This window comes from Mammaliicoccus vitulinus (assembly GCF_029024305.1).
Classification (GTDB): Bacteria; Bacillota; Bacilli; order Staphylococcales; family Staphylococcaceae; genus Mammaliicoccus; species Mammaliicoccus vitulinus.
Genome location: NZ_CP118974.1, coordinates 807,399 through 865,069, shown reverse-complemented (window position 1 = coordinate 865,069; position 57,671 = coordinate 807,399). Strand labels below are relative to the sequence as shown.

Genomic DNA, 57,671 nt, shown 5'->3' with positions numbered 1-57,671 from the left:
CAGCTCTTTGGCCTGTGCATATGATTGCTTTAATGTTTTGTCTTGATAGCTTTTCAAAGTCAGCATCATAAATCCAAGAAATATCTCTACCATCCGCACCATTATCATTTAAGCCGATTAAATAAACTTTTTCTCCATCAACTTGTTCACCAACTGATAAACTTGCATTGAGACCTGCTGGATTTTTAGCCAAGTTGATTAACGCTTCTTTTTTACTATTTTTATAATATTGCATACGTCCGTTATCTGATGTATAACTCTCAAATCCAGCTTTAATTGATTGATCATTAAGTCCTAATTCTCGTAACACTGTATACGCTGCAATAACATTAAACACATTGAAATCTCCAGCAATTTTCATATCAAAGCTTGCATCATTTAAGCCAACTTGTATAAACGGTGCTTGTTTAAAAGCAGTCACTTCATATTGAGGTGTCGCTCTATTAAATCCACATTCACAAGTGTAATGGCCGATTTGATTGTAATGAACATGACTATAATTTAGTAAACGTCCGCAATTAGGACAATATTTACTTTCAACCATCGTGCTTTGCTCGAAATCGTGAATGCCTTTTTTCATACCATAATAAACAATATCGTCACTCGCTATTTTCAATCTACTTACAAATGGATCGTCAGCATTGAGTAGCAATTTAATGCCTTTATCTTTAATGGAATTGGCAATGTTATCAACCATTGTATCAATCTCACCAAATCTGTCCATTTGATCTCTAAAGAAGTTTGTTACAACCATCATTGTAGGTGTCATTTCCTTCAATACTCTTGGAATTGAACCCTCATCAATCTCTATAATTGCAATTTTTGTATTTTTATTAGATTGAACAATAAAACTTGAAGTGATTCCCGCAGCCATATTGGCCCCTTCAGTATTATGTATAATTTCGATATTGTTCTTCTTCAATGTATAACCAATTAAATTAGATGTCGTCGTTTTACCATTCGTACCACTTATCATCACAATTTCATCTACTTCATTAGCTAATTTCCTTAAAATAAGTGGGTCTATTTTACGTGCTAATTGTCCCGGAAGATCCGTACCTTGTTTACCAACTTTTCTACTTGCATATCGAGCAAGTTTTGCTATATTTTTCGCAACATACTTCTTCATACGTTACCTCCTTGTTCTGTCACATTATTATACCACGTTCAAAAGCTTTAAAAAAAGAGTTTCACTATGTCAAATCGTTGGTTTCCATTTGTTGTTATTGTATAATAAATATGTAAATAGAATTTTATTATAGAAGGGAAGATTTTTATGTTATCTAAAAATATACTAGATGCTTTAAACAATCAATTAAATCATGAATTTTACGCAGCACATGCATATATGGCAATGGCAGCATATTGTGCAGACAAGAGTTACGATGGATTTGCAAACTTCTATATTCAACAAGCTAAAGAAGAACGTTTCCATGGCATGAAAATATATAACTATATTAATGATCGTGGTGAAAAAGCTATTTTCACATCATTAGATGCACCTAAAACTGAATTCAATTCTTTATTAGAAACATTTAAAGATGGATTAGCTCAAGAGCGAGATGTAACACGTCGCTTCTATAATTTATCCGAAATTGCTAAAAATGAAAATGACTTTGCTACAATTTCATTTTTAAACTGGTTCTTAGATGAACAAGTTGAAGAAGAATCAATGTTTGAAACACATATTGATTATTTAGAAAGAATTCAAGAAGATAACAATGCACTATTTATATATGAAAAAGAATTAAGTGCTCGTCACTTTGATGAAAGCGCAGAATAATTTTTTTGTTATAAAATATAGAATTACGATTTTCTACAGACCATCTACTAACTTATGAACTATAGTAGATGGTTTTTTATATGACGATCTTTAACCTTCAAAGCATAATGTAATTCATCATGATTTACATTATGCTTTGAAATGATTATAATAACGGTCTAAAGGAAGTGATGACATGTCTTCATTTGTAGCACTAGATTTTGAAACAGCTAATGGTAGCCCCGAAAGTATATGTTCTGTTGGAATGGTAAAAGTAGTTAATCATCAAATTACCGAGACATTTTATACTTTAGTTAATCCAGAAGATTATTTTTCAAATATGAATATTAAAATCCATAAAATTAAACCTTCTGACGTGACAAATTCACCTACTTTTGATGTTGTCTTTCCATATATGATGGACTTCATTGGTGAATTACCCGTCGTTGCACATAATGCTAAATTTGATATGAATGTATTGTTTAAGTCACTCAATAAACTCAACTTAGAAATCCCTGATTTAACATACTTTTGTTCATGCATATTAGCTAGAAAAACCGTAAACAATCATAGGTATGGTCTAGCGCATATGATGACTTATTATAATATTGATTTCAAAGGCCATCACCATGCTTTAAATGATGCAAAAGCATGTGCAATTATAACTTATCGACTCTTAAAGCATTACCAAGACTTAGATTCAGTGTTAAGTATATATGGCAAAACATTATCAGATAAAAAATATGTATAAAAAAGCTGAGACAATTAAATTGTCCCAGCTTTTTTTATACACTGTTATTCTTTATGATGAAACTCTTTTTTTAAATCTCTTTTTAAGCTTGCTTTATTAACGGGTCTTTCTAGTTTTTTATCTGCCCAGAATAATAATATTGCAATTGCAACAATTCCGATTAATTTTATGACATCAAATGTGCCTGTATCTATGGAACTTTTAATAAATAATATCGTCAACAACACTGTAATTGCTATAATTGAAAATTTAAATTTCATATTAATCTCTACCTTCTTAATTATAAGTATTTTATAATACCCTTTTATATTTTAAATGAAACTCTTTCACAACCTATATTAGAATACTAAGGATAAAATTAAATATCAAGTTTAGTGTTTATATGAAATCATATATCGTTAAATTGCGGTACGTTCTAGATACTAAATTTCCGATGGATACACCGACTAGCCGAATAGACGTGTCAGCATCTTTAAGTGCATTATATAAATCATATGCTATATTGTATATTTCCACTTCATCATATACAGGTGTGTTACTACTTGTCTGTTTAGACAGAGTTTCAAAATCATGTGTTTTCAACTTAACTGTAATCGTTCTTCCTGCCAGTTCATGCTTATCTGCTCTATTTGCAACTTCCCCACTTAATTTCCGAATCGTATTTAAAATAAAATCATCATCATTTTGATCCGTTTCGAAAGTCGTTTCTCTTCCGATTGATTTTCTAATTCTCGTAGGTTTAACGGGAGATTCGTCTATCCCTCGCACTTTGTTATAAAAACTGACGCCTCTTTTTCCAAATAACTGAATGAGCTCCATTTGGTTATATTGGTGTAAATCTTTACCCGTATGAATTCCTAATTCTTTCATTTTTTCTTCTGTTACTTTACCTATACCTGCAAAATCTCCAATCGGTAATGACATCAATAAATCGTGTGCATTGTCATAATGTATGACAGTTCTTCCACTCGGTTTATTCATTCCACTCGCAAGTTTAGCTAGAAATTTATTATAAGAAATACCTGCTGATGAAGTAAGATGTGTCTTATCATAAATATCTCTTTGTATATATTGAGCAATCGTCGAAGCTGATAAATCTCTTCTAACAAGTTCTGTAACATCTAAATAAGCTTCATCAAGTGATAAAGGTTCTACAATATCTGTATAACTCTTAAATATTGCCATAATTTCATTGGAAACTTCTCTATAATGATTCAACCTAGGACGTACGTAATATCCATCTGGACATAGCTGATGCGCTTGAGCCATTGGCATTGCAGAATGCACACCGAATTTTCTCGCTTCATAACTCGCTGTCGAAACAACACCTCTACCTGAAGCACGTCCACCTATTATGACGGGTTTGCCTTTTAAACTTGGATTATCCCTCACTTCTACTTGAGCAAAGAATGCATCCATATCAATATGAATGATTCGCCGTTCCATTGTATACACCTCTGCAAAAAAATAGGAAAATGGTTACCCAAATTCCTATATATTATATCAAAATTTCTATTAACTTATTGATTGAAAGTCTTTGTTGTCTGCGTACAAATTAATTCCAACATCAGTATCTTCGACGTAATTCATTTGTTTATTACTAAAAATAATTTGAGCCATATAGAAATCTCCTATACATGCTGCTCCATGAAAAGCAAATATATAAATAATAGAAGTTACTTGTAACCATAATAAAGTAACAAGTAAAACTAAGCTGATAATGATAAATGGTGCTAATAATATAATATAAAACTGTTTTCTCCTATATATAGAGTGAGGCGTTGTCGCATAAAACATACCTTTCATATAACCATATTGCACTTTTGCAGAAGGATTAAATATTTTAAAACAAATACCGTGAATCAATTCATGTATAAATACTAAAACAATTAATCCTATTATCCCGGTTACGATATTTCTTATGAACCCTTCTTCATAAATATATATAACATTCGCTATTACTTTGAAACTCATTAAGATTAATGAAAGAAATAAGACGAATTGTAATAACGCTAGCCTCTTTAATACAGATACGTTGTTAACTAAATCAATTTTAAGCATTTAATTCCCCCATGAAACTAAGTCTTAATAATCTTTACATGCTTATTATAAAATATAAATACTTTTATTACTAATTATTTCACATTTTCAGCTTTTCGTTATTTCAATTGTCTTAAAGATACTTTATACAATTTGTCATCTTTATTTGAAGGATTTCCTCTTCCATCTGAATTATTACTTATAAAATATAAAGTTTCATTTTCAATATAAACATCTCTAATTCTTCCATAATCTGTAGCAACTTTATCCATTTTGTCTTGAGCAATATCAAACTTCATAATGCCTTCTCCACGTAGTGCAGCCGAGTAGATTATACCATCATGAAAAGCTAGACCAGAAGGCGCCCAAGTATCATCAGATCCAGAAGTAAACAATGGTGTTTCCATACTAGCTTTTTCTTCATTACCTTCAATTACAGGCCAACCATAATTTTTCCCTTTAGTAATTTCATTTATTTCATCATTCGCTTGATTACCATGTTCACTTGCGTACATTTTGTCATCTGTAGTCCAAACCATACCTTGTGGGTTTCTATGACCGTAACTATAAACATAAGAATTAGAAAAAGCATTATCACTCGGTTTACTACCATCAAGATTTAACCTTAAAATCTTACCACCTAAAGATTTTTTATCTTGTGCATTTTCCTCATCAGAAGCATCACCTGCCGTAGCATATAACTTATCGTCAGGACCAATTTTCAATCTACCACCATGATGAAATTGACCACTCGGAATATCATCTAACAATACTTGCTCTTCAGTCCACGTATGATCATCTAATTTCAACTTCACAATGCGATTAAACTGACCCTTGTCATTTTCATAGGTATAATAAGCGTAAGCTTCATGAGAATCCTCAAAATCAGGCGCAAGCGCTAAACCTAAAAGACCAGCCTCACTAGCGGTAGAAACATCTTCTTTCAACTTTACATCTTGTTCTGTCTTCTTACCATCTTCAACCTTCACAATTTTTCCAGGACGCTCCGTTAAATAAAATATATTTCCAGTCTTTATAATACTCCATGGTGTATCCAAACGATCTGTGACAACCTCAACACCTTTAGTTTGCTTACGATCCTGTTCTTTGTCCGAATCACGTTGTTGTTTACTATTATCATTCTGAGACTGTTCTTTATGCTCTTCAGTTTGATTATTTGAATCCTCACTCGAATCACTACCACAAGCAGACAATAAAAAACTAAGCGATATCGCACTTACTAGCACGCTTTTCATAAACAACCCTCCTTAATTTATTTATACAGATGTATGCGATTACACACAACAATAAAGCTCAACAAGAGAAAACTACCCAGCTATTCAGATGGGTAGTTAAGCGTCAATTATTTGTTTTTTCTATTAAAGCGACTGTTTCAACATGTGTTGTATGTGGGAACATGTCTACTGGTGTAATTTCTTTTAATTGATAACCGCTTCTTTTTAATATTTCTACATCTCTTACTTGTGTTGCTGGATTACATGATATATAGACAATTCTCTTTGGTGACAGTTCTATTAAAGTTTCTATAAATGTTTGGTCACAGCCTTTTCTAGGTGGATCGACCATAACAACTTCTGGCTTTATGCCTTCTTTTTGCCATTTTAATATGACTTCTTCAGCTTTTCCTGCTTCCCATGTTGCATTATCAATATGATTGATTTCTGCGTTTTCTTTCGCATTTTCTATAGCTTGTTCTACGACTTCAACGCCATATACGTGTTTTGCTTGTTGTGACATGTAAGAGCCTATCGTTCCTATACCACAATATGCATCTATAACCGTTTCTTCTCCATCTAATTGAGCATACTCTAATGCTTTACGATATAATTTTTCTGTTTGAACTGGGTTAATTTGATAGAAAGATGTATCGGATATTTTAAATTGATATTCTGATAATTTATCTGTAATCGTTTCTTCTCCATACAATGTATGAGATGTGTTACCCATAATAACGTTTGATTTTTCTAAATTTATATTATGTTTAATGCTGACCACGTTATCAAATTCTGCTGTAATATATTCTATAATTTTGTTTTTATGGCTTAATTGTTTACTATTCGTAACAAATATAATCATTGTTTCGCCAGTATAATACCCGCTTCTCAATATGATGTGCCTTAATTCCCCTTTATGCTTTTGCTCGTTATAAACACTTATATTAATTTGTTCTAACAATGCTTTCAGTTTAATCATAATTTGATCGTGCTTTTCGTCTTGTATCATACAATGATCAATATTTACGATATCATGACTTCTCTGTCTATAGAATCCAAGCTCGATTTCACCTTCTCTATTTCTACCCACTGGTATTTGAGATTTATTTCGATATTGCCACGGATTTTCCATACCAATAGTGTTATGAATGATCGTATCTTCAAAGTTTGACTTACGCTTGAACAAGTTTACAACTTGTTCTTTTTTCATTTCTAATTGTGCTGAATAACCTAAATGTTGAAGTTGACATCCTCCACACACATTATAATATTCACATGGTGCTTCTACTCTATTTTCAGATGCTTCTTTAATCGTTATCAATTTACCGATAGCAAATTGCTTTTTTACTTTAATGACTTTAAATTCAATCGTTTCATCTTTTATTGCGTTTGGTACAAAAATCGGATAACGATCAAACTTTACGACACCGTGACCTTCATGTGTAAAATCAATAACTTGTCCTGTATATATTTCATTCTTATTTACTATACCCGCCATAATAACTCCTTCTTTCACATTAAACATAGAAAAAAGGGACAAAATAATGTCCCTATGTATTTATTCTTCTGTTTGTTCTTCGTGTAATCTTTCTCGTTCTCTTTCTACTGTCTCAATCCCATGCTCTCTCTTCACCCTTTCAAGTTTAGAGAAAACTTGAATATGCTGCTTTAAGTTTAAGAAATTAGCAGGTAATACGCCACCAAATTCTCCGTCTACATTTAGTTGAATTTGTTCAAAAGATGAAACGTTTATCGTTTTAGCTTTTGTATAATGAACTTTAGGATGATTGACATGTTCACCCCTAGAAGCAAGTGTTAAAATATGACCAAGTTCTGCAAAATTCACTTTTTCTAAAATAAGCAATGTGAAATTGCCGTCATTAATGTCAGCGTCAGGCACTAACTTTTCAAAGCCACCAATTGAATTTGTTAAGCCAATCAAGAACATCATTGCTTCACCTTGGAATACATTGCCATCATATTCAATACGAATATCAGTAGCTTTAATTTGAGGTAGCATTTCTATACCTTTAATGTAATAAGCTAATGGACCTACCATCGTTTTAAGCTTACTTGGTGCCTCGTAAGAAACTTCTGTAATTTTCCCACCGCCAGCAATGTTTATAAAATAACGATTGTTCATCTTACCTACATCTACAGGAACTAAATCACCTTTAATGATCGTATCTACTGCTTCCATAATACTGTTCGGTATGAGAAGCGCTCTACCAAAATCGTTAACAGTACCCATAGGAATCAATCCTAGTTTAGGACGCTTTTTAGCTTCAGCAATGCCATTAATCACTTCATTTAATGTGCCATCTCCACCAGCTGCAATGATTACATCATAATCATACTTTAAAGCTTCTCTAGCTGCTTTCGTAGCATCACCGGCACTCGTTGTCGCATGTGCACTTGTCTCATAGCCAGCTTGTTCTAATTTGATTAAAACATCAGGTAACGCCCTTTTAAATAATTCTCTTCCTGATGTTGGGTTATAAATGATTCTCGCTTTTTTCTTCATTGTGATCCCTCTTGTATTTTCTTATATCTTTATATTAAAGCATATGTTAAATATAAGAAAGTAAAAAATGATGAGTGTCTTTTCGTTCTGAATATATTACGTAAAATTTTTCTCGTCATTCATCTACAAGTTAACGATATATCTTTACTCGTTTCATTATAAAAATAAACTTATTATTCTAGACATCAAAAAAACATCTCACCGCTAGAATTTAATTCTAGTGATGAGATGTTTCTATTTCTCTTTAAATTGATTATCTTTTTTCTAATTCTGATTTTAATAATTGGTTAACAACTTGTGGGTTAGCTTGTCCTTTTGAAATTTTCATAATTTGACCAACTAAGAAGCCCATTGCTTTGCCTTTACCATTTTTAAAGTCTTCTACTGATTGTGGATTGTTATCTAATGCTTCAGTAACAAAACCTAATAGTGTTGCTTCATCAGAAATTTGAACTAGACCATTGTCTTTCATAATTTGATGAGCGTCTCCACCATTTTTCGCTAATTCTGGGAATACTTTTTTAGCGATTTTACTGCTCATTGTACCGTCTTCTATTAGCTTGATCATGCCTGCTAAGTTTTCAGGTGTAAGTGCAGTATCATTAAGTTCGATTTGATTTTTGTTTAAATATTCATTAACTCCGCCCATTAACCAGTTAGAAGTTAATTTTACATCTGCACCATGTTTAATAGCTTCTTCAAAGAAATCTGACATTTCTTTAGTTAAAGTTAATACATGTGCATCATATGCAGGTAATCCTAAGTCATTTACGTAACGTTCTTTACGAACATCTGGTAAGTCAGGAATTGTTTTACGCACGCGTTCTTTCCATTCATCATCAACATATAATGGCACTAAGTCTGGCTCTGGGAAGTAACGATAATCATCTGAACCTTCTTTAATACGCATTAAAATCGTTTCTCCTGTTGATTCATTAAAACGGCGTGTTTCTTGTAAGATTTCTCCGCCTGCTAACAATACTTCTGCTTGACGTTTTTCTTCATGTTCTAAACCTTTACGCACATAATTAAATGAGTTTAAGTTTTTAAGCTCTGCTTTTGTACCGAACTCTTCTTGACCATATGGACGTAATGAGATGTTCGCATCACAACGTAATGAACCTTCTTCCATTTTACAGTCTGATACGCCTGTATATTGGATGATTGCGCGTAATTTTTCTAAATAAGCGTATGCTTCTTTAGGTGAACGAATATCAGGTTCTGATACGATTTCAATTAATGGCGTACCTTGACGGTTTAAATCTACTAATGAATAGCCATCTTTATGTGTTAATTTACCAGCATCTTCTTCCATGTGTAAGCGTGTAATGCCGATTCGTTTTGTTTCTCCATCTACTTCAATATCAATCCAGCCATTTTCACCGATTGGTTGGTCAAATTGAGAAATTTGATAAGCTTTTGGATTATCTGGATAGAAATAGTTTTTTCTATCGAATTTTGATTCTCTTGCAATGTCCATATTTAATGCCATTGCTGCACGCATAGCCCAGTCTACAGCAGTCTTATTAACTACTGGTAAAACACCTGGATATGCTAAGTCAATAACATTTGTATTTGTATTAGCTTCCGCACCAAAATGAGCTGGTGATGGTGAAAACATTTTTGATTCTGTTTTTAATTCGACGTGTACTTCTAAGCCGATTATTGTTTCAAAATGCATTCAGGTTCACACTCCTTGTAATGTTTTATAGTCATCATGTAAGTTAAATTGAGTTTCGTATTGATAAGCAACTTTGTATAATGTTTTTTCATCGAATGGTTTACCAACAATTTGTAAACCAATTGGACGACCATTAGATTTACCACAAGGAATTGAGATAGATGGTACACCTGCTAAGTTAACTGGAATCGTTAAAATATCATTAGCATACATTGTCAATGGGTCATCAACTTGTTCACCAATATTAAATGCAGTTGTTGGTGCTGTTGGTCCTACGATAACATCATAGTCATTAAATACTTTTTCGAAATCTTGTTTAATTAAAGTACGTACTTTTTGAGCTTTTTTGTAGTAAGCATCATAATAACCTGAGCTTAATGCAAATGTTCCTAGCATAATACGACGTTTAACTTCATCGCCAAAACCTTCTCCACGAGACTTTTTATATAATTCTTCAAGTGTATGAGCTGATTTTGAATGATAACCATAACGGATACCATCGAAACGAGCTAAGTTAGCTGAAGCTTCTGATGATGCAATAATATAATAACTTGCAACACCATATTTCGTATTTGGCAATGACACACGGTCAACAGTTGCACCTAAAGACTCAAGTGTTTTCACTGCTTCTTCAACTGAACGCTTAACATCTTCAGAAACACCTGATCCCATAAATTCTTCAGGAACAGCTATTTTTAATCCTTTAATATCTTTACCGATTTCAGATGTAAAATCTACATTATCAATTGGCGCACTTGTAGAGTCTTGAGCATCGTGTCCAGAAATTGTTTCTAAAATTAATGCGTTATCTTTAACACTACGTGTAATTGGTCCAATTTGGTCTAATGAAGAAGCAAATGCTACTAATCCAAAACGTGATACACGGCCGTATGTAGGTTTCATACCAACAACACCACAATATGATGCTGGTTGTCGTATTGAACCACCAGTGTCTGAACCTAAAGCAAATGGTACTAAACTTGCTGCTACTGCTGCAGCTGAACCACCTGATGAACCACCAGGTACAGCTTTATGATCGAATGGATTAACGGTTGTCTTAAAGTAAGAATTTTCGTTTGAACCACCCATTGCAAATTCATCCATGTTTAATTTACCAACTAAAATACCATTTTCAGCATTCAATTGTTTCATTACTGTTGATTCATAAATCGGAATAAAGCCTTCTAACATTTTACTTGCACATGTCGTTTCTACACCTTCAGTAATAATGTTATCTTTGATACCCATTGGAATACCAAATAACTTTCCTTCCATTTTATCTTCAGCTTGTAATTTGTCTTGCTCTTCAGCTTTTTTAATTGCTTCTTCTTTGTTTAAAGCTAAGAACGCTTTGACATTTATATCATCAGCTTCAATTGCTTCAAAAATATCTCTTACAATTTCAGACGGTTTAATTTCTTTATTTTTAATCATTTCTGATAAACGCTCAATTGTTTCATAACGAATTGTCATGCCCTAGTCCTCCTCATTCATAATAGCTGGAACTTTAAATTGTCCCGCTTCTTTTTCTTTAGCATTAAGCAATGCTTGTTCTTGAGGAATTCCTGATTCACTCTTATCTTCTCTTAGAACATTTTGTAAATCTAATACGTGAAATGTTGGTTCAACATTTTCAGTATCTGCTTCATCTAATTGTCCCGCAAAATTTAAGATCTTCTCTAAAGATTGTGTGAATTCATTGACTTCGTCTTGTGAAACTTCAAGTCTAGCTAAATTAGCAACATGTTCAACTTGCTCAGATGTTACCTTCGTCATGTGCGACGCCTCCTTAGTTAATCTAACATCATATAATTTTAACAAATTTTCATATAAAAATCTAAAGTTATTGAAAAATAGCTACAGGAAAGCGCATACATTGTGTATAATAAATTATCAGAAAATTTTTCTGAATTTTATGTCAATGAGTGAGAGGTGGTTTTTCATGTTTATACTTGGAAATACTTTTAAAAATGTTAAGGTCGAAACTTCTTGGGAAACATATGTCATGATTGCTGTTTATTTTGCAATTTTATTAGCAATTGGATTTTATGCTTACAAACGTTCGACAAGTACGCTTGATGAATACATGTTAGGAGGAAGAGACTTAGGTCCGCTCGTTACTGCCCTTTCAGCTGGCGCTTCAGATATGAGTGGATGGATGATTATGGGTTTGCCTGGTTCAGTATATAGTACAGGCTTATCTGCTACTTGGATCGCTATCGGTCTGACAATTGGTGCTTGGTTAAATTACATATTAGTAGCTTCACGCTTAAGAATTTATACTGAACTTACTGATAACGCGATTACTTTACCTGATTATTTTGAAAAGCGTTTATCAGATAACACAAGAATTGTTAAAATCATTTCAGGATTAGTTATTGTCGTTTTCTTCACTTTATATACACATTCAGGAATGGTTGCTGGTGGTGTGTTATTCAATAGCGCTTTTGGTATGAACTACCATTTAGGTTTAGTACTTGCAGCGAGCATCGTTATTCTATACACATTATTTGGTGGATATCTTGCTGTTTCATTAACTGACTTCTTTCAAGGTGTCATTATGATTTTAGCTCTAGTCCTTGTACCAATTGTTGCTTTATTAAAATTAAACGGCTTGGATACATTTTCAGAGGTCGGTCAATTAAAGCCTACAAACTTAGATTGGTTCAAAGGAACAACAACTGTTGGAATCGTTAGTTTACTTGCTTGGGGATTAGGTTACTTTGGACAACCACATATAATAGTACGTTTTATGTCTATAAAATCTCATAAGTTAATGCCTAAAGCTCGAAGAATTGGAATTTCGTGGATGGCAATTTCTTTAATGGGTGCTTGTGTTACAGGGCTTATAGGCATCGCATTTGTTGCGCAATCAAATGTCAAAGTAGATAACCCTGAAACAATATTCATCGTTATGAGTCAAATTCTATTTCATCCGCTTATTGCTGGATTTTTCCTAGCAGCTATTTTAGCGGCTATCATGAGTACGATTTCTTCACAACTTCTTGTAACTTCAAGTGCATTAACGCAAGATTTTTATATGTTATTAAGAGGCAAAACATTACAAGATAAAGGTCACGAAAAAGAATTTGTTCTTGTAGGTCGCTTATCGGTATTAATCGTTTCATTAGTCGCTATGTATATCGCTTGGAATCCTAATGATACGATTTTAAATTTAGTTGGTAATGCATGGGCTGGATTCGGTGCAGCTTTCGGTCCGCTCGTATTGTTATCTTTGTATTGGAAACGTCTTACTAAATATGGTGCAATTGCAGGTATTATATGCGGTTCTGTCGTCGTTATTTTCTGGATACTCATGAAAAATCACGGTGGCATTTTTGAATTCTATGAAATTATTCCAGGATTTATTTCAAGTATAGTTGCAACAATTGTCGTTAGCCTATTTACTAAAGCACCTATTGGTAAAGACCTTGCAAAGTTCGATGAAATGAAAAATATACTAAAAAATTAAACTTTTTTGAAAATTTATTGATTAATATAATGAACTCTGAAAAATAGATAATCGCGATTGACGCAAACACCTATAAAACGGGACATTAAGTGACCTTTCAAAAGGTTGAATTATGGCTAAATTGTGACACGTTTTAATAAACATGGTAGACTGAATATATGCAAAAATGAAATTTTACCCTTTGAATAAAATTTCAATTGTGTATAATAGTCAACGTGCAACTTTAAAATTTATAAAAAAATAAAGGAGCGGGAATATGTTTATTTTAGGACAGATTGACGCTAGTGCTGGAGTTGCTTCAGGCTGGCAGACTTACTTCATGATTATAGTCTATTTTATAGTTTTATTAGCGATTGGTTATTACGCTTATAAACAATCAACTAGTAATTTAGATGAGTACATGCTAGGTGGCCGTAGTATAGGTCCTTACGTAACAGCATTATCCGCTGGTGCATCCGATATGAGTGGTTGGATGATTATGGGACTTCCAGGTGAAGTTTACAGCATTGGCTTATCAGCAACATGGCTAGCAATCGGTTTAACAGTAGGTGCATGGTTGAATTACATATTAGTAGCACCGAAATTACGTGTATATACTGAACACAATGGTAACGCAATTACAATTCCAGATTTCTTTGAAAAGCGTGTTGCAGATGATACACATGTATTAAAAATTATTTCAGGCATTATTATAGTAGTATTCTTTACGTTATATACTTCAGTTGGTATGGTTTCTGGTGGTACATTATTCGAAAGTGCTTTCGGAATGGATTACAGACTAGGCATTATATTAACTGGCGGGATAGTCGTGTTATATACATTCTTCGGAGGATATTTAGCTGTTTCACTTACAGATTTCTTCCAAGGTGTCATCATGTTAATAGCAATGGTAATGGTACCTATTGCTGCATTATTAACTTTAAATGGTTTAGACACATTTAATACAGTTGCAGAAGTTAAACCTACAAACTTAGATTTATTTAAAGGAACTTCAGCTATTAGTATTATCGGTCTAATCGCATGGGGACTAGGTTATTTTGGTCAACCACATATTATAGTAAGATTTATGTCCATTAAATCTCACAAATTATTACCTACAGCTAGACGTTTCGGTATAGGTTGGATGGCAATTTCATTAATAGGTGCATGTTTAGTAGGTTTAACAGGTATTGCTTACATTCATGATTCAGGCCAAACAATCGACAACCCTGAAACAATATTTATTTTAATGAGTCAAGTATTGTTCCATCCTTTAGTTGGTGGGTTCTTCTTAGCAGCTATTTTAGCAGCTATTATGAGTACAATATCTTCTCAATTATTAGTAACATCAAGTGCTTTAACACAAGACTTCTACAGAATTATAACTAAAAAAAGAGGTTATGCACCTGACAGAGATAAAGAATTTGTTATGGTAGGTAGATTTGCAGTATTAGTAGTTGCGATCGTGGCTATATTACTAGCTTGGACGCCGAACGACACAATTCTTAACCTTGTTGGTAATGCATGGGCAGGATTTGGTGCTGCATTTGGTCCACTAGTATTAATGTCATTATATTGGAAAGGTTTAAGTAAGAATGGTGCTATTGCAGGTATGGTGACTTCATCTATCGTTGTATTATTCTGGATTATGATGAAAGATCATGGCGGCATTTTCGAACTATATGAAATCATTCCAGGTTTCTTAACGAATGTTGTTGTTACTGTTGTAGTAAGTTCATTTACTAAAAAACCTTCTAAAGATGTTATTGCTAGTTTAGATCGTATGAAACAAATTTTAAAAGAAGACTAATTAAATAAAGTGATTGGGATATAAATCCCAACTCAAAATAAATAACAACTCATTTCACTGATTTATTCAGCTAGAAATGAGTTGTTATTTTTTATGAAATCTTCGATTTTGTTCGTGCATGCTTGCCTGGGGTATGGTTCGAGCCTGTAGTCTCTCTCGCATACTATTCCCCCGGGCGTCAGCACTTTACAAAATCGTGGAGAATATTATATTTCAACTATATTTATTGATATATATAACAATATTTTAGTGAAATCTTCGATTTTGTTCGTGCATGCTTGCCTAGGGGTATGGTTCGAGCCTGTAGTCTCTCACTCATACTATTCCCCCGGGCGTCAGCACTTCACAAAATCGTAAGTAATATTCATTTTTCTTATATTTTTTCGTTTGTTCTTTTAAGTACATGCTGTATATGTTGCAAGACTCACTAAACAAGCAACATAGATGGTCTGTATGTATAAAAATTATAATAAAAAGAGCGTAAATTCTTATTTTTCGAAGAATTTACGCTCTTTTATGTTAACTAGGGATGTTAATATCCATACCCTTTTTATGATGCTTATTTATAAATATGAATTTCGGGTTCATCATCATCTTTAGTTTTTGTAATTAAAGCTTGTGGTTCTTCTCCATCAACAATGGATATTTCAAGATCATCTACACCTTTGAAATACTTCTGAGATAAATCAGCTACATATTGTGTAACCCCTATTACTTCAGCTTTCCCATAATAATCAAGCGGAACTTTAATTTCAAGATCTGTTAGTTTATCATCATCAAATTTACCTGTACCAACAGCTTGTGTGAAGTTAGGGAAATATTTTTGTAAGTCTTGATTAAACTGTTCAAAGTTCGAATTTAAATTTTCATCTAAATCTGATGCTTCTGAAGATGGAATTGTGACATGTTTTTGGTTAACTTTTTCCCAATTCTTCACTGTTCTTTTGCCACCTTCACTAGAAGCATGAGCTATGAATTTACCAGGTTTAATGTCACCTTCACCTGATTGTATAAATATCGCAAAGTTAATAGGAACGTTTTTCAAATCATCTCTCACACGTAAACGAGACAATATTTCTTCAGCCATCTCTTTACCTTTTTTCTCAACTTCTTTAGAATCTAACTTTTTAGTATACGTTTCACCATAGTCTTCTTTTTGATAAACGTATTCACTATTCATCGCTAGACCAATTGTCATTCCAGAAATTTTTTGCTTTTTAGCATCACTTTCTGTGAAATAATCTTGTTCGATTATATGAGATAAGTATGTAGGTGAATTTTCAGCTATCTTTTCAGGATCTGTTTCGCCATTATGAGTTGGGTTTAAACCTAAATTTTCCCCTGCCTTACTTTGTTCTTTCTCTTCATCACTCATGGCTTTAATTTCTTCTTTAGTATATTTAGGCGCTAAATATGCTCTCACTGTATCTTTATCTAAAAATTGACCATCTCTATATAAGTAATCATCTGGCGAAAATGTTTGTTTACTGATATCTAGTAAACCACTTTCGAATGCTTCACTGTTATAGCTAGAAATCATATTGTCTTGTGTTAAACCTCTAGCTGCACTTACTTTAAATGGTAATAATGTACGGTAATAGTCACTAGAAATTTGCATACCTGTAGATATTTGTTTTGTTTGCTCTTTTTCCTTATCAGACTTTTCTTGATTGTCTTTTTGAGTAGTATCTGATGAACATGCTGTAAGCATTATTACAGACGCTAAAATAAGAAATCCTTTTTTCATATCTTTAACCTCTATTCATTGATATTACGATATTTGTTTAACCAATCTTCTTCTGTCCAAACTTCAATGTTTAATTTCTCAGCTTTTTCTAGCTTGGAACCTGCATCTTCACCAGCAATAACGACATCTGTATTTTTCGTCACACTTCCTGTTACTTTTGCGCCTAGCGATTGAATGATTTTTGTAGCTTCAGGTCTTGCCATCTCTGTCATTTTACCAGTTAATACGAAAGTTTTTCCACTAAAATCAGGATGTCCTTCTATATCAGATTGCTTAATACCTTTATAAGTCATATTAACATTTTTCTGTTTTAACTTATCAATTAATACTTTAATATCTTCATTTTCCATATAAGTAACAAGTGATTGAGCCATCTTATGTCCTACATCAGGTATTAAAATTAAATTATCAATGGTCACTTCGAACAATCGATCAATGGATTCGTATTGTTCAGATATGACACGACTTGCTTTCGTTCCAAGATGTCTAACACCTAAACCAAACAGTAAATGTTCAAGCGATTTTTCTTTTGATGCTTCGATAGCTGTTAATAAATTATGAACTTTTTTCTCGCCCATTCTTTCTAAAGGCAATAAATCTTCTGCTGTTAAATAATATAAATCAGCTACATCTTTAATTTTATCATTTTGATAAAGCTGTTCTACTATTTTATCACCTAGTCCATCAATATTCATAGCTTGTCTAGAAACAAAATGAATCATGCCTTCAACGAGTTGAGCTCGGCATTTAGGATTAATACATCTTAAAGCTACTTCTCCTTCAATTCTTACTAGCTCATGTTCACAGCTTGGGCAATGCGTAGGCATATGATAAACTTCACTATCTTCATTTCTATCTTCAGCGATACTTCTAACGACTTCCGGTATGATGTCACCTGCTTTTTTGATGATGACTTTGTCGCCGATACGGATATCTTTTTCATGTATTAAGTCTTCGTTATGTAAAGATGCTCTTGATACAGTTGTCCCAGCTACTTTAACAGGCTCTAATATTGCTGTTGGTGTTACGACACCCGTTCTACCAATACTTAACTCAATGTCCTTTAAAGTAGTTAATACTTCTTCTGCCGGGAATTTATATGCAATTGCCCATCTCGGAGATTTTTGTGTAAAACCAAGTTCTTCTTGCTGGCTCAAATCATCTACTTTAATGACGATGCCGTCAATATCATAAGATAATTCATTTCTTTGTTCAGTCCATTTATTTATGAAAGATAGTACACCTTCTATATCATCAAAGGTTTCTCTTTCTTTGTTAGTTTTGAAGCCGAGTTCATCTAGATTATTCAATGCTTCAGATTGGCTAGCCGCTTCAATTTCTGTTAAATCATTCACACTATATAAGAATATATCAAGCTTTCTCTTTGCTGTTAATTTTGAATCGAGCTGTCTTAACGAACCTGCAGCAGCATTCCTCGGATTTGCAAAAAGTTGTTCACCATTTTGTTCTTTAATTTCATTTAAAGACATAAATGATTTTCTAGGCATATAAGCCTCACCACGTACTTCTATTGAAAGTGGTTCTTTAATTGTTAATGGAATAGCATGAATCGTTTTTAAGTTTTCTGTGATGTTTTCGCCTGTTGTACCATCTCCACGTGTTAAACCTTGTACAAAACGTCCATCAACATACTTTAATGAAACAGCAAGACCATCAATTTTCAATTCACATGTATAGCGAACATTACTGACTTTCTCTCTTACTCTTTGATCAAACTTTTTTAAATCTTCTTCGTTAAAAGCATTACCTAAAGACAACATAGGTGTGTCATGATTTATTTTCTCAAATTGAGATAACGGCGCCCCACCAACTCTAACAGTTGGTGAATCAGGCGTCTTAAGTTCAGGATATTGTTCTTCTATAGAAATTAATTCATGTAGTAATTTATCGTATTCACTATCAGGTACAGTTGGATTATCTAATACATGATATTCGTGATTATAACGATGTAACAATTGATGAAGTTCATCAATTCTTGTCTTTAATTCATCCATAGTTTACTCTCCCTTTTTCTCAATTGGTGCAAATTGAGCTAATAAACGTTTCGGTCCTTCTTTTTTAAATATAATATCTAACTCAACTGAACCATTCTTGTCATTTACAGCACTAACCATACCTTCTCCCCATGATTTGTGCGTAACTTTATCACCAACATTCCAAGATGTTGCAGGTTTTTGTTGTGTATTCATACGTCCAGCAAATCCGCGTTTCGGTGTAGAAGTTTGTTTAGATTTAAATGAAGATTTTGGTTTAACACCATCTAATAGATCTTCTGGAATTTCTTTTAAGAATCTAGATTTCAAATTAGCTTGAGACCTACCAAACAATGTACGAGTAGTTGCATGAGATAAATGTAGTTCTTGTTCAGCACGCGTTATAGCAACATATGCAATTCTACGTTCTTCTTCCATTTCATGTTCCTCGCCTGATTGTAAACTTCTAAAGTGAGGGAAGATGCTTTCTTCCATACCAATGATGAAGACAACTTTGAACTCTAATCCTTTAGCTGAGTGCATAGTCATCAACGTCACGCCTGCTTCTAAATCTGCATTATCAACATCAGCAACTAATGATAAGTCCGTTAAGAAGTTCATCAGTGATTGTTCCTCTATAGGTGTATTCTTCTCATAATCTCTAGGTACTGATAAGAATTCGTCTATATTCTCAAGTCTACTTTGAGATTCAATTGTTTGTTCATTTTCTAGCATTCGTCTATATCCTGATTTATCAAGAATCTGTTCAACAAGTTCAGTAATCGTTAAAAATTCTTGTTGTTGCATGAAATTGTTCATCATTTCATAAAAGTCAGCACCTTCTTGCGTGACTTTTTTAGATAATCCAATAAAATCAACTTCACCTAACGCATCGAAGTAACTCAAGTTATTCATCGCTGCATATTGAGCAATTTTTTGAACTGAAGTTGGTCCTATTCCACGTTTAGGTATGTTAATAATTCTTTCGAAACTGATATCATCATTGCTATTAGAAACTAATCTCAAATAACTAAGAATGTCTTTGATTTCTTTTCGATCATAGAACTTTGTACCGCCGACCATCGTATATGGAATATTCGATTTTAAGAACGTCTCTTCAAGTACACGAGATTGTGCATTTGTTCTATATAAAATAGCAATATCTTGATTGTTGTAACCTTCTTGCTTTTTCTTTAATATTTCACGAATAACATATTCTGCTTCGTCTCTTTCTGTTGTAGCCTCATAATATTTAATCTTTTCACCAGAAGTGTTATCAGTCCATAAAGCTTTTGGTTTACGCTCTGAATTATTTCGTATCACTTCATTGGCTGCTGTTAAGATCGTTTTTGTAGATCTATAATTACGTTCTAGAAAAATCGTTTGTGCATTTGGATAATCTTCTTCAAAAGATAGAATATTTTTAATATCTGCACCTCTCCAACCATAAATAGATTGGTCAGAGTCACCTACTACACAAATGTTTTTAAATTTACTTGCTAATAAATTTACAAGTGTATATTGTGCTTTGTTCGTATCTTGATATTCATCAACATGAATATATTGAAATTTATTTTGATAAAATTCCAATACCTCGGGTACACGGTTGAACAATTGAATCGTCATCATAATTAAATCATCAAAGTCTAGCGCATGGTTTCGTAATAATTTATCTTGATAACCTTTATAAACGCGTGCAACCATCATTGCATAAAAATCATTCGCTTCTTTTTCAGCATCTTCAGCAGTTTTTAATTCATTTTTTAAATTAGATATAGCCCCTATAAACGTTCTAGGTTCATACTTTTTACTATCTATATTTTCCTTCTTTAAAATTTCTTTAATCACTGATTTTTGGTCGGTAGGATCTATTATCGTAAAGTTTCTTTCAATCCCTATACGATCAATGTCGCGTCTTAAGATTCTTACACACATTGAGTGGAATGTTGATATCCAAATACTTTCAGCTTCAGGACCAACTAAATGACTAATTCTTTCTTTCATTTCTTTAGCCGCTTTATTCGTAAATGTGATAGCCAAAACATTGTAAGGAGAAACGTCTTTCTCACCTAATAAATACGCAATTCTATGTGTTAATACTCTCGTCTTACCACTACCAGCACCTGCCATAATAAGTAATGGACCTTGCGTTGTTTTGACTGCTTGTTTTTGTTCGTCATTCATTCTATCTAACAATGCGTTCATAAAAACCTTCCTTTATTGTTTTACTTTTACAGTTTGTAAAGCTTGTTTCAAATCTTCATATATAACATTGCCAACAACAATTGTATCAGCATATTCTGCCATCTCTTTAGCCTTTTCTAAGTTGTTAATGCCGCCACCATATATTAACTGAGCATGTTCCAAATGTTCTTTCACTTCTTTAAGTTCATCAACATCACCATATTTTCCGCTATATTCTATATAAAATATCGGCAAATGATATAACTTATCGACCATTCTTGCGTAACTGATTAAATCTTCAACATCCAAATCCGTTCGAGCTTCAGTCAATTGTGCAACTTTACTTTTCTCATTCATAACAACATAGCCTTCAAGAAATATTTCATCAAAATCCATCATATAACCATATTTCTTAACAGCTTGTTGAAGTAATCCATTGTGATAGTTAACATTATTACTATTCAATACACTCGGTACAAAATAAAAATCAAACCCTGGAACAACACTTTCTATATTAGATATCTCTAAAGCACAAGGTAGTGGATAACGTCTAATACGACTCATCAAATTCAAGACATTATCTTCAGTAACATCATCCGTACCACCAATTACAATAGCGTCAGTACCAGATTCGCATACTTTCATTAAATCCTCATCTGTAATGGATTTAGCTGGATCTAATTTGAACACATGTCTCCACAACTTTATATCGTACATAGTTAAACTCCTTTAATTATCATAAGATTAATTATAGCATTTTTACCTTTAAATTCCGAAATGAAATAGGATAATTTACATAAAAAAGAAGCGAAACTTATCGCTTCTTACTTACCGTAATTAAAGTACTCTTCTAATGTTGTATTTTGTTTATATATCGTGTTAGCTAAATCTTTACCAACATATCTTAAATGCCATGGTTCATATTGATAGCCCGTGATTTTCTCTTTCCCATTTGGATATCTCACAATAAACCCATATTCATGTGCATGTTCTTTAATCCACATACCTTCATCAGTTTTGCCAAATGATGTTCTAAAATCATCTGTCGCTGTATCAGAACCTACATCAAATGATAAACCAGTTTGATGTTCTGATTGACCCGGCTTTGCACTATATTGGTTGGCAGCTTCTTCACCATCTCTAGCTACATAATCTTTATATAATTGATCCTGTTCATCATATGATCGATATCCGCTTCTAAATACCAAATCTAACCCTTTATTTCTCGCATCTTGTATCAAACTATTCAATTGCTTTCTAGCTGTGCTATTTTCACCTGGTGCATAATCGCTCGGCAAATCAACTTTCTTATTTGCAAAGACATGGCCATCAACATACGTAATACCATCTTTCTTTGTGATATCATGTTGGCTACGTTTTTCATTATCATGATTGTTTTCATTATTTTGATGTTTTTCTTTTTCTGTAGATGACTTATCTTCCGTATTGGATTGATTGCGTGTATCATTTTGCACGCCACATGCACTTAACACTATAGAAGATATTCCAACAATTAAAAATAGTTTCTTCATGTGTAACGCTCCTTATTGTCTGAATTTCAATATTATATTACTATTTTAACAATTAATCAAAAATAAATAACAGGCTGAGTTTAACACTCTAGCCTGTTATAAAATATTCATATTATTTATTTTTCGAAATCTATATTCATTCTTTCAAGAATCATCGTGTATGCATCATTACCCCATTGTAATGAACGTTTAACTCGAGAAATAGTTGCCGTTGATGCTCCAGATTCTTTCTCGATATGAGCATAGGTATATCCTTGTTTAATCATCTTAGCAACTTGTAATCGTTGTGAAAACGACTGCAATTCATTTACTGTACAAATATCATCAAAAAATTGATAACATTCTTCTCTAGTTTCTAATGTTAGTATCGCATCAAAAAGTTCGTCTAAAGCTTTACCTCTTAATTTTTCGATTTGCAAAAAATCAACCCCTGTTTATTATAAGTTCATTAATTGCATTTTAACGCACTAACCTATTAAAGTACAGTATAAAGAATCTTATTCAATACCCGCTCTTCTAAATATAGTATCTACTTGATTTAAGTGATGATTTTCATCGAAACATTCATCTAATTCAGAAGCACTTAACAAGTTTGTGATTTTATCGTCTTGTTCTACTAAAGTTCTAAATGGCGTCTGTGTTTCCCAAGATTCCATCGCTTTTGGTTGAACGATATCATACGCTTCTTCTCTTACCATTCCTTTATTAATAAGTGTTAACATAACACGTTGTGAATAAATAAGACCAAATGTTTTATCTATATTACGTTTCATATTTTCAGGATATACTGTTAATTTATCAATAATATTAGTAAATCTATTTAAAGCATAATCTAAAGCGATTGTAACATCAGGTAACATAATTCTCTCTGCAGATGAGTGTGAGATATCTCTTTCATGCCATAACGGTACATTCTCATATGCAGTCGTCACATAGCCTCTAATAACACGTGCTAAACCTGTTACATTCTCAGAACCAATTGGATTACGTTTATGAGGCATAGCTGATGATCCCTTTTGACCTTTAGCAAACGCTTCTTCTACTTCACGTGTTTCAGTTTTTTGTAAACTACGTACCTCTACTGCAAACTTTTCTATAGACGTTGCAATTAATCCTAATGTTGCAATGTAATAAGCGTGACGATCGCGTTGTAATGTTTGAGTAGACACTGGTGCATAGTCCAAACCTAACTCCTTACATACATGCTCTTCAATTTCAGGAGGAATGTTCGCAAAAGTACCAACTGCTCCACTCATTTTACCTACTTCAATTTCTTCACGTACTCGTTTAAATCTTTCTAAATTACGTTTCATTTCAGTGTACCAAAGCGCCATTTTTATACCAAATGTTGTTGGTTCAGCATGTACACCATGTGTTCTTCCCATCATTAAAGTCGTTTTATGTTCGATCGCTTTATTTTTCAAAACTTCTAAAAATCTTTCTAAATCTTTTTCGATAATTTCATTAGCTTGTTTAACTACATAACTAAGTGCAGTATCTACTACATCCGTTGATGTTAAACCGTAATGAACCCATTTACGTTCTTCACCTAATGTTTCAGATACTTGTCTAGTAAATGCCACAACATCATGACGAGTCTCTTGTTCAATTTCTTTAGCTCTATCAACGTCGACTTTAGCATTTTGTCTTATTAGTTTAACATCCTCAGCAGGAATATGTCCTAACTTGCTCCATGCTTCACACGCTAGTATTTCAACTTCTAACCATGCTTCAAAACGATTTTGTTCAGTCCAAATATTAGCCATTTCTTCTCTAGAATAACGTTCAATCATTGATAAATTCTCCTATCATTTTTTAGTCATTTACAGTATAACAAACATTTTGTAACACGTACATTATTTATAAAAAGTTAAATAAAGTTCGTGATTAGAATATTTAATTTCTTTCTCTTTCATTATATATTGTAACAGTCCGGTAATAAATTGAAAGTAGAAATAACATGACTTATTTTTTATCGTCACAAATAAATCTAAAATTCATCTTATAACGATTGTTGTGAACAACAATGAGAGAAACTATGTATAAAAAAAGCTACCAACAAAGTCATCGCTTTATTGGCAGCTTATATCTAGATATTTTATTCTAGGTTCATTAATTATTCATTCTTGAATTTTTTTACCTACAAATTGTATTTCTTGTTTAAGAACTTCAATGTCTCCGTTTTTCTTTTCGATAAACACTGGTTTCTCAAATCTTTTTACAGGTGTGTAACCTTGATCTTTCATTCTTTTAAGACACATTTCTATCGTTTCGTTTTCTTCTACTCTAAACTTCATCAGTATCATACGCCTTTAATTTTTTACTGCGTACGCCTTTAACCCAGAATCCTCCATGGATATTCTTCGGTTCATACGCGATAACAAAAGCTTTTGAATCTAATTGTTTAATTGTGTCCATTAACTTAAATTCAAATCTACGTGGTGTTAATATTTGCATAACAAGTCGATCTCCATCTCTACCTTTAGCAACATAATGTGTAACACCATATCCTAAGTCTCTCAATTTTCTCGGTAAATCTGTTTCGTACTCCGCAGTTGTAACATTCACGACGATATAGCCTAATGCAATCTTCTCTTCTATCTTCATGCCTACAATAATACCTGTTGCAAAACCAAGTGCATAAGCTAAAATATTTTGAATTTGATCAAGACTATTTATTACTAAACCTAACCCGATTACATAAACGACTACTTCAAGTACACTTACAGTAGCGGCTATATATCGATATCCTTTTAGTGTTAAAATCGTTCTCATTGTTAAGCAAGATACATATACTATATTAATGACAAATATAGACAGTACCATTAGCCACGGATTATCTAATATAGCTGACATGCAACCCCTCCATTAATTAAAATACTGGAATCATTTTATCAGTGAAACTTATGAAAGTCACGCATTATTTTGGCCATGTATATCGTGTATAAGGCATTTCTCTTTTGTGTGCATTTCTTACATAATGATTTTGAATAATTTCTTGATCTTTTTCACTTACTTTTTTACCTTCTAAGAAGTCATCAATCGAATCATATGTTACGCCTAAAGCTTCTTCATCAGGTAGAGCTGGTTTATCTTCTTCTAAATCAGCAGTTGGTACTTTATTAATTAAATGATCTGGTCCATCTAAATATTTCAAGATGGCTTTACCTTGTCTCTTATTCAAGCCAAATAAAGGTGCAATATCACAAGCGCCATCACCGAACTTAGTATAGAACCCTGTTATATTTTCTGCTGAATGATCAGTTCCTAATACGATACCACTATGTGCAGAAGCGATTGAATATTGAACTTTCATACGTTCTCTAGCTTTTTCGTTTCCTTTTTGGAAGTCTGTCAGTTCTATGCCCGCTTCACTTAACGATTGTATACTCGCTTGAACAGCTGGTTTGATATTAACTGTTATGCGTTTGCTAGGATTAATAAAATCTAACGCATCTTGTGTATCTTGTTCATCAAACTGTTCGCCATAAGGTAATCTCACAGCAATAAATTGATATTCACCATTTTCTTCTGCATTGAGTTCATCCACCGTTAACTGTGCTATTTTTCCAAGCAATGTAGAATCTTGACCACCAGAAATACCTAATACTAAAGATTTTACAAAACTATGAGCTTTTACATAAGTTTTTAAAAATTGCTTAATTTCTTCATATTCTTTTTTAGGGTCGATATTTTGTTTTACATTCATTTCTTTAACTATGATTGATTGTAAATCTCTCATTACTACTCCACATCCTTTATAGCGTCTGCAACTCTTTCTGCCACTTCAAATATCTTCTTATTCTTATTATCCCAACAAGCTTTACTTAAGTCTACCGGATACTCTTCTGGATTTAAATAACGTTTGTTTTCTTCCCATAATATATCAAGGTTATCAAAAGCAAATTGCTTAATATCATTAATTCCTGGCAATGTATAAACAAGCTTTCCATTTGTAAAGATATCGTGATGTAAATCAACGGCTTTAAAGTTTTTAATATATTTCATTTTATAAGTATGCACGGGATGGAACATTTTTAAACGTTCTTCCTCGTTCGGTTTTTCATTTTCTAACGTGATGTAATCTCCTTCAGATTTATTCGTCTTCGTATTGATAATTCTGTAGACATTTTTTTTGCCAGGAGTTGTTACTTTTTCAGCATTGTTAGAAATTTTAATGCGGTCAGACAGTTCACCATTCTCATCTTCAATTGCCACAAGTTTATAAACTGCACCAAGTGCTGGTTGATCATATGCAGTAATAAGTTTCGTTCCAACACCCCAGGCAGTCACTTTTGCTCCTTGCGCTTTCAAACTTGTGATTGTTTCTTCATCTAAATCATTTGAAGCAAAGATTTTAGCATCTTCTAATCCCGCTTCATCTAACATTCTTCTCGCTTCTTTAGATAAATACGCAATATCACCTGAGTCTAGACGTATACCGACAAAATTAATTTTGTCACCTAATTCTTTCGCAACTCTGATAGCATTAGGAACCCCAGATTTTAGAGTATGGAATGTATCTACTAAGAACACACAATTTTTGTGTCTTTCAGCATATTTTTTGAAAGCCAGATATTCATCATCATACGTTTGAACCATTGAATGCGCATGTGTTCCTGAAATAGGAATACCAAATAATTTACCTGCTCTTACATTACTCGTTGAGTCAAAACCACCAATGACTGCTGCTCTAGCTCCCCATATTGCAGCATCCATTTCTTGAGCTCTTCTTGTACCAAATTCCATCACGATTTCATCGCGCACGACTTGCTTTATTCTACTTGCTTTAGTTGCAATTAAAGTTTGGAAATTCACGATATTTAAAAGTGCGGTCTCAACAAGTTGAGCTTGAATTAACGGTGCTTCAACTCTAATAAGCGGTTCATTATTAAAGCATAATTCCCCTTCTTTCATTCCTCTAATGTTACCTGTAAAACGTAAAGCTTTTAAATAATCTAAATAGTCATCTTGATATCCAACTTCTCTCAAATACTCAATATCTGTATCCGTAAATTTGAAGTTTTCTATAAATTGTACGATTCTTTCTAATCCACTAAAAATAGCATACCCACTATTAAATGGCATACTTCTAAAATATAAATCAAATATAGCTGTACGTTCATGAATCCCATCATTCCAATAAGTTTCGCCCATATTGATTTGATATAAATCTGTGTGTAACATTAAACTATCGTCTTCGTATTTATACATTATTCAATACTCCTCAGGTTATATAATTTTATATTATTTTATCATACTTTTTAAAATTAATTTTAAAAATCAACTTAAATATATCAAGTCATTTACCTCTGTGATAAAATACTAAAGATGCAAAATTTGGTGGGAGGCTAACAAATGAAAAATTCTTCATTCAAAAAATTATTTATTATACTTTCAATTATTGTGGCTGTCTCTGGTTTCTCACAAGGAATGCTTTTACCATTAATCTCAGTAATATTTGAACGTAACGGTATTTCAAGTTCCTTAAGCGGTATACATGCAATATCACTATACATTGGTGTATTTCTTTCTTCCTTCTTTATTGAAGGTCTCGTACGCAAATCCGGATTTAAATATATGATTTTAATCGGCGGTGCAATTGTTGCGTTATCACTATTGTTATTCCCTACATTAAAAACTTTATCCATATGGTTTATTTTAAGGCTACTAATTGGTGTTGGTGATAACATGTTACATTTTAGTACACAAACATGGTTAACACACATTACACCAAAAGATAAACTAGGCAGAACCATTTCAGTATACGGATTCAGTTTCTCGGCAGGATTTATGCTTGGACCGTTATTAGCTAAACTCGTTGATGTATCAGAAATATTGCCATTTATAATTTCAGCAATTCTCTCTATTATAACTATTTCATTAGTATTGTTAATTCATAATGAATTTCCTTCATCGAATGTACGACCAATCAATATGATCAATACATTGAGAAACTTCGGTGATGTTATAAAAACTTCTTGGATAGCTTTCATGTTTCCATTACTATATGGATTATTTGAAGCCGGACTGCATAGTAACTTTCCAATTTTTGGTTTGAGAAATGGACTGGATGTAACAAGTATCACGCTCATATTACCAGCATTTAGTTTAGGTGCAATACTATTCCAAGTACCAATAGGTATGTTTAGCGATATACACGGTAGAAAAAAAGTATTAACATTTTTAACCTTAATAGGTAGCATCATTTTCATGTTAGGCGACTTTTTACCAACGACTACCTTTGTAATGATGGCCTTATTTTTAGTAGCAGGACTCTTTACCGGATCATTTTATGGTTTAGGTGTAAGTTTTATGACAGACTTAACACCAAAACATAATTTACCGGCAGGAAATTTAATGATCGCCATGTCGTTTAGTGTAGGTAGCATGATTGGACCAATGCTAGGTGGAACCATTATTCAACTATCAGACGGCACGATATTCTTTACAATGATTGCAGCATTTGTATTTATTGTATTCCTATTACTCTTAGTGCATAAAACACCACAGCAAGTAGAATAAATGACGAACTAACCAAACGCTGACAAACGTTTGGTTTATTTTTTTGTCTTTTTTACATGTTTCATTCAAATAGTTTACTAAAAAAGTTCATATTTTAGGGTTCAGTACATATTCTGGGACATAAATCTCAACTTAAAATAAATCACCCAATCCGTTGGAATTATTTTCGGATTGGGTGATTTTATATTTCTGATTTTGTAAAGTGCTGACGCCCGAGGGAATAGTATGTGTGAGAGACTACAGGCTCGAGCCATACCCCCAGGCAAGCATGCACGTTACAAAATCATTATAGTTTAGGACATTTATATCCCAGAATCTTTATTTCTTTAAATTAAAAAGCTTTTGCATCTTCTTCACCCCCTATCACTTGTGCTTTACATCCAATTGTTTGATAATTTAAATATTCAGAACTTTCAATTGATAAGTTTCTTTAAGCGTGTTATAGTATCACTTATAATTAAATAAATACTTTAACTCGGTAGAGAGTAAAAGCGAGGTTTATAATATGGATTATGTAAAATATAGAGATGATGTAATTAATAAGAAAGAAAAGGAACTTAGTTTCTTAAAATATTTTAGCGCTAAAGATTTTGAAGTTATCGATATGAACTTCATTGAAAAATTACAATGGAAACAATTGAATCAAGATGATTTAAACAGTCTTGATACGAGAAGTATTTGGAAAAATGGTGATGCTTTTTATAGTTTAAGAAATGATTGGACTGATCAAATTCAACATTACAGTCGTGAATATCATTTAAAAGCTTCGCGCGTTACATACGCTGGTCCTATTTCAATTAATGAACAAATATATACTAACTTAGGTGTCGAGATATTTAATCCTAATAGAAACGATATGTTGCAATGTTATCAATATATTCATGATTTCATTCAAAACGAACTTGAGCTTAATGTTGATTTTGCTGTTATCGGACATTATCAACTATTTGACCTTTTATTACCTAAAGAGGAACAAACAGAAGAATTATTCCAAGCAATTAGTGAAAGAAACATTTCAAAAATTTCTAAATTGCTCACGCAAAACCATACTTTAGTTCAACTACTAAAAACACCTACACATCAACAATTGGATTTCATAACAACAATTGCTGATACTGAACATCCGACATATAAATCATTACTATATTGGAAAGCTGCACTTGAAGAGTCCGGCATTAACCATATTCATTTAGATATTACAACAATGCCACCAAAATCATATTACGTTGGTAGTTTTATACAGCTTTATCAAAATAACAATCGCAACCCTATTGCTTCAGGTGGTCATTATAATGGCACTTTAGAAGGATTCGGATTCGGTATCCAATTAAATTAGGAGGTCATTATGTTAACAGTAGCGCTTAGTAAAGGTCGTCTATTAAAAGATTTTATTAAATTTATTGACTCGAATGGAAATTCAAAATGGGCAGAAGCTCTAAATAAAAGAGAACGCAAACTACAAATTCAAGTTGAAAATGTAAGATTTATTTTAGTTAAAGGTAATGATGTACCAACTTATGTTGAACAAGGCATTGCTGATATCGGTATAACTGGTAGTGACGTACTTGATGAAAAAGATAAACTCAACGTTAACAATTTAGTTGATTTACCTTTCGGATTTTGTCATTTTGCAGTTGCGAGCAAACCAGATGTTACTGAATACAACAAAATTGCTACAACTTATGTTAAAACAACTAAAGCTTATTTTAAAAATAAAGGACAAGATGTTTCAATCATCCCGCTATCAGGTTCTGTAGAATTAGCTGCTGTCGTTAACATGGTTGATGCGATAGTAGATATTGTCCAAACGGGTACAACATTAAAATCTAATGGACTTGTAGAGAAAGAATCTATCGGAGATATAAATGCAAAGTTAATTACAAACAAACATGCTTTCTTTAGTAAATCTAATGTTATTGAATCATTTATAGAAGAAATTGGGGTGTCTATTAATGCTATCTAAAACACAATTTATTGAGCAATTTGAACAAGACAGACAGACTGATGATCGTAATACAGAAAGTGTTAAAAATATTATTCAAGATGTAAAAGAAAATAAAGATCATGCAATTTTTAAATATAATCAAAAGTTCGACAATGTTGATTTAGATCAACTAGAAGTGCCACAACAAGAAATCAAGAATAGTATTAACCTTATTTCTGATGAACTAAAGTCTGCACTCGAAAAAAGTCACGAACAAATTAAAAATTTCCAACAAAAAATAAAACATGACAATGTAACAACTGGGCAAACTTATCAACTTTATCACCCTATTGAAAAAGTTGGTATTTATGTTCCTGGTGGTAAAGCCAGCTATCCTTCAACAGTTTTAATGACAGCTACACTTGCAAAAGTAGCCAATGTTAAAGAAATCATTGTCGTTACCCCACCACAAAAAGACGGTATTGATCCTGCTATATTAGCTGCTTGTCATATAACGGGTGTTAATCGTGTATTCCAAGTTGGCGGCGCTCAAAGTATTGCTGCACTTGCATACGGTACTGAATCTATACCTAAAGTTGATAAAATAGTTGGTCCTGGTAATCAGTTTGTATCTCTTAGTAAGCAATTACTTTATGGAGTTGTGGGTATTGACCAAATTGCTGGTCCAAGCGAAATTGCATTAATTGCAGATGAACATTCAAATGTAGATTATATTATTCAAGATATTTTAGCTCAGGCAGAACATGATGAACAAGCCCGAACTTTCCTATTATCAACTGACCAGTCATTCTTAACGAAAGTAAGTCAAAAGCTGCAACAAGCGATTGATCAAGCACCGAGAAAAAATATTATTGAAAAGAGTATTAAAAATTATCACTACTCTATTTTAACGGCTGATATTAATGAAACGATTGATGTCATAAATTATATTGCACCAGAACATTTATCAATTCAAACGGCGGAACCTAGTATATACGTTGGAAAGATCAAATATGTTGGCGCAATGTTTTTAGGACAATACTCACCTGAAGCAATTGGGGATTATGCTGCAGGTCCAAGCCACGTATTACCAACTGATCAAACAGCAAGATTTTCAAACGGCCTTACAGTTAATGATTTCTTAACAAGCCATTCTGTTATTCATCTTGACGAACACGCGTATCGAGAAATTGCTCCGAGCGCGATTGCATTGGCTGAAGAAGAAGGTTTATATCAACATAAACAATCATTAGAAGTAAGACTAACTAACAACAAGGAGTCGTAAACTATGATTAGAATTAATAAAAATGAAAGTCCAATACCTGCTATGGATACAACAATTTTGAAAGACATTATATCCAATTCAGATTTTAACTTTTATCCTGATGAAGAATATGACGCATTTATAAATGCATATGCTCATTATTATCAGTTGTCACCTAATCAAGTTTCAGCAGCTAATGGTTCAGACGAATGGATTCAAAAATGTATGATTGCTTTACCTGAAGGACCTGTACTAACATTAAATCCCGATTTCTTCATGTATACAGCATATGCACAACAAATTAATCGCCCTATTCATTATGTAGATGCTGAATCAGATTACACATTTTCAATTGAAAAAATTAAACATGAAATACGACGTATCAAGCCAGCATTTTTTATAATGAGTGTGCCACATAATCCGTCAGGTATCCAATACCCTAAAGAATTTTTAGAAGAAATTTCTGAATTAATGAAAGAAATCGGTGGATACTTCGTTATCGACGAAGCATATTTAGATTTCGGCGATTCATATGAAATTGAAATGCAAGATCATATCATACAAATGAGAACTTTAAGTAAGGCATTTGCGCTTGCTGGATTACGCGTTGGTATTGTGATTTCCACTGCCAAAACGATCCAAACTTTAAATAGTATTGCACACCCTTATCCTTTAAATACGTTAACTTTAAAAATAGCAACAGCATTATTTAATGATAAAAGCTATGTAACATCGCTATTAGACCGACAAAGACATTTATGTGAAAACCTAAGAAACATATTCAAAAACAATGTGAGTGACATTATTCATGTCATCCCATCGAAAACTAATTTCGTTTTGACATACGGTGAATTAGCTCCAGATTTAGGTCGATTTATACATGACAATGGATTTTTACCTAGATTTTATGACGAACCGAACATGAATCAAACTGTACGTTATTCTATAGCAACTGAAACACAACTAGAAGAACTTGAGAAAATAGTGAAGGAATGGAGAGAAAAATATGACATATCAAAAAGTAAGATCGACTAAAGAAACAGATATTAATATTCAATTACAATTCAATGATGAAGCATCTCAAATCAATACGGGCGTAGGATTTTTAGATCATATGCTTACTTTATTTAGTTTCCATAGTGGCATCACTTTAAAAATAGATGTAGATGGAGATACTGATGTGGATGATCATCATACAGTTGAAGATATTGGCATAGTGATCGGTCAATTACTTTTAGAAGCCATTAAAGATAAAAAATCCTTTACTAGATATGGTTCTTTCTATATTCCAATGGATGAAACGTTAGCGCGTGTCGTAACAGACATAAGTGGTCGTCCATTCTTATCTTTTAATGCAACATTTTCTCGTGAAAAAGTAGGCTCATTTGATACTGAACTTGTAGAAGAATTCTTTAGAGCACTTGTCATTAATGCTAGATTAACAACGCATATAGATTTAATTAGAGGTGGAAACACACACCATGAAATCGAAGCAATCTTTAAAGCTTTCGCAAGAAGTTTGAAAATCGCTTTAAGCAAAGATGATTTCGATCGTATTCCATCATCTAAGGGTGTGATTGAATAATGATTGCAATTATTGATTACGGATTAGGCAATATTAAAAATATTGAACGTGCCCTATTACATTTAGGTTATGAAGCCAAATTAACATCCGACGAAACAACAATAAAAAACAGTACGCATGTCGTATTGCCTGGTGTCGGCCATTTCAAAGATGCAATGGAACAATTACAAAAAAGTGGTTTAGATAATGTTCTCTACGAAATAAAAGATACACATAGAATTATCGGAATATGTTTAGGGATGCAAGTTCTATTTGAATTTAGTGAGGAAGGTTCTGCTAAAGGTCTCTGTCTTCTTGAAGGTAATGTCGTACCTATAGAAAGCCCCTATCCTGTTCCACATTTAGGATGGAACACTTTGCAAAGCAAACATCCACTTTTAGATGGTGATGTTTACTTTATACATTCATATCATGTGACAACTGACTTACCTATAGTAGCAACTGCTGATTATGGTCAGCCGATAACAGCAATTGTTCAGCAAAAAAATATTATAGGTATTCAATTCCACCCTGAAAAAAGTGGTGACTACGGACTTAAAATACTAGATCAAGCATTGAAAGAGGGGTTTATAAATGATTGAAATATGGCCAGCGATTGATTTAATAGATTCAACAAGTGTGAGACTAACTGAAGGTAAATATGATTCAAAGGAATCTATGCCACGAACTGCTGAAGAAGCTATCGCTTTTTATTCAAAATATGAGCAAGTATCAAGAATTCATGTTATCGATTTAATAGGTGCGAAAAATCAACAACCAACAGAAGCGGACTACATTGAACAACTCGTTAATTTAACGCATCTACCAATTGAAGTTGGTGGCGGTATTAGAACGATTGAAACGATTCAATCCTATTTCGATAAAGGCGTTGAATATATCATTGTTGGAACAAAAGGCATACAAGATTTAGAATGGTTAAAACAAATAACAAATCAATTTCCAAACAAAATCTATTTATCTGTAGATGCATATGTTGAAGAAATTAAACTAAACGGATGGATTGATGATGCTGGTATAAACCTTTTTGATTTCATTAAAAAAATTGATGATTTACCTATTGGAGGCATTATTTATACTGACATATCTAAAGATGGTAAGCTATCAGGACCGAACTTTGAATTAACTGGAAAATTAGTACAAGCAACTTCTATTCCAATAATTGCATCAGGTGGAATAAGAAACAAAGAGGATATCGACCAACTCAACGACTTAAATGTTCATGCTGCTATAGTAGGAAAAGCTGCAAATACCGACGCTTTTTGGGAGGGTATTTCATGATTAAAAAAAGAATAATCCCCTGTTTAGATGTTAAAGATGGACGCGTTGTTAAAGGTGTGAAATTTAAAGGTTTAAGAGATATCGGTCATCCAGTTGATATGGCTGAATATTATAATAAAGAAGTGGCTGATGAACTCGTGTTTTTAGATATTTCTAAAACAGAGAACGGACATCAAATGATGCTGGATATCATTACTGAAACAGCTTCTAAACTATTCATACCACTTACTATAGGTGGCGGTATTAGTACGCTTGATGATATATCTAGCCTTTTAAATCATGGTGCTGACAAAATCTCTTTAAATTCTAGCGCTTTACGTAACCCAAAGTTTATACGTGAAGCAAGTGACAAGTTTGGAAAACAATGTATTTGTATAGCTGTTGATGCAAAATGGGAAGATGAACACCAAGATTGGTATTGCTACACACACGGTGGTAAACAACGTACAGATAAACGCACGCTTGACTGGGTACAAGAAGTTGAAAATTTAGGTGCAGGTGAATTACTTGTAACGAGTATGGATTACGATGGTGTCAAACAAGGTTTTGATCATAAGCTATTAACCGAAATAACTAAACTCGTTAACATACCCGTTATCGCCTCAGGTGGTGGCGGTAACAGCCAACATTTTGTCGACTTATTTAAAGAAACTGATGTATCTGCTGGACTTGCCGCAAGTATTTTCCATGACAAAGAAACTACGATACAAGCTGTCAAAACACATTTATCTAATGAAGGAGTGAATGTACGATGAGTCAATTAACACCTGATTTTTCAAAAGGTTTAGTGCCTGCAATTTTGCAACATTACCAAACAGGACAAGTATTAATGCTTGGATATATGAATCAAGAAGCTTATAACTTAACTGTTCAGGAAAAAGTCTGCTGGTTCTATTCAAGAAGTAAAGATCGTCTATGGAAAAAAGGTGAATCATCAAACCATATTCAACATGTTACCGACATAAAATTAGATTGTGACCAAGACACGATTTTATTACAAGTCAATCCTGACGGTCCAACTTGTCATACAGGTTCAATAAGTTGTTTTAATACAGATGAACCATTTTCTCTAGAATCTTTAGAATCAACTATCCAAGAAAGTGTCGACTCAAAAAATCCAAATTCATATACTAACTATTTACTCACTGAAGGCATAGATAAAATCACTAAAAAGTATGGTGAAGAATCATTCGAAGTTGTTATAGCTGCTATGAAGCACGATAACTTAGAACTCACTAATGAAGTAGCAGATGTACTTTATCATTTATTCGTGTTACTTCACGATCGTGGTGTGAAGTTTGAAGAAGTTGTAGAAGTGTTGAAAGACAGACATAAAAAATCTGGTAATTTTAAAGGTGAACGCAAAGATATCAATAATTGGTAATATTGTCATAAATTACATATTGTCAAACGACAACAGTCGCTTATACTAGTACATAGAGGTGTAAATATGTTACTAGATAAAGCGACTGCTTTTATTATATCTATGAATAAAGAGCTCAATATAGACAAAACTCAAACTCAAAAACGAATTCAAGAAATACAAGATGAGATTAATCAAACAGGCACATATACACATACTACTGAAGAACTCGAGTACGGTGCTAAAGTAGCATGGAGAAATTCTAATAGATGCATAGGTCGTCTATTTTGGGATAAATTAACTGTAAGAGATTTAAGACATATTGATAGTGAAGAACAGTTCGTCAACTCAATTGAAGATCATATAAATGATGCAACTAATAATGGTAAGATTAAACCAATGATAAGCATATATTCTAACCGTATTGAAATTATGAATGAACAGCTTATTAGATATGCAGGTTACGAAGATAAAGGAGACCCTCAGTCTATAGATACGACTAACCTTGCACATCATTTAAATTGGCAAGGCGCGCATACTGATTTTGATATACTTCCACTCATTTATCGCATAAATCAACAATCATTGAAATATCATACCTATGCCAATGACTTAATTAAAGAAGTAACAATCAAACATGATCAATTTCCACATTTAGAAAAGTTACAATTAAAATGGTATGCAGTACCGATTATTTCTAATATGGATTTAGAAATTGGCGGATTATATTATCACACTGCGCCCTTTAACGGTTGGTATATGGAAACTGAAATTGGCGTTAGAAATTTTACAGACGAGTATCGATATAACAAGTTGAAAGAAATAGCTGAAGCATTCGACTTAAATACATCAACAACAGCCAGTTATTGGAGAGATCGCGCTTTAGTAGAATTTAACTACGCTGTTTATCATTCATTTAAGCAATCTGGTGTCTCAATTGTGGATCATTACAATGCATCAAAACAATTTAAAAAATTCGAAGATAATGAAAAACGTTTTAATAGAAAAGTTACTGGCAAATGGAGTTGGTTAGCTCCCCCACTTTCACCATCACTTGTACATAATTATCATAAAGGCTATGATAATGAAATGCGGAGTCCTAACTTTTTATATAGGCAAGCACAACATGGTTGTCCATTCCATTAGAAAGGAAGTCATTTATGAAATTATATTATTTAGGGCCATTAGGAACATTTTCACATATGGCTGCATTAAAATATAAACGAGAAGAAATAGAAGAATATATACCAAAATCAAACTTATATGAAGTTGTTAAAGCAATCGAATCCGATCCACAAAACATTGCAATCGCACCAATAGAAAACTCTATCGAAGGAACAATTAACATTATCGCAGACTCATTAACAGAACAAAAAATTCATGTTATTGACGAATTACATTTAAGCATATCCTTTTCGCTATATGTAAAAAAAGGAACAAAGTTAGAAGACATCAATGAAGTTGTTTCAATTGCACCAGCTATTAATCAAACTTCTAAATTCATTAAAAAGCATAACTTTACATACCGTTATTCAGATAGTACTGTACAAAGTTTAGATGAAATAGATGAACATACAGGCGCTATTGCACCGATTGGTTTAGAAGCAACGCATGATCAAGTCATTGCATTACAGCAAAATATAGAAGATTATCCACATAACACAACGAGATTTTTAGTGTTATCTGCACAAGAAAAGCCTGTAGAAAAAGCGACAGATAGCATCTTACTCGTAACGCCTGACCAAGATAAACCAGGTTTACTAGCGAGTATTTTGAATACATTTGCATTATTTAATATTAACTTATCATGGATAGAGTCCCGTCCATTAAAGACACAACTTGGGATGTATCATTTCTTCGTTCAAGCAGACTGTAGTGCAGATGACGTAGAAATGAAAAAAGTTATTACAATCTTAAAAACATTAGATTTTAACGTAAAAGTATTAGGTAACTTTGATAAGCATATATAAATAAGAAAAACAGTAGAAATTCATTTTTAAAATTGAATTTCTACTGTTTTTTTATTTAAAGTCTTTTGTTCTTTTAAGTACAAGCTCTGTGTTGCAAGACTCACCAAACAAGCAACTTAGAAGCTCTGTATGTTGCAAGACTCATCAAACAAGCAACATAGATGACCTGTATGTTGCAAGACTTACCAAACAAGCAACATAGAAGCCCTGTATGTTGCAAGACTTATCAAACAAGCAACTTAGAAGGCCAGAATGTTGCAAGACTTACTAAACAAGCAACATAGAAGCCCTGTATGTTGCAAGACTCACCAAACAAGCAATATTCTCCTAAAATATAGCAGTATTTTTGCGCCGACTCCTGCGGGAAGAAGGAAGTGGCTGAGACCGAGGCTCAGACCTTCCCCGAGGAAAGCGTGCGCAAAAAAGCCTGCCAACAAGTTCACTTTAAGTGACTTTGTCGACAGACTTACTAGGACACATTATATGTCTCCGCTTCTTTTATATTTGTATAAGTCTATCTACCTTATCTTTGTTGATGCGCGTTAAATTCTTATTGTTCAACAGATAAATATCCGTTGCTTTTATAAATTTAATATTGTCTGATATCTCATCAAAGTGGTTATTGTATATATAAATATCTTTATTCATCACTTTTTCATAGCTCTTTATAAGTATACTTTGTTTAGACTTAATATTTTTAAATGTATTGTTTTCGATGAGCAATGTTGACCCTGCTTGGCCACCTCTATCAAGTTTGTTAATATCTAATGAATATTTACCTGTAGGCACCGCCAAATAGCGTATACCCCCTTCGCAGTCAATAAAAGTATTATGAGTAACGGATGTTTCTTTAGATTTTAAAAGTGTTACAGCGAAATCTCCTAAACCTTCAAATGTATTATTGTGAATATGTATATTCTCATAAAATACATCATACATGCTCGCATGTGAACCGATCGCTCTATTCCATGCTGACATGTTTGGATCTCCAGAGTTTCCGAAATAACAATTTTCAATTAAGACATTTTTAGTTATTGTACCGTCAGTAGCGCCAAACTTAGGAAACGCACCTTCTGTTTGTATATCTATTTGGATTGCTTCACTAAACAAGCGTGTTCCACTGTCGTCACGGAATCCTAAAAATTTACAGTCATCAACATAAAAGCCGTCCAAACCACAAGCATCAATGGCATGTCCACCAACAACATTTTTAAATGTAACATTATGAATTTGAATATTTCTAGCATGGCCTATAGACATAATGGTGTTATTAGTATTATTTGTATGGCCATTTGCATCAAATGTTCCACCGATAATATTTATGTTTCCATGACCATCGTACCCATAGTATTTTTTAAATTTATGACCATTCTTCAACATTGCTGTAGGTGATTTTCTTATAAGTATTGCTTCATCATGCAGAATAAGTGTTGTATTTTCATAAATAATTAATTCATAAATGATATGGTAAACACCTTTAGGAATATAAACAGTTACCGGACCTTTTTTAGCTTGTAGCAACGCTAATTGGATACCTATCGTATCTGTTAGTCCACATCCCCCTTTTGCACCGTACCTTTTTACATTAACGATATTCATCATACTTCATAACCACCTTAATATAGCGTATACTTTCTTTATAATCATATTACACTGAAACTAAAAGATAGACAATAAGGGGGATTTTCATTGAAAAAAGCATTAATTATTGTTGATTACTCGAATGATTTTGTGGCTACCGATGGGAAACTGACATGTGGAGAGCCCGGACAAGAAATCGAACAAAACATTTATGACAAAGTAGAAGAATATAAATCAAATCAAGATTCCATTTTTTATTTAATGGATTATCATCATGAAAACGATCCTTATCATCCTGAAACTAAACTCTTTCCGCCTCATAATATTATAGGGACTGAAGGTAGAGATTTATACAATACTTTAAAATCTCAATACGAAGAAATTCAAGATTTTAAAAATGTATTTTGGTTAGACAAAACTAGATATAGTGCATTTTTCGGTACTAACCTAGATAGTTTGTTAAGAGAAAGAAAAATAGATACCGTTGAAATCGTCGGTGTTTGTACAGACATTTGTGTGCTTCACACTGCTGTTGATGCTTATAATCTTAATTACAAAATAATAATCCCTAAAAATTGTGTAGCATCTTTCAATCAAGCTGGACATGATTGGGCACTCACACATTTTGAAAATAGTATAGGCGCAGTTGTAGAATAGACATGTTGTTCGTGTTAAAATAAAGTGACAGAATATTCAAAGCAAAAGGAGATTTTACATTGGTAAACACATTTATATTTGGACATAAGAATCCTGACACAGACACTATTGCTTCAGCATTAGTTATGGAAGACTTACAAAAAGAACTTGGAAATGATGTTCAGGCTGCTAGACTTGGAGAAATTTCTGACGAAACACAATATGTATTAGATTATTTCAAACTTGATGCACCTGCATTATTAGAAACACCTTTAAAAGGTAAAGACGTTATATTAGTCGATCATAATGAATTCCAACAAAGTGCTGATGACATCACGGATGCAACTATTACAATGGTAGTTGACCATCACCGTATAAGCAATTTTGAAACTGGTGCACCATTATATTACAGAGCTGAACCAGTTGGATGTACAACAACAATCCTTAAAAAAATGTATGAAGAAAATGGAATTGAAATTAAACCTGAAATTGCCGGTTTAATGATTTCAGCTATTATTTCTGATACTTTATTATTTAAATCACCAACATGTACAGAACAAGATAAAAAAGCAAGTGAAGCATTAGCTAAAATTGCCAATGTTGATTTAGAAGAATATGGTTTAGAAATGCTTAAAGCTGGTGCTTCTGTTAAAGGTAAAACACCAGAATTCTTATTAAATATGGACGCAAAATCATTCAATATGGGTGAAAAAGTTGTTCGTATTGCTCAAGTTAATACTGTAGATGTAAACGAAGTACTTGAAATAAAAGAAGATGTTGAAAATGAAATCAATGCTATTATCGCAAATGAAAAATATGATTTATTCGTATTTGTTATTACAGATATCTTAAACAGCGATTCAACAGTAATTGCTTTAGGTAAAGAACAAGAAGCAGTTGCTAAAGCGTTTAATACTGAATTAAATAACAATGTTGCAGTATTATCTGGTGTTGTATCACGTAAGAAACAAGTTGTACCACCAATTGATGAATTATTAGGTAAATAATTTATAAGGAGTGTGTTAGCAATGGAAATTAAACAAGGTACAAACAAATTTTATGTAGGTCAATCAGAAGATGATTTTGATGCAGAAATTACGTACAAAGATTTAGATGGTAAGACGCTCGTAGTGGACCATACATTTGTAGATTCATCTTTAAGAGGTCAAGGTATCGCTAGAAAACTCGTTGACACTGTAATTGATAAAGCACGTTCTGAAAATAAAGTAATCGATCCAGTATGTCCTTACGTTAAAGATGTTATGACTAAAGACCAAAGCACACACGATGTATTAAAAAATTAACACAAAAGACTGTCGACAAAGTCACTTAAAGTGAACTTGTTGGCAGTCTTTTTATTTTAAAATCTTACGATTTTGAAAGTGCATGCTTGCCTGGGGTATGGCTCGAGCCTGTAGTCGCGCGCGGCATACTATTCCCCGGGCGTCAGCACTTTGCAAAATCGTGGAAAATATTATAAAGTTTTTTGCTATTTATCACGTGGACTCTGACTTGATAAATGCAAAATAAAATTCCATCTATTTTATAATATGATTTGTTAATATTCGGTATTTTTTTAGCGCTGACTCCTGCGGGAACAGCATGATTCGAAGACTACAGGCTGAGAACATGCCCGCGGAAAGCATGCGCATAAAAAAATGCCGGCAAAGTTTTTTTATTTTCTATATTTCAGTACTTTCCAGTAACCTCTTTAACATGGATTTGTATTGAGGTTGTGCTTTCTTTTTTGTACATTCATTCATAGGTGGATATTTTAAGTCTTGTGCATCTTTCAATGTAACTTCATCTATATAGTTTGAAGCTTCTTCGTAATCATAACAACTTGGAAAAGCATATTTATGATTAAAATGATCCACTACAACTCTTGTAGTTGAGGATGGATTTTGTTTAAACGGAACAAACGTAACGATTAATATTAAAAGGACACATATAATACTTACAATCGTAAAAACCTTTTTAGACATTAAATTGAACTCCAATTTGTTTTCTTATTTCATCTAACACTTTAATTGTATCTAATGTTCTCTTATGTGTATTGATAGATGATTCTACTTTCTTTTCTTCTACACAGTTTATGAATTCTATTACTTCTTCTTTCATCGTGAATGTTGTTTCACCGTTAAATTCTTTTATGAGTTGTCCGTCTTTATTAAATACTTTTATATTTGATGGTGCGCTAATTTTATCAATTAGCACGTAACCATTCTCCCCTATTATTTCTGAAGGGCTTACTCTATCGCATATTTTAGAATAGCTAATTGTAGCTTGGAATGTATGAAAATCAAGTATTGCATTGCCTTGTCCGTCTGTACCAGTATCTAATTTAAATCCATTGGCCTTAACACTATTAGGCATGCCGAATAAGTGAATGATTGGCGCTATTGTATATACACCTAAATCCATTAAAGCACCGTTACCTAGTTCTGGTTTAAAAGCATTTTCAATAATCCCATTTTTATAATTATCATATCTTGATGAATATTGATGGTAATGAAAATCTGCATAACGTATTTCACCAATATCCACATGAGCATTCGTAAACTCAACAAATGGAGCTAACAAAGTTGACTTCATAGCTTCCATAACAGTAACATTATATTCGTAAGCAAGTTTCGATAACATCTCGAATTGCGCTTGATTTATAGTGGCTGGTTTTTCGATTAACACATGCTTGTTATTTTTAATTGCTAATTCAGCTTGTTCATAATGAAATGCGTTTGGTGAAGCGATATAAACTGCTTCAAAATTTGGCGATTTACAAAACTGCTCTAAATCTGTAAAAACTTCAGACAGTTGATGCTTTTCTTTATAGTAGTGCGCTCTTTCATCTGTACGAGAATATACAGCATACGGCTCAAATCCTTCAACTTCATTGCCATTTTCTATAAGTTTATCACTAATCCAATTCGTACCTATAAATCCAAATTTCATATTGTTTCACCTTTTCGTAATATATTTTTAAATAAAATAGAGTTTCACGTGTAAAGACTTCGCTTTTAATTATAACTATTGTTAAAATATAAACAACAGAAGTATAAAGGGGATATCAATTTTGACTATAGCTAATCAATTTGAAAACATACAATCTTTTTTTGATAGTGATGTTACAAAAGACATTAAGTTCAGAAAAAAACAATTAAGATTACTAAAAAAATCAATAAAATCAAATGAAGCTGATCTTATTGTAGCTTTACAAAAAGATTTAGGAAAAAATTCAGTTGAATCCTATGCAACAGAAATCGGTTACATTTATAAAAGTATCTCTTTCATGATAAAAGAAGTCAAGAGTTTAGCCAGTAAGAAAAATGTAAACACACCTGTTTTTCTTTTTCCAAGTAAAAGTTATACAATAAATGAACCATATGGCACTGTGCTTGTTATTGGTCCGTTTAATTATCCTTTCCAACTTGTAATTGAACCATTAATTGGTGCAATCGCTGCTGGAAACTGTGCGGTTGTTAAACCATCAGAGTTAACACCAAATGTTAGTGCCATTATTGAAAAAATAATCAAAGAAGCTTTTGAGCCTACTTATGTGGCATGTATTACCGGAGATAAAAATATTACAGAAGAATTATTAACATATCCTTTTGACTTTGTATTCTTTACCGGTTCAACAAAAATTGGTCAAAGCGTTTATGAACAAGCTAGTAAACAACTTATTCCTGTAGCGCTTGAGTTAGGTGGTAAAAGCCCTGCTATCGTTGATAAAACAGCGAATATTAAAGTTGCTGCTGAAAGAATTGCATTCGGAAAATTTATAAATGCTGGTCAAACTTGTGTTGCACCAGATTACGTTATTATAGATGCATCTATAAAACAACAATTTATTAAAGCAATCCAATCTACAATACAAGAATTTTATAGTAAAGATGCTAAAAATAGCGCAGACTTCGGCAGAATTGTTAATGAAAGACATACTGATAGGTTAATCAACTTATTAAAAAACACTAACGGTGATGTCGTTTACGGTGGCAACTCTGACTTAAACAATTGCTATATTGATCCAACTATTATAGATAATGTTAAATATGATGATGTTCTTATGGAAGATGAAATATTTGGTCCTATACTACCAATCATGACTTATGAAGCTTTTGGGGACGCTATACAATTCATTAAAAATAAACCTAAACCATTGTCATTATATTTATTTAGTGAAGATGAGAATCATACAGATGAAGTTATAAGTAGAATATCATTTGGTGGCGGTTGTATAAATGATACGCTATTACATGTAGGTAATCATCATTTACCATTTGGTGGTGTTGGTCATTCAGGTATCGGAAAATATCATGGTAAAGCTTCATTCGAATTATTTAGCAATGAAAAAAGTATCATGTTCAAAACAACTAAACTTGAAACCGGTGTGCTTTTCCCACCTTACAAAGGAAAAGGAAAATACGTCAGAGCCATGTTCAAAAAATAAAAGTAGAGTCTCCAAGACTCTACTTTTTTATTTGAAATGACTGTCTATTAATTGTTGTTGTTTATTAAACAAAGTTGGATATGATAAGAATCCTAAAATCACACTTGTCATCGTCGCAGATGTTAATAAAATAAATACGATTAATATTTGAAAGAGTACAGCTTCTAACGGATCTGCGCCTGCAATAATTTGACCACTCATCATGCCCGGCAATTGAACTAGTCCTATTGTTTTTTGCTGTTCAATTGTTGGTATAACACTTGATTGTATAGATGTAATTAACTGTTTATGAATCGCTTGTTTAGGCGTACCACCTAAACATAAAATAAGTTCGATAATGTCTTCATTTTGTTTAATTTCTGACATAAATCTATTTAAAAATAATATACTTAACACCATAGAATTCCCGATAATCATTCCACTTATAGGAATAATATATTGAGCAGTTGCTGGCGTGATACTAAATCCTATTAATATACCTTGCGTAATAATTTCAATTGCAATAAACGCTAATAATAATTTCCATGTTATGCCCGGTATTTCTAACCCTTTTTTTCTAGCATTTTGAGTAGCTGCACCAATCATGAGTATAACCATCAATAAAATGAATATATGACTATCTTGATCAAAGATAAATTGTAATATATAACCTACAATGAGCAACTGAACAAATGATCGTACAGCTGCAACGATCGTATCTTTTTCTAATCCTAATTTAAAGCTCTTAGAAATAACAATGGGTATTATGATAAAAATAAACATTAATATTATAGATGTGATGGTCATATTGATTTTTCTCCTATAACACTTTTGACATCGGTATTTTTGGAGTTTTCAATTTCTTCAACAGTATTCGTTTCCACTACTTCTCCATTTTTCATAACCCAAACATAATCGCTCATTCTTAGTGCTTGATTTATGTCGTGAGTAATCCATATCATAGTGACATTATGTTCTCGCTTAATTTTTTGAAGTAATAACTCAATCGCCTGTTTGGAGTTTCTATCAAGTGCAGAAGTCACTTCATCTAACAATATAATGCTAGGCTTATTAACAAGCGCGCGTGCTAAAGATAATTTTTGTTTTTCTCCACCAGATAATTCTTTACTATTCTTATTTAAAAAAGATGTAGATAAATCAACATCTTCCAAATAATGTTCCGCTTCTTCATCTGTCATGTTTTTATTTTGAAGGATTAAAGGAAGTTCTAAATTATCTTTAACGGTTCCTTTAATCATCGTCGCTTCTTGGGAAACTAACTGGACTTTTCTTCGTAATTCCATCGGATCATATGAATCGATCGTTTTACCGCCTACCAAGATTTCACCTTTTGTAGCAGATTTCAATAAGTTTATTAAAGTTAATAAAGTTGATTTCCCTGCCCCAGAAGGACCTATGATAGAAGTCAATTTCCCTTGAATGAACACTCCGTTTATTTCTTTTAAAATTTTAGAATTGTTTATTTCATATTCAACATTTTTAAATTGAACTGCTACATCACTTTCCAAACAATCATCTCCAATCATCTCAATATAGATTATCAACATATAATTGATTGTATACTTTTTCTGAAAATGTTCAATAAGACAATCAAAACTCTAGGAAAGTATGCGCAAAAAAGACTGCCAACAAGTTCACTTTAAGTGACTTTGTCGGCAGTCTGAGATCTTTCATTTTAAGAATCGGTATTTATGTCCGAAACGCTTTACACCTCAATATAAATCCGTTCTCAAACTATTAAATATTGGGATTGCTTCTCTAATTTGTTCTTGTGCATCAAAGTCTAAATCAACAATGAGTGTCCCTTCATCATAATATAAGTTATCAATTAATGAGCCGTCTGGTCCATACACTAAACTATTACCACCAAATTCACTCTCATCACAATAACCTACACTATTACATGCAATCATATACACTTGATTTTCAATTGCTCTAGCACGTAATAAAGCTTTCCAATGATCAATTCTTGATTTTGGCCATTGTGCTGGGACAAATATAACTTTTGCATCTTCTAATGCTAAAGAACGTGATAATTCAGGGAATCTCAAGTCATAACATATAATTGTGCCCATTTCTATTTCATCTAACTGATAAACAGTAGATTTCTTTTCACCCGAAGTTAGAAAATGATGTTCATTCAACATCGGTACTAAATGAGCTTTATCATAAGTGTTAATACAATTTCCCTCTTTATTAATAACAAGCGCTCTATTATAAATTTCGTCACCTTTTTTATAAGCGATAGATCCAGCTATAATGTGCTTATTCAACGCTTTAGCTTTCTTTTTTAAAAAAGGAATAATAACATTACCCTCTTCATCAGCAAGTTGGTTTAAATCACTTAAACGATATGATGTATTCCACATCTCGGGTAGCACTGCTATGTCTATTTCTTCGCTAAGTTGGTCAAACCATTGACTAATTTTTCGCATATTTTCTTCTGGTTTGCCGGGTATTACATGCATTTGATATAGTGCGATTTTCAAAGCTATTCACCTACCATTAAATAAATTGAACACAAACGCCTTCTGCAGCTTTTTGTTCATTTTCTATCTCTGTTAATTTACCTGTTTCTTTGTTTCTACTAAATAAAACTAAATTATATGAATGTTCATGTGCTACAACTAAGAATGAATCACTTGGTGTGATATTAAAGTCTCTCGGCCAAGTTCCACCGCTTGTAATAATTTCGACCGTTTCAATAAGAGCACCGTCACCTAAAATTTTATATACCGCAATACTATTATGACCTCTATTTGAAACATAAATAAATTGACCGTCATGACTTAATCTGACAGCACCAACTTGTGAATTTAAGTCAAAATCCTCATGTATCGTCATTAATGTAGGACTAATCTCTGCAAATTTGCCGTTTTTATAAGACAACACTTGGATTGTATTACTTAATTCATTTACTAAATATGCATAATCACCATTTGGATGAAATGCTAAATGTCTCGGACCACTACCTGCTTGAGTTTCTAATGTTTCAACTAATTCTAACCCTTCATCAGAAAATTTAAATGTTCTTACAGCATCTGCCCCTAAATCAACTGTTGCAAGAAAATCCAAGTCTGGTGTCTGTTGTACAAAATGAACATGACTACTTTCTTGTCTTGCTTCATTTGGTCCGTGACCCTCAGCACGATAAACATCTATTAACCCGCTTATTCCACCATTTTCATGATCAAGTTTATATAGCCTAACAAGACCTGCACCATATACAGCTTCAAATAAGAATTGACCATCTTTAGAAACTGAAATATGACATCCCGTACCTTCTTGGGAAGCTAAACAATCATTGATAAACGTTAAGCTACCATCTTCATTAATTAAGAAACTTGCGACACCACAATCATCGCCATCTTTTTTAATAGCATATAAAAATTGATTATGATTCGTAACATATGTAGATGCCTCAACTTCGTAACCAACTTCAACCTTTTCGATTGTTTGATCGTTTTCATCAACATCAAATCGATATATGCCTTTACCATCCTTTTTAGTATAAGTTCCAATATAACCTTTAGTTTTCATAAAATTAAATTCCTCCCTAAATTTATCTTAAATATCATTCTACATGAAAACACTCAATAACTATAATAAAAACGCATACCTATTGGTACACGTTGAAAGATTGATTATAATATACACTAAACTTGTAGAAATTATCGACATTTAATCAAATAGGCCACTAACAACTTCTACAAGCCATTGAAAAATACCACATATAGCATTGACGATATCGCCTGCCATAAAGGATCCCCCTTTATAATTACGATTTCTAAATTAATTTATATAATTAAATAGTCATTAATTATCTTATATTAAATATGTATATGAAATTTATATATTCCCTAAGTCGTTATTTTTAGTTCTTAACTGCATTGAAATTATGTTAAAATACAAATATATTAGAAATCTCAACAGTTAGGCATGAAAATAATACAGTTGGGCAAAAGAAGTAAAATGCTAATCAATTTGTTCTATAATTATACTTAAGGAGGGGGCGCTATGTATCAACCTGTTCAAACACAAATCGATAAGATTGCATTAAGTCTTCAAAATACAAATAACCTAGATCATGTTAGTTATTTAAAGGTAAAGTATGGACTAGAAGTAATTGTAGGAAATATTATGAAGACTGTAGTCATTTATGGCGCTGCCCTTCTATCCCATATATTTTTATACACACTTATTGTACATCTTAGTTATTTTGCCATTAGATATTTTGCGTTTGGTGCGCATGCAAAGTCCACATTTTTATGCACCATACAAAGCCTAATAATGTTTGTGGTCGCACCACTTATTATCGTTAATACCAACATATCGTATTGGCCATTTCTAGCGATTGCGATACTCGGTTATCTCATAATAATAAAGTACGCACCAATGCAAACAAAGAAACACCCAATATTAGGCAAGTGGCGAAAAGGTCTTAAACTTAGATCAATCATAGCCGCTACAATATTGATAATCATTTCTTTATTCATTAAAGAACCTTATCAACAATTAGTATGCTTAGGATTGGTCTTCGAAGCAGTATCACTATTACCTATATTTTACAAAGAGGAGGAAACAATATCATGAATTTATTAGCTACTTTATTCTCAAAATCAGCATCAAATTTTCTTTCATCATTCGGTGAAAAAGCGGTAATTAGAGGTTGTACAGCATTTTTAGATGAAACAGAAGTACCAGCAGAACTATTAAAAGAAAAACAATAAGTTGTCATTAAGGAAGTGTAATATATGGACTCGCTTTCTAATTTAGAATCTTTACCTTTTGGATTATTACAAGTATTATTATTTACTATATTACTAGCTATAACACAAAATTATCGATACAACAAAAGGGATTATGGTGCCTTAATTATAGGCTTCATAATCCCTTCACTTACTTTTTATTATATATTTGGTGTTGGATCCATTCTATATGTTTGTCTTTTTTATTTTGTGTTCTTTTATAGAAAATTTAAACTACTCGGTGTAATTAATACTTTAATAGTTATTATTATTTCAGTCGTATCTGATTACTCATCTATATTAATAACGAATTTTATCTTAAATGGTAAAGATAATTACATACCATTTTTTATAAGTTATAGTATTATGCATATATTAATATCTATAACTTTAGCTGTTTTGATAAGACTATTGATGAATAGACTTAAACTCAGTTATTTATATAATAACCGTATTTATTTACTTTTATTAGCTGCATTTTTAGCAGTTTCATTTATGGTCTTTTATGTTTACATGCCTAAATCATATAATACTGAAAAAGAGTTTGAATTTCAGACATTATTTTATGTGATTTATGTTAGTGTCGCTGCTATTTTTATCATTTTAATTTCCATTACGGTTATTCGTGAAATGGCATTGCAACGCACTAAAAAGGAAATTAATCAATATTATAAATACACTTTGCAGATTGAAAGAATCAACAATGAAATGCGTAAGTTTCGTCATGATTATGTAAATATTTTAGCGACTTTATCTGAGTATATAAGAGAAGATGACATGAATGGACTAAGAACATATTTTGATCAAAATATCGCCCACCTACATGATGATATGAAATTAAACGCGATTAAAATTAATGGTCTTCAAAATTTACATGTGAGAGAAATTAAAGGTTTATTAACTACGAAAATTATTCAATCTCAAGAACAGAATATCAATATTAGTATTGAGGTTACTGAACAGATTGATCATATAAATATGAACATTGTTGAACTGAGTCGTTGTATTGGAATTATTATGGATAATGCGATTGAAGCTTCTGAGTTTGTAGACAACCCTACAATTCAAATTGCTTTTATTAAAAATGATGAGTCAGTACTACTTGTGTTCATGAATAAATGTTCTAAAGATACTCCAAAAGTACATAAGTTATTTGAAAACCATTATTCTACTAAAGGTCGTAAACGTGGTATTGGTTTAACGACATTGAAAGAAATCACTGAGAAAACTGATCATGTTTTCTTAGACACATTTATTAATGATCAATACTTTATTCAAAAGCTTGAAATTTTAAATGATCGCACTAATGATCGTACTGAGGAAGTGATTCGATGAAAATCATCATTTGTGAAGATGACCCTAAACAACTAGAGCGGATGCAAAAGATTATAAATAATTATATTATGATCGAAGAAAAAGAAATGTCGATTGAACTTGCTACGAATGATCCATATGAATTATTAGATCATGTCAAAACAGCAAACGATATAGGATGTTACTTTTTAGACATTCAATTAGATGCAGATATAAATGGTATTACGTTAGCAAGTGAAATACGTAAATATGACCCTATTGGTAATATCATTTTTGTTACAAGTCATAGTGAACTAACATATTTAACTTTCGTTTATAAAGTTGCAGCAATGGATTTTATTTTTAAAGATGATCCAGATCAATTAAAGATGCGAGTATTAGATTGTTTAGACACTGCTTATATTCGACTTGGTATGTTATCTAAAAATACTAACGTCGAGAAGATAGAATTAACAAGAGGCAGTAATTCAGTATATGTGCAATACGACGATGTGATGTTTTTTGAATCATCTTCAAAATCACATAGACTAATCGCCCATCTTGACAATAGGCAAATTGAATTTTATGGTAGTTTGAAAAATTTATCTAATTTGGATGATAGATTTTTCAGATGTCATAATAGTTATGTTATTAATCGTAATAATGTGAATAACATTGATACGAAAGATCGAACAGTTCATTTTAATAACGGTGAACACTGTTATGCGTCAGTTAGAAATATTAAAAAGATTTAATATTGAATAAAAAGCAGAGAGAACTTTTATGATATAAAAGTTCTCTCTGTTTTTCTATGTTACTTATGATTTAAAGTATTTCTTGATTACAACTTGCACATTTAATATGTGACTCCCCTTTTAGATTATGCTTTTTATTTGAGCCATTCAAAACAGCTGCTATTCATATCAAAAAAATTTTAGACTGCATTTATATAGGTAGGTTTTAGTTAAAATTAAAATCTTATAAAAAAAGTATAAAATATTACTGGAATATTAAGGGGAGTTATGGCATAATATATTTACCCAATGATCGTTGGTAATAACGAGAAAGGAGGACATAATGAAGATTTTTTCATTCTTCTTTTATAGTATTGTTTGTCTTGTAGCTACGACACTCAATGCGCCTAACAATATATACGCAAGTAATAATACAATACCCATTGGTTTTCAATTTTTTACTGCAAGCAACATACCTATACCTAACGAAACGTTTCAACTTCAGTTAGATAATGAAGTTAAATATTTAACAACTAGGTCAGATGGGTTAGCTTTTATTGAAATACCAAGCAAGAATATTAAAACGCAATACACTTTAACTACTTCAAATCAACAGACTTTTACTGTTGAGCCTAATAAGTTATATCAATTAACTTCTTCTGATAACCAACTTCGTAATACACCTACTATAAATAATCAGAGTATCACGATCGATGTACTTTCCAAAACTTATCAACCTTTAAGTAACATAGAAGTTAAACTGTTAGCACAGAACCAAGAATTTATTGGTAAAACTAACAATGATGGTACAACTACAATCAACATTCCTTCAAATATTCCTAAAGATACTAAATTCAATGTAACTATTAATGGAATAGACACTCATTCAACTATTTCAATAGGAGAGGATAAATATTACACATTTAATTCCGACAACAAATCAGTCTCACCTTTTATACAAGATTCTATGCAACACACACAATTAGACAATAACCAACAGAATCAACAAACCCAAGCTAATACTCTAAATAATTCTAATAACATAAATAGTAATCAAAATAATTCACAGACTTATCAAATATCAGTAGTTAAAGATTTCTTAGTTCCTGATTCCAACCATTCTATTCAAAATAATAATAAAGAAAAAAAGCCCAGCTCAGAAACAAAATCTCTTCCTGAAACTGGACAAACATCCTCACATTACTTCACATATATTATGAGTGCATTACTCATATGTATCACTTCATTGATATTTTTTATAATTAGGAAAAAGAAGTCTCAGAATCATAATTAACATTTGAAACGATTATACCTTTCTTAACTTTTAGAATTTCCCCATGGTAACTAATACCATTTAGCCCCTCGAAATATTTGTGGCCAACTATATCAATCATTGCCTGGGATAGCAATGAGTTTAAACAATAAGTTTTCCTCGAGTCCCACACTTCCAGTCGAAATAATCGTTTGAGAATGTTACTAAATCCTATTTGAGATCCAAGAGTAATCCAAACATCGGGAGAATCTGCTATAAACTTTTCAACATATTTTTTAGTAGAGCCTACATTATTCTTCCATACGACAACATTAACATACACATCTGAATGCTTATACTCGTACCAAGTATGTTCTATCAAAGTCTTTAAATGAAATGCAGTGTTAATCATTTCTTCTTCATTGCTCGTTCCAATTGTTATAGATTTTAAAAATGGCTGATCATATTCTATTGCTTCAATTAATGCATGAAGCTCTCTATCACTAGGCACCTTTAACCTTAGTGATAACTTCTCTAATTGATTGGTCTTATCGTAATCTAACCTCGGAGATATTAACACATTGCTTTCATAATGCAAAATAAATAACCTCCTAATATTTTTTAAAAAAAGGGAGCAATCACATAAAAATAGTGATTGCTCCTTTATTTTAATTATTAGATTCGATTTCAGATACAATTTCTTTAGTCTTTTGTTCTAATTCTTCAAAATCTTTTTTAAATACAAATGCTAAGACAGCAATACCTGCCCCAACAGCAACTGTTGTTATAGCAATTAAGATGAAAAAGAATTTGAAAATCCCTTTAATACAATCCATTGAAGTCACCTCTATCATCATTTTCTACCTCTTATATCATAACATAATATTCAAAATACATAAAAGATATTACGCTCATTCTATAAGATATATCGTTATTTGTGTTCTTTATATAGTATAAAATAACTCATTAAATGTATCAATTCTTTTTTAAAAAGTTAAACAAACAATTATTTTGATAAAGCTATTGAAAACTTTTTGTATTATTGTTAATATTCAGATTATTATACTATTGGAAGGTGCATATATGAGTAATATAAAGAAATTCAGTCAATTCATTAATAAAACATTTGTCCTTTGGATGCTAGTAGCAGCCATATTAGGATTTAGCTTTCCAAATATCATTGCTCAAGTAGCACCTTATATTCCTTATTTATTAGGAATTGTAATGTTTGGTATGGGCATGACCATTTCTACAAATGATTTTAAAGAAGTATTTAAATCACCTAAAAGTGTTTTGATTGGTGTGATACTGCAATATACGATTATGCCTATAACGGCATATTTAATAGCAAAAGGATTTAATTTAAGCCCGGATATCGCATTAGGCGTAATTTTAGTTGGTTGTTGCCCTGGTGGTACTGCTTCTAACGTTATCAGTTACCTAGCTAAAGCCAATACGGCATTGTCAGTCTCTATTACAACCGTATCTACATTATTAGCACCAATTGTGACACCTAGCTTAATATATTTATTTGCTAGAGAGTGGTTACAAGTATCATTTGCTTCAATGTTTATATCAGTCGTACAAGTCGTACTGATCCCTATTATTTTAGGTTTTATCGTTCAAAGATTTTTCAAACCTGTTGCTGAAAAATCGGTAGACATACTACCTATTATTTCAGTAGTTTCAATTTCATTAATACTTTCTAGTGTAGTAGCTGGAAACAAAGTCCAAATTATTGAAACAGGATTGATTATGTTTGGTGTCGTCTTACTGCATAATATAAGTGGTTTAACAATCGGATATTTATTAGCCAAAATATTTAAATTAAATAGACCTGATAAACGCGCAATTTCAATAGAAGTCGGAATGCAGAACTCTGGACTTGCAGTTTCTCTTGCTACTGCCCACTTTAATCCATTGTCAGCCGTTCCAGGTGCTATATTTAGCTTTATCCATTTACTAACTGGACCTACTATCGCAATTATATGGTCAAACCAAACAAAGCGAACGAAACGTAAACATCATTATTCAACTGCAACAGATCAAGTATAAATAAGAAGAGCATCACACCTATTAACGGGTATGATGCTCTTTTTATTTCAAAAATATATATTCTAGATGTTTTATGAGCGCAATTTATTACATTAATTTATCTTCGATACCACTCTTGCCAAATTTTTTTCATGTAAATATATCCTTGATTCCACATTATACATACCCCCTTCTCACATTTTGCGTGAGATAATCGGTAAACTAAATATAACATGGTAAAAAATTACATAGGTTAAGGCATTATTACAATCTGTTTAACATCATATTTCCTATCTTAATATTCTTAATATAATATACGTGACAAAATGTCATTTTTCAATCAAAATAAGTATATTAGGAGTGATAACGTTGCAACAAGTTGATATGCAGACATTTGAATTTAGAGGAAATCATTATGACTATGGCGTTGCCCAAGCTAAATGGTTACAATCTACTAAAATGTTAGAGAATAGAGAAAACGAATGGAAAATTAGAAGACCTCGTTTTGATATAGATATAGAAGAAACGAAGAAGATTTATCAAAAATTCGCACCTCAAATTTGGGACGAACTTATGGGGATACAAGATACATTAAAGTTTCCGCTCGAAAGAATCTTATTAAATTACGGTCATTACAGAGTGTATGCTAAAGATAGTGGTTGTTCTATATTTTTAGGAAATGATTACATGGTTAGAAATTATGATTATAATCCTGCCACTTATGACGGTCGATTTAGTTTGTTTCAACCAAATGATGGAGGTTATGCACAAATTGGACCGACATCTAGAGTTACAGGAAGAATGGATGGCATGAATGAACATGGTTTAGCCATGGGTTACAATTTTATGCATAGAAAAAAACCTGGAGACGGCTTTGTATGTTATATGATTGGAAGGCTTATATTAGAAACGTGTAAAGATATTGAAGAAGCAGTAGCTTTATTGAAAGAAATTCCTCACCGTAGTTCTTTCAGTTACATTTTAATGGATAAGCATAATAGAAGAATAACAGTAGAAGCTACTCCTAGAGATGTCGTCACAAAAAATAACAATTTGTGTACGAATCATTTTGAAGTGTTAACACATGAGAATAGAAACTACATTAAAGAATCGATAGAAAGATACTCTAGAATTGATCATATTACTCATGAGAATATGTCATTAGAACATGCTTTTCGTTATTTTAATGATCCTCAATATGAAATTTATAGTAAACTTTTTAAAAGTTGGTCAGGTACGATTCATACATCTGCTTATATACCTGAACAATTACAAATGAAAATTGCTCTAGGAGAAAATGGGACAATTCATACATTTAATTTCAAAGATTGGCTAGATGGTAAGTCATTACATTTAAGTACGATATCAGGACAAATAGATACAGATATAGAATTTGCCAGTGAATAAAGAGCAATGCTCTAGCAACCACTTTTATCTAAGTTACTAAAGGAACATGCACCTTGAAAGAAGATGGTACATCATTCCCTTTCTCAAAATAAATCACCCAATCCGTTGGATTCATTTTCGGATTGGGTGATTTTTATATTTCTGATTTTGAAAGTGCATGCTTGCCTGGGGGTATGGCTCGAGCCTGTAGTCTCTCACTCATACTATTCCCCCGGGCGTCCGCACTTTACAAAATCATTACAATTTAGATATTTATGTCCTTGCTTCTTTCATTACATTATTTAATTGTAATATCTCCATTATCAGTATAACTCTCAATCACATGCTTACCGTTACCTACTTTTTCACCATTAAAAGCTTTATTCTTAATTTTTGTTTTGCCTGATTCGGCTTGTAATTGTAGCAAAGTGTTTTTAGGTGGTTGTTCATAAGAAATTGAAATGTTCCCATCTTCTGTTGATGATTTAATATCACATTCATTTTTCAGCTGGCTAATATTTATATCACCTAAGGATGTAATCATTTCACTATTAATGAGACTACTCTTATTGATTCGTATATTACCCGTTTCAATTTCCCCATTAAATTCTGTGAGTTTAGAATTTTTAACTTTAACACTTCCTAAACTCGTGATAGCTTTAGCATGTTTTAAATTAACATTATCATAAGATATGTTTCCGGTATCGGTAATCATATTACTATTGTTACTGCTCACATCTTTAATGGAGATATTTCCAGTATTCGTAGAAATATTAAACGATTGATAATTTTTCTCTGGTAATGTAATGACTAAATGGTTAATCGTTTTTCTATATGGAATAAAATTAGCATTGAACTGATATTTACTATCACGTTCTGTAAAATGAAGTAAATTATTTTCAATACTAGCATTTACTTCTTGCTTACCGGTGTATTT

Annotated in this window: 58 protein-coding genes (2 of these 58 cut by a window edge); 27 read left to right on the top strand and 31 right to left on the bottom strand. The window is 32.3% G+C overall.

Translation table 11 applies throughout. The features are described 5' to 3' along the window. Positions 1–1,129: the 5' portion of a lipid II isoglutaminyl synthase subunit MurT gene (gene murT, locus PYW35_RS04265; RefSeq protein ID WP_016912133.1), read on the bottom strand. 182 nt of this gene lie to the left of the window's left edge; the window shows 1,129 of its 1,311 coding nt (coding positions 1–1,129); it begins with the start codon at positions 1,127–1,129; the stop codon falls past the left edge of the window. A gap of 147 nt (positions 1,130–1,276) precedes the next feature. Here murT and PYW35_RS04260 point away from each other — a divergent pair, with 147 nt between their 5' ends. Then, a complete protein-coding gene (locus PYW35_RS04260) occupies positions 1,277–1,783 on the top strand; it encodes a ferritin (RefSeq protein ID WP_016912134.1) in 507 nt (168 codons plus the stop codon). A 175-nt stretch (positions 1,784–1,958) separates the two neighbouring features. Then, the gene (locus tag PYW35_RS04255; protein WP_103322934.1) at positions 1,959–2,513 is read left to right on the top strand and encodes a 3'-5' exonuclease; all 555 of its coding nucleotides are present in this window, start codon (positions 1,959–1,961) and stop codon (positions 2,511–2,513) included. Positions 2,514–2,557: 44 nt separating this feature from the next. Here the strand turns inward: PYW35_RS04255 and PYW35_RS04250 are convergent, their stop codons facing one another. From PYW35_RS04250 to gatC, 9 genes are all read right to left on the bottom strand, one after another. Then, on the bottom strand, positions 2,558–2,773 hold the full coding sequence (locus PYW35_RS04250; RefSeq protein WP_016912136.1) for a hypothetical protein: 216 nt from the start codon (positions 2,771–2,773) through the stop codon (positions 2,558–2,560). Positions 2,774–2,891: 118 nt separating this feature from the next. Further along, positions 2,892–3,959: a DNA polymerase IV gene (gene dinB, locus PYW35_RS04245; protein ID WP_016912137.1), complete on the bottom strand. Its 1,068-nt coding sequence runs from the start codon at positions 3,957–3,959 to the stop codon at positions 2,892–2,894. 69 nt (positions 3,960–4,028) lie between these two features. Next, complete coding sequence (locus PYW35_RS04240) at positions 4,029–4,574, bottom strand: DUF3267 domain-containing protein (protein WP_103322933.1); 546 nt, start codon at positions 4,572–4,574, stop codon at positions 4,029–4,031. Between the two features lie 98 nt (positions 4,575–4,672). Continuing rightward, positions 4,673–5,809, bottom strand: coding sequence for a PQQ-dependent sugar dehydrogenase (locus tag PYW35_RS04235; protein WP_103322932.1), 1,137 nt, complete (start codon positions 5,807–5,809; stop codon positions 4,673–4,675). Between the two features lie 103 nt (positions 5,810–5,912). Continuing rightward, complete coding sequence (gene rlmD, locus PYW35_RS04230; protein WP_103322931.1) at positions 5,913–7,286, bottom strand: 23S rRNA (uracil(1939)-C(5))-methyltransferase RlmD; 1,374 nt, start codon at positions 7,284–7,286, stop codon at positions 5,913–5,915. Between the two features lie 60 nt (positions 7,287–7,346). Further along, positions 7,347–8,312 (bottom strand): diacylglycerol kinase, encoded by a 966-nt coding sequence (locus PYW35_RS04225; RefSeq protein ID WP_016912141.1) that lies wholly within the window; start codon positions 8,310–8,312, stop codon positions 7,347–7,349. Between the two features lie 253 nt (positions 8,313–8,565). Next, entirely contained in the window at positions 8,566–9,993 is a 1,428-nt protein-coding gene (gene gatB, locus PYW35_RS04220; RefSeq protein ID WP_016912142.1) for an Asp-tRNA(Asn)/Glu-tRNA(Gln) amidotransferase subunit GatB, read from the bottom strand. A 6-nt stretch (positions 9,994–9,999) separates the two neighbouring features. Further along, positions 10,000–11,466 carry an Asp-tRNA(Asn)/Glu-tRNA(Gln) amidotransferase subunit GatA gene (gene gatA, locus PYW35_RS04215; RefSeq protein ID WP_103322930.1) on the bottom strand — a complete coding sequence of 489 codons (1,467 nt, stop codon included), beginning with the start codon at positions 11,464–11,466 and terminating at the stop codon, positions 10,000–10,002. Between the two features lie 3 nt (positions 11,467–11,469). Next, positions 11,470–11,769 carry an Asp-tRNA(Asn)/Glu-tRNA(Gln) amidotransferase subunit GatC gene (gene gatC / locus PYW35_RS04210; RefSeq protein WP_016912144.1) on the bottom strand — a complete coding sequence of 100 codons (300 nt, stop codon included), beginning with the start codon at positions 11,767–11,769 and terminating at the stop codon, positions 11,470–11,472. Between the two features lie 166 nt (positions 11,770–11,935). Between gatC and putP (PYW35_RS04205) the strand changes: the two genes are divergently transcribed. Both putP (PYW35_RS04205) and putP (PYW35_RS04200) read left to right on the top strand, forming a co-directional pair. After that, positions 11,936–13,465, top strand: coding sequence for a sodium/proline symporter PutP (gene putP / locus PYW35_RS04205; protein WP_103322929.1), 1,530 nt, complete (start codon positions 11,936–11,938; stop codon positions 13,463–13,465). Positions 13,466–13,721: 256 nt separating this feature from the next. Then, positions 13,722–15,254 (top strand): sodium/proline symporter PutP, encoded by a 1,533-nt coding sequence (gene putP / locus PYW35_RS04200; RefSeq protein ID WP_103322928.1) that lies wholly within the window; start codon positions 13,722–13,724, stop codon positions 15,252–15,254. A 559-nt stretch (positions 15,255–15,813) separates the two neighbouring features. On the opposite strand, the gene PYW35_RS04195 is transcribed toward putP (PYW35_RS04200), so the two are convergent. From PYW35_RS04195 to PYW35_RS04145, 11 genes are all read right to left on the bottom strand, one after another. After that, complete coding sequence (locus PYW35_RS04195; protein WP_103322350.1) at positions 15,814–17,001, bottom strand: CamS family sex pheromone protein; 1,188 nt, start codon at positions 16,999–17,001, stop codon at positions 15,814–15,816. Between the two features lie 11 nt (positions 17,002–17,012). Continuing rightward, on the bottom strand, positions 17,013–19,016 hold the full coding sequence (gene ligA / locus PYW35_RS04190) for an NAD-dependent DNA ligase LigA (RefSeq protein ID WP_103322349.1): 2,004 nt from the start codon (positions 19,014–19,016) through the stop codon (positions 17,013–17,015). Between the two features lie 3 nt (positions 19,017–19,019). Continuing rightward, positions 19,020–21,200 carry a DNA helicase PcrA gene (gene pcrA, locus PYW35_RS04185; RefSeq protein ID WP_103322348.1) on the bottom strand — a complete coding sequence of 727 codons (2,181 nt, stop codon included), beginning with the start codon at positions 21,198–21,200 and terminating at the stop codon, positions 19,020–19,022. 12 nt (positions 21,201–21,212) lie between these two features. Further along, complete coding sequence (gene pcrB / locus PYW35_RS04180) at positions 21,213–21,896, bottom strand: heptaprenylglyceryl phosphate synthase (protein WP_103322347.1); 684 nt, start codon at positions 21,894–21,896, stop codon at positions 21,213–21,215. A gap of 107 nt (positions 21,897–22,003) precedes the next feature. Then, positions 22,004–22,711, bottom strand: a complete 708-nt coding sequence (locus PYW35_RS04175) for a M15 family metallopeptidase (RefSeq protein WP_103322346.1) — start codon at positions 22,709–22,711, stop codon at positions 22,004–22,006. A 116-nt stretch (positions 22,712–22,827) separates the two neighbouring features. Then, the gene (locus PYW35_RS04170) at positions 22,828–23,130 is read right to left on the bottom strand and encodes a YerC/YecD family TrpR-related protein (protein ID WP_016911694.1); all 303 of its coding nucleotides are present in this window, start codon (positions 23,128–23,130) and stop codon (positions 22,828–22,830) included. Between the two features lie 78 nt (positions 23,131–23,208). Next, positions 23,209–24,504 (bottom strand): adenylosuccinate lyase, encoded by a 1,296-nt coding sequence (purB, locus tag PYW35_RS04165; RefSeq protein ID WP_103322345.1) that lies wholly within the window; start codon positions 24,502–24,504, stop codon positions 23,209–23,211. Between the two features lie 327 nt (positions 24,505–24,831). Next, complete coding sequence (locus PYW35_RS04160) at positions 24,832–25,008, bottom strand: NETI motif-containing protein (protein ID WP_016911693.1); 177 nt, start codon at positions 25,006–25,008, stop codon at positions 24,832–24,834. Further along, on the bottom strand, positions 24,998–25,567 hold the full coding sequence (locus PYW35_RS04155; protein ID WP_016911692.1) for a DUF2179 domain-containing protein: 570 nt from the start codon (positions 25,565–25,567) through the stop codon (positions 24,998–25,000). The genes PYW35_RS04160 and PYW35_RS04155 overlap by 11 nt, the downstream gene beginning before the upstream one ends. Before the next feature lie 64 nt (positions 25,568–25,631). Further along, positions 25,632–26,453, bottom strand: a complete 822-nt coding sequence (nadE, locus tag PYW35_RS04150; RefSeq protein ID WP_103322344.1) for an NAD(+) synthase — start codon at positions 26,451–26,453, stop codon at positions 25,632–25,634. Between the two features lie 2 nt (positions 26,454–26,455). After that, on the bottom strand, positions 26,456–27,925 hold the full coding sequence (locus PYW35_RS04145) for a nicotinate phosphoribosyltransferase (RefSeq protein ID WP_016911690.1): 1,470 nt from the start codon (positions 27,923–27,925) through the stop codon (positions 26,456–26,458). 144 nt (positions 27,926–28,069) lie between these two features. Between PYW35_RS04145 and PYW35_RS04140 the strand changes: the two genes are divergently transcribed. The 12 genes from PYW35_RS04140 (at position 28,070) to PYW35_RS04085 (ending at position 38,620) form a co-directional block, all read left to right on the top strand. Further along, complete coding sequence (locus tag PYW35_RS04140) at positions 28,070–29,236, top strand: MFS transporter (protein ID WP_103322343.1); 1,167 nt, start codon at positions 28,070–28,072, stop codon at positions 29,234–29,236. A gap of 505 nt (positions 29,237–29,741) precedes the next feature. Further along, positions 29,742–30,572, top strand: coding sequence for an ATP phosphoribosyltransferase regulatory subunit (locus PYW35_RS04135; RefSeq protein ID WP_103322342.1), 831 nt, complete (start codon positions 29,742–29,744; stop codon positions 30,570–30,572). A 9-nt stretch (positions 30,573–30,581) separates the two neighbouring features. Further along, positions 30,582–31,199, top strand: a complete 618-nt coding sequence (gene hisG / locus PYW35_RS04130; protein WP_016911687.1) for an ATP phosphoribosyltransferase — start codon at positions 30,582–30,584, stop codon at positions 31,197–31,199. Next, positions 31,189–32,445 carry a histidinol dehydrogenase gene (gene hisD, locus PYW35_RS04125; protein ID WP_103322341.1) on the top strand — a complete coding sequence of 419 codons (1,257 nt, stop codon included), beginning with the start codon at positions 31,189–31,191 and terminating at the stop codon, positions 32,443–32,445. The genes hisG and hisD overlap by 11 nt, the downstream gene beginning before the upstream one ends. 3 nt (positions 32,446–32,448) lie before the next feature. Continuing rightward, a complete protein-coding gene (locus PYW35_RS04120; protein ID WP_103322340.1) occupies positions 32,449–33,459 on the top strand; it encodes a pyridoxal phosphate-dependent aminotransferase in 1,011 nt (336 codons plus the stop codon). After that, the gene (hisB, locus tag PYW35_RS04115) at positions 33,431–34,009 is read left to right on the top strand and encodes an imidazoleglycerol-phosphate dehydratase HisB (RefSeq protein ID WP_016911685.1); all 579 of its coding nucleotides are present in this window, start codon (positions 33,431–33,433) and stop codon (positions 34,007–34,009) included. Before PYW35_RS04120 ends, hisB begins: the two co-directional genes overlap by 29 nt. Continuing rightward, positions 34,009–34,590, top strand: a complete 582-nt coding sequence (gene hisH / locus PYW35_RS04110) for an imidazole glycerol phosphate synthase subunit HisH (RefSeq protein ID WP_103322339.1) — start codon at positions 34,009–34,011, stop codon at positions 34,588–34,590. The genes hisB and hisH overlap by 1 nt, the downstream gene beginning before the upstream one ends. After that, the gene (hisA, locus tag PYW35_RS04105; protein ID WP_103322338.1) at positions 34,583–35,287 is read left to right on the top strand and encodes a 1-(5-phosphoribosyl)-5-((5-phosphoribosylamino)methylideneamino)imidazole-4-carboxamide isomerase; all 705 of its coding nucleotides are present in this window, start codon (positions 34,583–34,585) and stop codon (positions 35,285–35,287) included. Before hisH ends, hisA begins: the two co-directional genes overlap by 8 nt. Then, positions 35,284–36,042: an imidazole glycerol phosphate synthase subunit HisF gene (gene hisF, locus PYW35_RS04100; RefSeq protein WP_103322337.1), complete on the top strand. Its 759-nt coding sequence runs from the start codon at positions 35,284–35,286 to the stop codon at positions 36,040–36,042. The genes hisA and hisF overlap by 4 nt, the downstream gene beginning before the upstream one ends. After that, positions 36,039–36,671, top strand: coding sequence for a bifunctional phosphoribosyl-AMP cyclohydrolase/phosphoribosyl-ATP diphosphatase HisIE (gene hisIE, locus PYW35_RS04095; protein WP_016911681.1), 633 nt, complete (start codon positions 36,039–36,041; stop codon positions 36,669–36,671). Before hisF ends, hisIE begins: the two co-directional genes overlap by 4 nt. Positions 36,672–36,737: 66 nt before the next feature. Beyond that, on the top strand, positions 36,738–37,796 hold the full coding sequence (locus PYW35_RS04090; RefSeq protein WP_103322336.1) for a nitric oxide synthase oxygenase: 1,059 nt from the start codon (positions 36,738–36,740) through the stop codon (positions 37,794–37,796). A 14-nt stretch (positions 37,797–37,810) separates the two neighbouring features. Further along, positions 37,811–38,620 carry a prephenate dehydratase gene (locus PYW35_RS04085; RefSeq protein WP_103322335.1) on the top strand — a complete coding sequence of 270 codons (810 nt, stop codon included), beginning with the start codon at positions 37,811–37,813 and terminating at the stop codon, positions 38,618–38,620. 498 nt (positions 38,621–39,118) lie between these two features. Here the strand turns inward: PYW35_RS04085 and PYW35_RS04080 are convergent, their stop codons facing one another. Then, the gene (locus PYW35_RS04080; RefSeq protein WP_103322334.1) at positions 39,119–40,222 is read right to left on the bottom strand and encodes a glycosyl hydrolase family 28-related protein; all 1,104 of its coding nucleotides are present in this window, start codon (positions 40,220–40,222) and stop codon (positions 39,119–39,121) included. A gap of 87 nt (positions 40,223–40,309) precedes the next feature. Between PYW35_RS04080 and PYW35_RS04075 the strand changes: the two genes are divergently transcribed. Genes PYW35_RS04075 through PYW35_RS04065 form a run of 3 tightly spaced genes read left to right on the top strand, consistent with a single transcriptional unit; the run spans position 40,310 to position 42,141 of the window. Next, positions 40,310–40,858: a cysteine hydrolase family protein gene (locus tag PYW35_RS04075; protein ID WP_103322333.1), complete on the top strand. Its 549-nt coding sequence runs from the start codon at positions 40,310–40,312 to the stop codon at positions 40,856–40,858. 59 nt (positions 40,859–40,917) lie between these two features. Continuing rightward, complete coding sequence (locus tag PYW35_RS04070) at positions 40,918–41,844, top strand: manganese-dependent inorganic pyrophosphatase (RefSeq protein ID WP_103322332.1); 927 nt, start codon at positions 40,918–40,920, stop codon at positions 41,842–41,844. A gap of 21 nt (positions 41,845–41,865) precedes the next feature. Further along, on the top strand, positions 41,866–42,141 hold the full coding sequence (locus PYW35_RS04065) for a GNAT family N-acetyltransferase (RefSeq protein ID WP_103322331.1): 276 nt from the start codon (positions 41,866–41,868) through the stop codon (positions 42,139–42,141). A gap of 378 nt (positions 42,142–42,519) precedes the next feature. On the opposite strand, the gene PYW35_RS04060 is transcribed toward PYW35_RS04065, so the two are convergent. After that, positions 42,520–42,822 (bottom strand): hypothetical protein, encoded by a 303-nt coding sequence (locus PYW35_RS04060; RefSeq protein WP_103322330.1) that lies wholly within the window; start codon positions 42,820–42,822, stop codon positions 42,520–42,522. After that, on the bottom strand, positions 42,815–43,789 hold the full coding sequence (locus PYW35_RS04055) for a Gfo/Idh/MocA family protein (protein ID WP_103322329.1): 975 nt from the start codon (positions 43,787–43,789) through the stop codon (positions 42,815–42,817). The genes PYW35_RS04060 and PYW35_RS04055 overlap by 8 nt, the downstream gene beginning before the upstream one ends. Positions 43,790–43,907: 118 nt before the next feature. Here PYW35_RS04055 and PYW35_RS04050 point away from each other — a divergent pair, with 118 nt between their 5' ends. Further along, positions 43,908–45,287 (top strand): aldehyde dehydrogenase, encoded by a 1,380-nt coding sequence (locus tag PYW35_RS04050; RefSeq protein ID WP_413481865.1) that lies wholly within the window; start codon positions 43,908–43,910, stop codon positions 45,285–45,287. Positions 45,288–45,314: 27 nt separating this feature from the next. On the opposite strand, the gene PYW35_RS04045 is transcribed toward PYW35_RS04050, so the two are convergent. From PYW35_RS04045 to pglS, 4 genes are all read right to left on the bottom strand, one after another. Then, the gene (locus tag PYW35_RS04045; protein WP_103322327.1) at positions 45,315–46,073 is read right to left on the bottom strand and encodes an ABC transporter permease; all 759 of its coding nucleotides are present in this window, start codon (positions 46,071–46,073) and stop codon (positions 45,315–45,317) included. After that, positions 46,070–46,795, bottom strand: a complete 726-nt coding sequence (locus PYW35_RS04040; RefSeq protein WP_103322326.1) for an ABC transporter ATP-binding protein — start codon at positions 46,793–46,795, stop codon at positions 46,070–46,072. Before PYW35_RS04040 ends, PYW35_RS04045 begins: the two co-directional genes overlap by 4 nt. 204 nt (positions 46,796–46,999) lie before the next feature. Next, positions 47,000–47,776 (bottom strand): carbon-nitrogen family hydrolase, encoded by a 777-nt coding sequence (locus PYW35_RS04035; RefSeq protein WP_103322325.1) that lies wholly within the window; start codon positions 47,774–47,776, stop codon positions 47,000–47,002. 16 nt (positions 47,777–47,792) lie between these two features. Continuing rightward, a complete protein-coding gene (gene pglS, locus PYW35_RS04030; RefSeq protein WP_103322324.1) occupies positions 47,793–48,827 on the bottom strand; it encodes a 6-phosphogluconolactonase in 1,035 nt (344 codons plus the stop codon). A 477-nt stretch (positions 48,828–49,304) separates the two neighbouring features. Here pglS and PYW35_RS04025 point away from each other — a divergent pair, with 477 nt between their 5' ends. From PYW35_RS04025 to PYW35_RS04005, 5 genes are all read left to right on the top strand, one after another. Further along, on the top strand, positions 49,305–49,880 hold the full coding sequence (locus PYW35_RS04025; protein ID WP_016912308.1) for an accessory gene regulator AgrB: 576 nt from the start codon (positions 49,305–49,307) through the stop codon (positions 49,878–49,880). Then, positions 49,877–50,017: an AgrD family cyclic lactone autoinducer peptide gene (locus PYW35_RS04020; RefSeq protein WP_016912307.1), complete on the top strand. Its 141-nt coding sequence runs from the start codon at positions 49,877–49,879 to the stop codon at positions 50,015–50,017. The genes PYW35_RS04025 and PYW35_RS04020 overlap by 4 nt, the downstream gene beginning before the upstream one ends. A gap of 24 nt (positions 50,018–50,041) precedes the next feature. Beyond that, complete coding sequence (gene agrC, locus PYW35_RS04015) at positions 50,042–51,370, top strand: quorum-sensing sensor histidine kinase AgrC (protein ID WP_103322323.1); 1,329 nt, start codon at positions 50,042–50,044, stop codon at positions 51,368–51,370. Beyond that, on the top strand, positions 51,367–52,083 hold the full coding sequence (gene agrA, locus PYW35_RS04010; protein WP_016912305.1) for a quorum-sensing response regulator AgrA: 717 nt from the start codon (positions 51,367–51,369) through the stop codon (positions 52,081–52,083). Before agrC ends, agrA begins: the two co-directional genes overlap by 4 nt. A gap of 322 nt (positions 52,084–52,405) precedes the next feature. Continuing rightward, on the top strand, positions 52,406–53,356 hold the full coding sequence (locus PYW35_RS04005) for an LPXTG cell wall anchor domain-containing protein (protein WP_103322322.1): 951 nt from the start codon (positions 52,406–52,408) through the stop codon (positions 53,354–53,356). Here the strand turns inward: PYW35_RS04005 and PYW35_RS04000 are convergent. Next, positions 53,325–53,912 (bottom strand): hypothetical protein, encoded by a 588-nt coding sequence (locus PYW35_RS04000; RefSeq protein WP_103322321.1) that lies wholly within the window; start codon positions 53,910–53,912, stop codon positions 53,325–53,327. The two genes, PYW35_RS04005 and PYW35_RS04000, sit on opposite strands and share 32 nt — an antisense overlap. A 70-nt stretch (positions 53,913–53,982) precedes the next feature. Next, positions 53,983–54,171 (bottom strand): hypothetical protein, encoded by a 189-nt coding sequence (locus PYW35_RS03995; RefSeq protein ID WP_088369014.1) that lies wholly within the window; start codon positions 54,169–54,171, stop codon positions 53,983–53,985. 226 nt (positions 54,172–54,397) lie between these two features. Between PYW35_RS03995 and PYW35_RS03990 the strand changes: the two genes are divergently transcribed. Beyond that, positions 54,398–55,369 carry a bile acid:sodium symporter family protein gene (locus PYW35_RS03990; RefSeq protein ID WP_016912301.1) on the top strand — a complete coding sequence of 324 codons (972 nt, stop codon included), beginning with the start codon at positions 54,398–54,400 and terminating at the stop codon, positions 55,367–55,369. Between the two features lie 348 nt (positions 55,370–55,717). Beyond that, complete coding sequence (locus PYW35_RS03985) at positions 55,718–56,755, top strand: C45 family autoproteolytic acyltransferase/hydrolase (protein WP_016912300.1); 1,038 nt, start codon at positions 55,718–55,720, stop codon at positions 56,753–56,755. A 277-nt stretch (positions 56,756–57,032) separates the two neighbouring features. On the opposite strand, the gene PYW35_RS03980 is transcribed toward PYW35_RS03985, so the two are convergent. Then, positions 57,033–57,671, bottom strand: partial view of a DUF4097 family beta strand repeat-containing protein gene (locus tag PYW35_RS03980; RefSeq protein WP_016913175.1) — the 3' portion only. 201 nt of this gene lie beyond the right edge of the window; 639 of the gene's 840 nt are visible here — the last part of the coding sequence; its start codon lies off the right edge, out of view — the gene reads right to left on this strand; the stop codon is at positions 57,033–57,035.

Coding starts and splice junctions, on each gene's coding strand:
- PYW35_RS04260 (WP_016912134.1), top strand. CDS start 1,277: ATGTTATCTAAAAATATACTAGATGCTTTAAACAATCAATTAAATCAT.
- PYW35_RS04255 (WP_103322934.1), top strand. CDS start 1,959: ATGTCTTCATTTGTAGCACTAGATTTTGAAACAGCTAATGGTAGCCCC.
- PYW35_RS04250 (WP_016912136.1), bottom strand. CDS start 2,773: ATGAAATTTAAATTTTCAATTATAGCAATTACAGTGTTGTTGACGATA.
- dinB (WP_016912137.1), bottom strand. CDS start 3,959: ATGGAACGGCGAATCATTCATATTGATATGGATGCATTCTTTGCTCAA.
- PYW35_RS04240 (WP_103322933.1), bottom strand. CDS start 4,574: ATGCTTAAAATTGATTTAGTTAACAACGTATCTGTATTAAAGAGGCTA.
- PYW35_RS04235 (WP_103322932.1), bottom strand. CDS start 5,809: ATGAAAAGCGTGCTAGTAAGTGCGATATCGCTTAGTTTTTTATTGTCT.
- rlmD (WP_103322931.1), bottom strand. CDS start 7,286: ATGGCGGGTATAGTAAATAAGAATGAAATATATACAGGACAAGTTATT.
- PYW35_RS04225 (WP_016912141.1), bottom strand. CDS start 8,312: ATGAAGAAAAAAGCGAGAATCATTTATAACCCAACATCAGGAAGAGAA.
- gatB (WP_016912142.1), bottom strand. CDS start 9,993: ATGCATTTTGAAACAATAATCGGCTTAGAAGTACACGTCGAATTAAAA.
- gatA (WP_103322930.1), bottom strand. CDS start 11,466: ATGACAATTCGTTATGAAACAATTGAGCGTTTATCAGAAATGATTAAA.
- gatC (WP_016912144.1), bottom strand. CDS start 11,769: ATGACGAAGGTAACATCTGAGCAAGTTGAACATGTTGCTAATTTAGCT.
- putP (WP_103322929.1), top strand. CDS start 11,936: ATGTTTATACTTGGAAATACTTTTAAAAATGTTAAGGTCGAAACTTCT.
- putP (WP_103322928.1), top strand. CDS start 13,722: ATGTTTATTTTAGGACAGATTGACGCTAGTGCTGGAGTTGCTTCAGGC.
- PYW35_RS04195 (WP_103322350.1), bottom strand. CDS start 17,001: ATGAAAAAAGGATTTCTTATTTTAGCGTCTGTAATAATGCTTACAGCA.
- ligA (WP_103322349.1), bottom strand. CDS start 19,016: ATGGATGAATTAAAGACAAGAATTGATGAACTTCATCAATTGTTACAT.
- pcrA (WP_103322348.1), bottom strand. CDS start 21,200: ATGAACGCATTGTTAGATAGAATGAATGACGAACAAAAACAAGCAGTC.
- pcrB (WP_103322347.1), bottom strand. CDS start 21,896: ATGTACGATATAAAGTTGTGGAGACATGTGTTCAAATTAGATCCAGCT.
- PYW35_RS04175 (WP_103322346.1), bottom strand. CDS start 22,711: ATGAAGAAACTATTTTTAATTGTTGGAATATCTTCTATAGTGTTAAGT.
- purB (WP_103322345.1), bottom strand. CDS start 24,504: ATGATTGAACGTTATTCTAGAGAAGAAATGGCTAATATTTGGACTGAA.
- PYW35_RS04160 (WP_016911693.1), bottom strand. CDS start 25,008: ATGAAGTTTAGAGTAGAAGAAAACGAAACGATAGAAATGTGTCTTAAA.
- PYW35_RS04155 (WP_016911692.1), bottom strand. CDS start 25,567: ATGTCAGCTATATTAGATAATCCGTGGCTAATGGTACTGTCTATATTT.
- nadE (WP_103322344.1), bottom strand. CDS start 26,453: ATGAGAGATTTACAATCAATCATAGTTAAAGAAATGAATGTAAAACAA.
- PYW35_RS04145 (WP_016911690.1), bottom strand. CDS start 27,925: ATGTATAAATACGAAGACGATAGTTTAATGTTACACACAGATTTATAT.
- PYW35_RS04140 (WP_103322343.1), top strand. CDS start 28,070: ATGAAAAATTCTTCATTCAAAAAATTATTTATTATACTTTCAATTATT.
- PYW35_RS04135 (WP_103322342.1), top strand. CDS start 29,742: ATGGATTATGTAAAATATAGAGATGATGTAATTAATAAGAAAGAAAAG.
- hisG (WP_016911687.1), top strand. CDS start 30,582: ATGTTAACAGTAGCGCTTAGTAAAGGTCGTCTATTAAAAGATTTTATT.
- hisD (WP_103322341.1), top strand. CDS start 31,189: ATGCTATCTAAAACACAATTTATTGAGCAATTTGAACAAGACAGACAG.
- PYW35_RS04120 (WP_103322340.1), top strand. CDS start 32,449: ATGATTAGAATTAATAAAAATGAAAGTCCAATACCTGCTATGGATACA.
- hisB (WP_016911685.1), top strand. CDS start 33,431: ATGACATATCAAAAAGTAAGATCGACTAAAGAAACAGATATTAATATT.
- hisH (WP_103322339.1), top strand. CDS start 34,009: ATGATTGCAATTATTGATTACGGATTAGGCAATATTAAAAATATTGAA.
- hisA (WP_103322338.1), top strand. CDS start 34,583: ATGATTGAAATATGGCCAGCGATTGATTTAATAGATTCAACAAGTGTG.
- hisF (WP_103322337.1), top strand. CDS start 35,284: ATGATTAAAAAAAGAATAATCCCCTGTTTAGATGTTAAAGATGGACGC.
- hisIE (WP_016911681.1), top strand. CDS start 36,039: ATGAGTCAATTAACACCTGATTTTTCAAAAGGTTTAGTGCCTGCAATT.
- PYW35_RS04090 (WP_103322336.1), top strand. CDS start 36,738: ATGTTACTAGATAAAGCGACTGCTTTTATTATATCTATGAATAAAGAG.
- PYW35_RS04085 (WP_103322335.1), top strand. CDS start 37,811: ATGAAATTATATTATTTAGGGCCATTAGGAACATTTTCACATATGGCT.
- PYW35_RS04080 (WP_103322334.1), bottom strand. CDS start 40,222: ATGATGAATATCGTTAATGTAAAAAGGTACGGTGCAAAAGGGGGATGT.
- PYW35_RS04065 (WP_103322331.1), top strand. CDS start 41,866: ATGGAAATTAAACAAGGTACAAACAAATTTTATGTAGGTCAATCAGAA.
- PYW35_RS04060 (WP_103322330.1), bottom strand. CDS start 42,822: ATGTCTAAAAAGGTTTTTACGATTGTAAGTATTATATGTGTCCTTTTA.
- PYW35_RS04055 (WP_103322329.1), bottom strand. CDS start 43,789: ATGAAATTTGGATTTATAGGTACGAATTGGATTAGTGATAAACTTATA.
- PYW35_RS04045 (WP_103322327.1), bottom strand. CDS start 46,073: ATGACCATCACATCTATAATATTAATGTTTATTTTTATCATAATACCC.
- pglS (WP_103322324.1), bottom strand. CDS start 48,827: ATGAAAACTAAAGGTTATATTGGAACTTATACTAAAAAGGATGGTAAA.
- PYW35_RS04025 (WP_016912308.1), top strand. CDS start 49,305: ATGTATCAACCTGTTCAAACACAAATCGATAAGATTGCATTAAGTCTT.
- PYW35_RS04020 (WP_016912307.1), top strand. CDS start 49,877: ATGAATTTATTAGCTACTTTATTCTCAAAATCAGCATCAAATTTTCTT.
- agrC (WP_103322323.1), top strand. CDS start 50,042: ATGGACTCGCTTTCTAATTTAGAATCTTTACCTTTTGGATTATTACAA.
- agrA (WP_016912305.1), top strand. CDS start 51,367: ATGAAAATCATCATTTGTGAAGATGACCCTAAACAACTAGAGCGGATG.
- PYW35_RS04005 (WP_103322322.1), top strand. CDS start 52,406: ATGAAGATTTTTTCATTCTTCTTTTATAGTATTGTTTGTCTTGTAGCT.
- PYW35_RS03995 (WP_088369014.1), bottom strand. CDS start 54,171: ATGATGATAGAGGTGACTTCAATGGATTGTATTAAAGGGATTTTCAAA.
- PYW35_RS03990 (WP_016912301.1), top strand. CDS start 54,398: ATGAGTAATATAAAGAAATTCAGTCAATTCATTAATAAAACATTTGTC.